Origin of the sequence: Actinocatenispora thailandica (assembly GCF_016865425.1) — a bacterium.
GTDB classification, from domain to species: Bacteria; Actinomycetota; Actinomycetes; order Mycobacteriales; family Micromonosporaceae; genus Actinocatenispora; species Actinocatenispora thailandica.
The window spans coordinates 1,208,851-1,266,521 of the sequence record NZ_AP023355.1 but is presented as its reverse complement, the minus strand read 5'-3'; the positions used below and the strand labels follow the sequence as shown (position 1 = coordinate 1,266,521).

Genomic DNA, 57,671 nt, shown 5'->3' with positions numbered 1-57,671 from the left:
CCACGCCCGGTACGTCGGCCAGGCCACCCGCCTGCCCGCTGTACACCCCGATCACGCCGAGCCGGGACTGGTGGTCCGGGTCGCCGTCGAGCCAGTCGGCGAAGTCGGCCGCGTCGGCGAACCGGCCGGTCGGCGCCGGCCGGTAGCTCAGCTCGCCCATCCCGCTGTCGGACAGGTAGCCGAGCACGGTGTCGACCGAGTGCGGGGTACCGGTGGCGCCGGCGCTGTCGCCCACCGCCTGCCCGGCGAGCTGCGCGGCCGTGCCGTCGTGCCACAGCGGCGAGGACCCGCCGGAGTATCCGGCGGCCACCTGCTGGTCGGCCTGGTCGTAGCCGTCGGCGCTGCGCCGCACCGAATCCGCGGTGTCACCCAACAGATCCAGCAGCGAACGGACCGCGACGATCTGCTGGCCCTGCAGTTCGGTATTGGCGGTGGCGACCGCCGAGCCGAGCGTCGCGAACGACTCCGGCTCGACCATCAACGCCGACAGGTCGTGCAGCGCGTTGATGGCCTGCACCAGGATCGCACTGACGTTACCGACGGTGGCGCGCATCGCCTCCGGCGACGCCTGGTACTGGCCGTCCACACCCGCTCACCCCCTCGGCTCCGGCCACATCGTAGGTGCCGCCCGAGCACCGAATGAACGGCAAAAGTACCCACCATGAAGGGCTTGACCGATGGGCAATGTGACCGGGCAGTATGTCTGCTCGGGCCGTCGGTGCGCTGCGCCGGCGGCGGAGACCGCGAGGGAGTGCGATGAGCGTCGATACCGTACGGCGCCGGGGTCGGCGGGTCGCGCTGCCGGCGCCGCCGACCGGGGAGATCGGGCTGCAGTCGCCGCCGGTGCTGCCGCGCGGGTCCGGTCAGGGTGGCATGCAGCTGCTGTTCATGCTGCCGATGATGCTCGGCATGGGCGCCATGTCGTTCGTCTACATCGGACGGTCCGGCGGCGTGATGACCTACCTGTTCGGCGCGCTGTACGCCGGGGCCATGATCGGCATGCTGGTGATGTCGTTCTCCCGCGGCGGGATGGCGAAGAAGGCACAGATCAACAACGAACGGCGGGACTACCTGCGCTACCTCGCCGGGCTTCGCGGCCAGGTGCACAAGGTCGCCACCGCGCAGACCGCGGCGGCGCTGGCCGGCGCACCCGACCCGGCCGACCTGTGGACGATCGTGGACACCGAACGGCTGTGGGAGCGCGGCCGGGACGACGCGGACTTCTGCCGGGTGCGCATCGGCACCGGGCCGCAACGGCTCGCCACCCCGCTGCGGGCGCCGCAGACCGCGCCGCTGGAGGACCTCGACCCGCTGTGCTCGACCTCGCTGCGCCACTTCATCCGGGCGTACGCGACGGTGCCGGGGCTGCCCGTCGCGATCTCGCTGCGCGCGTTCCACTCGGTGCTGCTGTCCGGCGACCGGGCCGAGTCGCTCGACCTGGCCCGGTCGCTGCTCGCCGAACTCGCCGTCTTCCACGCCCCGGACGACCTGCGCATCGCGATCGCCGCGCCCACCGACCGGTGGTCGGACTGGGCCTGGACCAAGTGGCTGCCGCACACCCACGCGGCCGGCGCCGCCGACGCCGCCGGCCCGGTCCGGCTCTGCGCCGACGATCCGGCCCGGCTGGCCGAGCTGCTCGGCGCCGACCTGGGCGAGCGGCCGGCGTTCGGACACCGGTCCGCGAACGAGCTGCCGCACGTGCTGCTGGTGGTCGACGACGCGACCGCGGCGGCGGCGCCGTTCGACGGCGCGCTCGGCGGCGTCACCGTGCTGCGGGTCGGCGCGCCGCTGGACGAGGAGGCGCCGTCGATCCCGGGGGTGCTGCGGCTGCTGCTGACCGACGGCCGGGTCGGCATGGTCACCGACGACGGCGTCGCGTTCGCCGGCGACGCCGACCACCTGGACGCCGCGTCGGCGGAGGCGCTGGCCCGGCTGCTGACCCGGCGGCACGTCGGTACCCCGGTCCGCGACGACCTGCCGCTGTCGGCCACCTTCGGGCTCGCCGACCTGATCGGCATCGGCGACCCGCGGCGGCTCGACCCCGCCGTGACCTGGAGTTCTCGTACCGCGGGGAACCGGCTGCGGATCCCGCTGGGCATCGACCCGGACGGCCGACCGGTCGAGCTGGACCTGAAGGAGTCGGCGGAGAACGGGATGGGCCCGCACGGGCTGGTCATCGGCGCCACCGGGTCGGGCAAGAGCGAGCTGCTGCGTACCCTCGTGTCCGGCCTGGCGGTGACGCACTCGTCGGAGACGCTGAACCTGGCGCTGATCGACTTCAAGGGCGGTGCCACGTTCGCCGGCATGTCCGGGCTGCCGCACACCTGCGCGGTGATCACCAACCTGGCCGACGAGCTGCCGCTGGTGGACCGGATGGCGGACGCGCTGCGCGGCGAGCTGGTGCGCCGGCAGGAACTGCTGCGGGCGGCCGGCAACTTCGCCTCGGTGCGCGACTACGAGCGGGCCCGCGCCGGTGGGGCCGACCTCAAGCCGCTGCCGTCGCTGCTGGTGATCATCGACGAGTTCAGCGAGCTGCTGCACGACCGGCCGGAGTTCATCGACCTGTTCGTGATGATCGGCCGGCTCGGCCGGTCGCTCGGCATCCACCTGCTGCTCGCCTCCCAGCGGCTGGAGGAGGGCCGGCTGCGTGGCCTGGACTCGCACCTGTCGTACCGGATCGGGCTGCGCACCTTCTCCGCGTCGGAGTCGCGCGCGGTGCTCGGCGTGCCCGACGCGTACGAGCTGCCGCCGGTGCCCGGCTCGGCCTACCTCAAGGTCGACACGGCCACCCTGATCCGGTTCAAGGCGGCGTACGTGTCCGGCGAGCTGCCGCCGCTGGATGGCGGAGACGCGCACACCGGGCCGGCGCCGGTGCACCGGGCGCTGCCGTTCACCCTGGCCCGGGTGCCCGAACCGGAGGCGCTGCCGGCACCGGACACCGGACCGCGGCACGCGGCGCCCACCGGTGCCGCGCCGGCCGGCGAGACGATCCTGGACGCGATGGTCGCCGCGCTGGTGGGCAAGGGCCCGGCGGCACACCAGATCTGGCTGCCGCCGCTGGCCGAGCCGCCGAGCATGGACGGCCTGCTGCCGCCGCTGTCGGTCGACCCGGAGCGCGGCCTGTGCCCGGCCGGCTGGGCCGGCAACGGCCGGCTGACGGTGCCGGTGGCGATCGTGGACAAGCCGTTCGAGCAGCGCCGCGACCTGCTCTGGGCCGACCTGTCCGGGCAGGCCGGCAACGCGATCGTGGTGGGCGCACCGCAGGCCGGCAAGTCGACCCTGCTGCGCAGCCTGCTGACCGCGCTGGCACTCACCCACACCCCCGCCGAGGTGCAGTTCTTCGTGCTGGACTTCGGTGGCGGCGCGCTCGCCGCGATGGCCGGGCTGCCGCACGTGTCCGGTGCCGCCGCCCGGGTCGACGTGGAACGCTGCCGTCGGATCGTGGCCGAGCTGACCGCGCTGCTCGCCGAGCGGGAGGCGCTGTTCGCCGAGCACCGGATCGACTCGATGGCCTCGTTCCGGCGCCGGCGGGGCGAGCTGCGGGGCGCCGACGGGCGCGAGTTCGGCGACGTGTTCCTGTTCGTGGACGGCTGGATGACGCTGCGCCAGGAGTACGAGCCGTTGGAGCAGCAGATCACCACGCTCGCCGCCCGCGGTCTCGGCTTCGGCATCCACGTGGTGCTGTCCGCGAACCGCTGGATGGAGGTCCGGCCGCAGCTGCGCGACGTCATCGGTACCCGGTTCGAGCTGCGGCTGGGCGACCCGTCCGACTCCGGCATCGACCGGCGGGCCGCGGAGAACGTACCGAAGGCGGCCCCCGGACGCGGGCTGACCGCCGAGAAGCTGCACTTCCTCACCGCGCTGCCACGGCTGGACGGGAAGTCCACGGTGGACGACCTGACCGACGGCGCGGCCGACCTGGTCGCCCGGGTGCGCGCGGCATGGCCCGGCGAGCCGGCACCGCCGGTACGGCTGCTGCCGCGCCGGTTCGGCATCGACGTGCTGCCGGCGCCGGCGAGCCTGCCCGGCCGGACGATCCCGATCGGGGTCGGCGAGTCCGACCTCGGCCCGGTGGGCATCGACCTGTCCGCCGAGCCGCACTTCGTGCTGTTCGGCGACACCGAGTCGGGCAAGTCGAACCTGCTGCGGCTGATCGGCCGGGGCATCACCGAGCGCTACACCCCGGCCGAGGCGGCGGTACTGGTGGTCGACTACCGGCACGGCCTGCTCGACGCGGTCGGCGGCGACCACCTGATGTCGTACGCGGCGGCCGAGCCGACGCTCGCCGGGGTGGTGGGCGAGGTGCAGCAGGCGATGCAGGCCCGGCTGCCCGGCCCGGACGTCCGCCCGGAGCAGCTGCGGGACCGCTCCTGGTGGTCCGGGCCGGACCTGTTCGTCCTGGTCGACGACTACGACCTGGTGGCGGTGTCGGGCCGCAACCCGCTCGCCCCGCTGCTGGAGTTCGTCCCGCTGGCCCGCGACATCGGCCTGCACCTGATCCTCGCCCGGCACGCCGGCGGTGCGTCGAAGGCGCTGTACGAGCCGATCATGGGGCGGATCCGGGAACTCGGCAGCCCCGGCCTGCTGCTGTCCGGGGCCAAGGACGAGGGCGTCATCCTGGGCGACGTGAAGATGTCCGCCCAGCCGCCCGGGCGCGGCACGCTGGTCCGCCGGCGGTTCGCCCCGGAGCTGATCCAGCTGGCGCTGTTGGACGGCTGACATCGGTTTCTCGCCCGGATGTGGGTAATTCGGCCGTACCGCGAACGGTAGTTGTGCCGTGCACTGGGGTGACCGTCAACTCATAGGGTTTGCGAACAGAAGAGACTGATCAACGAGGAGGTGACCCGTCGTGGGTAGCCCGGGATTCCAGTCAGATTCCACCGCCATGACCAAGGCGGTACAGGGGTTCGACGAGTGCGCGAGCGGCGCGGCCAAGACCATGGCCGAGCTGGAGAACGACCTCGTCAACGTGCTCAGCCACTACGCGGGCGACCAGGCCAACGCGTTCTGGCAGCTGCACGGCAAGCTGCAGGAGGACATGAAGGTCGCCGCGCGCGAGCTGGACAACATGTCGCAGCTGGTGAACCAGAGCTTCCACAACTACGGCAGCGGTGACTCGACGGTCTCCGACTCGTTCCGCAACCTCAACGGTGCGGTCAACTCGGGCGGCGCCGTTCTCAACCGGCTGTCCGGCAGCTGAGAGGTCCGCTGACGGCGGCTCGCACCCCGCCGACCCCCACACGACAGCGCCGCAGATCCTGATCGGAGTAACCATGTCGGCCGAAGTCATCAACGTCGAGTTCGGCGCCCTGCGGTCCAGCGCGGACGCACTGTTCGCCAAGGCCAAGGCGTTGGACAACTACATGGACCAGCTGCACCAGCACCTGGCTCCCGTCAAGCAGACCTGGTACGCGTCGGGCTCCAGCGCCGGCCAGGCCGCCGAGCAGTCCGAGACCCGGCTGCGCGCCGCGATCGCCGACATCGTCGGCGTGATCGGCCAGTTCTCCGGGAAAGTCAACGAGGCGCACGATCTCCAGCTGGCGCTGGAGAACAAGAACGCCGGCTACTTCAACTGATCGATCCGCTACGGACGATCGCCCGTGGCCGCACCCGAACCGACCCGTTCGGTTCGGGACCCGGCCGCCCACGTGCCGGCGGACGCATCCTCCCTACTGATGAGCGTCCGCCGGCACCCGGGAGCCACCCCGGGAGCCCCGGCACCCGGCCGGGGCTCTCGCCGCCGGAACGCCGCACAGGCCGCCGGCGGCGAGGGCCCGGTCGGGTTTCTGGTGTCGGTGCGGCGGTTCGGTCGGCGACGGCGACACCGTTCGGCACCCTGCGCCGGTCCGCCTGCCGGCACAGACCGCCTGCGATCCCGGGAGACGGCATGCACGACCATTCGTTCCGCGTCCACCTCCAGTCGCTCAAGGACTTCGCGCACGAGCTGGAGACGCAGCTCGACGCGCTCGGCCGGCCCACCGACGGGCTGGCCGCGCTGGCCGAGCACCCCATGCTGCTGGGTGACTTCGCCGAAGCGACCTCACTCGCGCAACGCCACCAGGCAGCCGTGGACCAGATGCACGCGCTGCTCGGCAACGTACGCGAAGCGATCGGCTTCGCCGGCGACGTGACGCACACCGTCGCCGACGGGTACGAGCAGGCCGACGAGGACATCGCCAACGCCATCGGCTACCACGGGAGGGGTTGACGATGACCGACTTCAGCAAGTTCAGTCACCCGCAGCTCATCGCCATGCTGTACGCCGGGGACCCGCAGACGGTGCGCGCGGCGAGCGGCACCTGGGACTCCACCGGTGGCACCCTGCACGACCGGGCCAACGACCTGGAGAAGCAGCTGCGGTCGTTCTCCGACAAGTGGTCCGGCGGCGCGGCGCAGCAGTACCACACGATGATCAAGGACCTGGCCAACGGCATCCGCAAGGTCGCCGGCACCGCGTACGACGTGCGCGACCTGACGGTGTCCGCGGCCGAGGCGCAGGAGAAGGCGCGCAAGGCGATGCCGCGGGCACAGTCGGTGCCGGACCTGTCCGCGAGCACCGTGCAGCTCGCCAGCACCCCGCTGTCCGCCGACCCGGGCCTGTCCCCGCAGGTACAGCAGCAGCTGGCGGAACGCCAGAGCGCCGCGATCAAGGCGGTCAAGGAGCACCAGCAGGCGGCCGCCGCCGCGGACGAGGCCCACCAGCAGGCGGTCCTGGTGATGACCACGCTCGCCGGCCACTACACGGCCGCCGAGCAGTCCATGCCGGTCACGCCGGACGCCGCGCCCGCCCCGTCGGTACCGCAGGACACCACGACGACCACGACGACCACGCTGCCGGCCCTCAACCCGGCGCTGGAACCGGTCTCCGCCGGCGGTACCGTCTCGACCGCGCTGCCGGTGATCGCCGGCGTCGGCGCGGTCGCCGCGACGAGCCCGCTGTTCGGCCGGATGTTCACCGCGGGCCTGGCCGCCGCGTCGGCAGCCACCGCCGGCCGGTTCGGCGGCGTGCTGCCGAAGCTGCCCGGGTTCATGAAGCGCAACGGCGACAAGACCAGGAAGAAGGCCGCGGGTACCACCGGCACCGGCGGTGCGGGTACCGGTGGTCTCGGCGGCGGCGGCGGCATCGGTGGCGGCGGTGCCGGCGGTGCCGGCGACTCGGCCGCCGCGGCGGCCAGCCCGTCGCTCGCCTCCGAGGGTGTTGCCGGCGCCGCCGCGGCGGGTGTCGGTGCGGGTGCCGCCGCCGCCGGTGGCGCCGCCACCAAGGGCATGGGCATGATGCCGATGATGCCGATGGGTGCCGGGATGGGTGCCGGCGACATGGGCGCCGGGCGGCGCATCCCGCCGTGGCTGGTCGAAACCGAGAACGTCTGGGGCGAGACGACCATGGTCGCCCCGTCCGTGATCGGTGAGGACTCGGTGTGAACAGCGTGGCGCTGCCGACCGGCACCCGGACCGGCACGCCAGCACCGGCGTCCACCGGGGCGGCCACCGGCAGCGCGATCCGGGCCTCGGCCGCCGGGGCGTTCTTCGCCCGCCCGGGAGCCCTGGCCCGCGCCGCCGGGACGCTCGCCGACCGGGCCGGCACGCTGGCCACGATGGACGCCGAGGTCGCCGCCACCGCGCTGCCGGCCGGCGCGTTCGGCGGGGTGCCGGAGTCCGCGGCCCTGCAGCAGCGCTACGCCACGGCCGTGGCGGCGGTTCGCGACCAGCTCCGGTCGGGCGGGCAGGGACTCACCGCGCTGGCCGACGGGCTGCGCGGCAGCGCCAGCGGGTACCGCACCGCCGACGCCGACGCGGCCTCCGGCTACCGGTCGCTGCTCGCCGGCGAGAGTTCCGGCAGCGCGTCGTTCGACCAGCTGATCGCGGCGAACCGGGGCAAGGTCGCGACCGCCCTCGCCAACGAGCAGGGCACGCTCGCCTCGCTGCGGGCCGCGCAGCAGGCCCGCTCGCGGGAGTCGTTCTTCCAGCGGCTGTTCGACGGCGGCCACGACCTCGGCGACGAGATCGACAGCGCCCAGCGACGGGTGGACCTCTACCAGTCGATCCTCGACGACAACCGCAAGATCCTCGACTTCGACCCGAGCGGCAACGGCCGGATCGTCGAGCTGGTCGGCGACCTCGACGCCGGTACCCACGACGTCGGGGTGCTGGTGCCCGGCACGTTCGCCAACCTGGACAACTACGACGGGCTGTACGAGCGGGCGAAGTCGTTCGTGGACGCCGATCCGACCGGCGGCCTGGCGATGGTCACCTGGCAGAACGGCGACTTCCCGCCGAGCCTGCCGGACGCCGCGTCGGCCAGCTACTCGCAGGCCCTGGCGCCACGGCTGGCGGACTTCTCCCACCAGCTGCGCTCGGCGATCGACTCGTCCCCGGCCGCCGGCAACGACGTGCAGGTCACCGTCGCCGGCCACTCGTACGGCGGGGCCGTGGTCGGCCTGGCCGAGCACGACGGGCTGGACGCCGACCGGGTGCTGTCGATCGAGTCGGCCGGGATGGGCCACGACGTGTGGGGCCCGGCCGACCTGCACGACACCCAGCCGACCGTGCAGCACTACTCGATGACCGCGCCCGGTGACCCGATCGGGTACGTGCAGGGGGTGCAGGTCGGCAGCCTCGGCCACGGCGCCGATCCGGACACCTTCCCCGGCACGGTCGACCTCGCCACCGGCAACTACCCCGACGGCACCGAGCTGCACGGGGTGTCCGCGCACTCGGACGTGTTCACCTACCACTCCGACGCCTGGTGGAACATGTACGGCGTGTTCACCGGCGGCGCCATCAGCACGGTGGCCCCGTGAGCGAGCCGGGCGTCCAGCTCGCCGAGGCCGCCGCGCAGCTACGTGCCGCGGTCGAGGACATCCTGCTCCGGCTCGGTGTCGGCCCGGCGGGCGGCACCGTCACCCGGGACGAGGCGCTCGCCGCCGGGCCCGGCGCGGTGCGCTGGGAGTACAACGTCCGGGCGGGCGCGGCCGGCAGCGTCGACGTGGCCGCGCTGGCCGCCGCGTACCGGGCCGCCGGCTGGACCGTCACCGACCGCAGCGGCCCCCGGGAGCAGGCGGTGCAGCTGCAACGCGACGGGATGGCGCTCGGCGTCCACCACGCCGCCGGCACCGTCGTCGTCGGCGGCGCCACCCCCGACGTGCCGACCCGCTGACCGGCACCGTCCGGCGCCACCGGGCAGCGGCCGGCGGTCAGGACCCGACCGGTACGCCGGCCGACACCGCACCGGTCCGATGCATCCGCTGCCAGCGCAGCCGGGCCCCGGCCACCGCCATCGCCGCCGACTGCAGCACCACGAGGTACAGCAACTGCCGGTACACCAGCTGCTGCAGCGGCAGCGTCCACAGCGGGCGCAGCGACTCGCGGTCCAGCCGCAGCGCGTACCCGGCCGCCAGGCCCTGCGCGAGCAGGAACCCGAGCCACACCGCACCGACCCGGACCGGGTCCAGGAACACCAGGGCGTAGCAGGCGAGCAGGTCGACCGACGGCGCGAGCAGCGGCAGCACCAGCTGGAACAGCAGGAGGTACGGCAGTGCGCGGCGCCCCAGCCGGCCGGCCTGGCCGCGCTCGAACACGGCCCGGCGATGCTTCCACATCGACTGGAACGTGCCGTAGCACCAGCGGTACCGCTGGCGCCACAGCTGGCGCAGCGACGACGGCACCTCGGTCCACGCGCGCGCCGACTCCTCGTACACCACCCGCCAGCCGGCCCGGCACAGCGCCATCGTCAGGTCGGTGTCCTCGGCGAGGGTCTCGCCGCTCAACCCGCCGACCTCCATCAACGCGTCGCGACGGAACGCACCGATCGCGCCGGGCACGGTCGGCATGCACTCGGCCATCTCGTACATCCGCCGGTCGAGGTTGAACCCCATCACGTACTCCAGGTGCTGCCACCGGCCGAGCAGCCCCGTCCGGTTCGCCACCTTCGTGTTGCCGCTGACGGCGCCCACCCGTGGATCCGCCAGCGGTTGCACCAGCCGCGCGATCGTGTGCCGCTCGAACACCGTGTCGCCGTCCACGAGCACCAGCACCTCGCCGCGGGCGACCCGGATCCCGGTGTTCAGCGCGGCCGGCTTGCCGGCGTTGCGCTGCCGCAGTACCCGCACCCCGGGCAGTCCGAGGTCCGCGACGATCCCGGCGGTACCGTCGGTCGACCCGTCGTCGACGACGACCACCTCCACCCGCGGGTACGAGGTGTCGACCAGCGACCGCACGCTGGCGGCGATGTTCGCCGCCTCGTTGTAGGCCGGGACCACCACGGTCACGGTTGGCCAGATCGGCGCCCGCCGGGTCCTGGCTCGTCGCCGGACCCGACGGCGATGCCGTCGCGCGCACACCAGCTGGACCAGCAGCCGTACGCAGGTCAGCACCCCGGCCGCGGTCAGGATCCAGGTCAGCCAGCCGGCGACCGCGTGCGCCGCGCGCTGGGTGGCGGCGAGGACGTCGCCCTGGATCCGTTCGCCGCGGGTGGCCGGGGTGTTGCCGGGCAACCCGAGTGCGGCGGACAGCGTGCTGAACCGGTAGCCGCGCTCGGACAGGCGGGTCAGCAACCGGTCCACGGCGGCCACGGTCTGTGCCCGGTTCCCGCCACCGTCGTGCAGCAACACGACCGCTCCGTCGTGCCCGGCGGGCGTCGCGGCCGAGACGATGTGGTCGACGCCCGGGCGCTGCCAGTCGTCGGTGTCCCGGTCGGCCAGGCACACCAGGTACCCCTCGGCGGCGGCTCGCCGGGCTGCCGCGTACTCGGTGGCGTCCAGCGCGGCCGGCGTGGACGAGTAGGGCGGCCGGAACAGCCGGGTCCGGACGCCGGCCGCCCCGGCCAGTGCGGTGCCGGTCAGCCGCAGTTCGCTGGTCTGCCGCCAGCGCCCGGCCCGGCCCAGGTCGACGTGGGTGAACGTGTGCGAGCCGACCTCGTTGCCGCCGGCCAGGATGCGTCGCACCAGCTCGGGATGGGCGTTGGCGCGGGAGCCGACGACGAAGAACGTGGCGGTCGCGTGGTGCCGGGCGAGCACCGCCAGGATCCTCGGCGTCCACACCGGGTCCGGACCGTCGTCGAAGGTCAACGCCACGGTACGGGCGGGCACCCGACGGCTGGTCACCCGGCCGCCGTCGAGGCGCAGTACCGGCCCGGCGTGCCGCGCCGCGGCCGGGGCCGGGCGGGACGACGGCGACGCCGGGCCGGTGCCGGCCGCGCCCTGTCGGTGACTGACGTACCCGTCGACGGACAGCAGACCGAACAACACGACGAGGAACAGGCTCAGCAACACCCAGTGCGCGCGCGGTGCCGGCAGGTTGGCATGCCGGCCCATCAGTGGTTGCCGTGCCCGTTCGGGTGGCTGGGTGTCGCACGGGCGTGCCCGGGCGCCGTGGTGGCGCTCGCCGCCGGCTCGGCGGCCCGCGTCATGCCCGGCCGGGCGGACGTCGCCGACGGTGTGCCGTGCACCGGGGCCGCCGGGCCGGTCGGCTGCGCGGGCTCCGCCGGTGCGCTCGCGGCGGCCGCCGGCCGGGACGGGTGGGTACCGGCCGAGCGCTGCGGCCACGGCGGTGCCGGTGAGGCGGGCGAACCGGACAGCGCGACCACCACCCCCGCCAGCGCCGCCAGCGTCCCGGCACCGGCGAGCACGGCCAGGCTCGTCAGGATTCGCCGTCGACGCCCGGACTCGTCGACGAACACCGGCCTGTCGGCTGCCTGATCGAGGGTGGCCAGTTCGACCGTCCGGTGGTCCGTCGAGCGCTGGGGTTGCCGAGTCACGATGGTTACTTCCCGGCCGCCGTCACCAGCGTTACAGCAGCGTACGGGTGCCCGGGCGGAGTTGTCGCCGGCATCACCGCCCGACACCGTCCTCGCCGGCGCCGCCCGGCGGGCCGACCGACGACGACGTGCCGGCCGCCGTTCAGGTCTGGCGGGCCGGGCGCCAGCGGCGGCGCCGGCCGCGACGCACCGTGCGTACCGCGAGCAGCAGGAGCAGCGCGGCGCCCGGCGCACCGAGTCCCGACACCAGCACCAGGTCGCGGTACGGCTCGGACGGCGGTACCGCGGCCACCGCCGCCGGGATGGCGGTCGGGCCGGGCGACGGCGACGACCGGTGCGCCGGCAGCGGGGCGCCGACCGCGGCGGCCGGGTCGATCATCCCGGCACCGAGCCGCGGGTCCCGCGCGGCCCCGGAATCCGTTGCGGTACGGGTGATCCGGTCCACCACCTGAGCCGCCGTCAACTTCGGCTGGTAGGCCCGGAGCAGCGCCGCCGCGCCCGCCGCGTAGCCGGCCGCCGCGGCCGGATCGGTGGCCGGCCACTTGTGCCCGAGCGCCCCGCCGGTACCGGCGGCGAGGCCGACCACGCCGGCACCCGGCGCCGCCACGTCCAGATAGTCGCCGTCCTCCGTGGACGCTGCCGCACCGTCCCGGCCCGCGACGGCGACGCCGAGCACCCCGGGCGAGGACGTCGGGTACGACCGGCCGACCGGGTGATCGGACGAACCGATCCGGGCCGGTGCCACCACCACCGCGTCGGCGTCCGCGGCGTCGCGCAGCGCGTCGGTCAGCGCGCCGCTGCCGTGCGCCGCCGGTACCGCCACGCAGATCACCGACGCGTGCGCGGCCACCGCCGCCTTGATCGCCGCCGCGAGGCCGTCCGGGTCCGGTTCGCTGTCGCCGCCGCTGGTCGTCTGGGTGTACTTGACCGACAGCAGCCGCGCGCCCGGAGCCAGTCCGACGAACGTGGTGTGCGCGTCCGGCCGGGCCGCGATCATCCCGGCGGCGAGCGTGCCGCGGCCGTCGCAGTCGTGCCGCGGATCGCTCATCCCGGCCACCGCCTTGGCGTCCGCCAGCCGGCCGGACAGCTGCCGGTTGGCCGCGTCGACCCCGGTACCCACCACCGCGACCAGCTGACCGGCGCCGGTGGACAGCCGCCAGATCCGCTTCGGCCCGAACAGGCCCTGCGGCCACGGCGCGGCGTCTGCGTACACCCCGGTGGGTGCGGCGCAGCCGGGCGCCGCGCTCGCCCGTACCGGGATGGCGAGTGTCGCACCGACCAGCAGCGTCACCGCGACCGCCAGCCCCGTCCACCGCATCGACATGCCCGCTCCGTTCGGTCGCCACGATCCGGCCTGCCTCCGGCGGTCCGGCCTCACCGCGGCACCCACAGGGTGATCCGGGTACCGCGGGACGGGCGGGACTCGATCTCGGCCCGGCCGCCGACCTCGGCCAGCCGGGCCCGGACCGATTCGGCCAGGCCGAACCCGAGGGTGTCGGCGTCCACCACGAAGCCCCGGCCATGGTCGCGCACCACCACCCGGATGCCCTCCCCGGCCTCGTCCACCCGGACCACCGCGTCGCAGCGCCCGGCGTGCTTCCTGGTGTTGCGCAACGCTTCCCGGACCGCGTCACGCATCGCCTCGCGCCGGTCGACCGGCAACCCGGCGTCGTCGATGTGCGCGACGACCAGCTCCACCGGCAGGCCACCCGCGACCGCCTCGCCGACCACCTCGGCCAGGTCGTCGGTGAGCCGCCGGTCGCTGTGGTTGGTCAGCTCGTCGAGGGTGCGGCGCAGCAACCCGGCCTGGCTGCGGGCGGTCGCCCGCAGCTCGGCCAGCGCGCTCGCCGGCTCGGCGTGGTCGAGCCCGGCACTGAGCGCCATCGCCTCCAGCGCCTGCAACACGGTGTCGTGCATGCCGCGCAGCATCCTGGCCCGTTCGGCCTGACGTCCGGCGCGCATGCCGATCAGCATCGCCAACCGGATGCCCATCCCGACCAGCGCCAGGACCAGGACGGTGAGCACCACCGTGAGCACCAGTGCGCCGAACCGGCCGATCGCGCCGCCGAGCGACAGTTCGCCGGGTCCGGCCGGGCTGAGCCACACCATCGCGAGCTGGGTCGGCACCGACAGCACCAGCGCGGCGACCGCCGCCTGCACGCCGCGCGCCGCCGACCACAGCGCGACCGTACCGATCAGGTACCCCCAGAACACGTCGTGGTACGCCGACTCCAGGTCGCCCGGCACGCTCGGCGCGGCGAGGACGTTGACGGCCACCGCCACCCCGAGGTCGACGACCAGGCCGATCCGCAGGCCCCGCTCGGTCAGTACCGGACGGGCCAGCACCAGCGCGATCACCGCGATGTTGGCGACCGCGAGCAGGATCGCGAGCGGCAGCACCGGCCCGAGCGTGGTGGCCCCGAACCGCGCGACGAGCACGCCCACCGGTACCGGCAGCGCCAGGGTGCGAAACACCGCCGGTGCGATCAGCAGGTACCGCCCGGAGCGGTGCATCAGCGCGTCCGGCCCGCCGGGCGCGGCGTCGGCACCGAGCAGCATCGTCACCCGCCGCCAGGCCGGCTGCGGGGTCGGATCGGCGGCGCCGTCGACCGGGGTGGCGCCCATCGCGACCACGGCGACGCCGCCGCGAAGCAGGGTGCGGACGAATCCGTGCGGGCGGACCGGTGGGCCGCTCGTCGGCCGGGTCGGGGGCACGACGGGGTCGGTCAGCGAACCGCCGTCCCGCGCCGACCGCACGCCTCGCCTCCCCAGGACGTGCCGTCATCGCCTCTGACCGCCGGGCCGTGGACAGGACACCCGGCGTCGCCCGATCCGGCCGACACGTACCAGTGGTGTAGCAAGACCGTTGCGTCCCGGGCAAGGGCCACTGGTCGGTGATCCCGGATTTACCGGTATTTCTGACGACGGTCGTCCCGCTCGCCGGGAGAACCGTCCCGACCTTCGGGCAGTGAGCGGTGTCGGGATGGATGGCCGGAGCCGACGGGGTGACGGCTACACCCGCCGGCTCCGGCCCGCGCCGCCGGGGCGATCCGGCCCCGGACACGCCCTCAGCATTCACCGGGAGTTGCGTTGCGCGACGGACAGGATGTGCGAAGTCCACCGTTGTGGCACAGAACATCCCCGGTTTTCCGGCCGGGCGGTCCGGACCGCGGATGGCACCGCCAGGTCAGCGGTAGTAGCCGTGGCCGCGGCGGTTGCGCCGATCGTCCCGGCGCTGCTGCCGCGCATCGCGGCGATCGTGCGGCCAGTCGCGGCGATCGTCCCGCCCGTTCAGCTCGCGCTGCCAGCCCTTGCCCCAGATCGAACCGAACACCACGGACAGCGCGATCGGGATCGCGAACATCCACCAGCCGAACCCGGTGGTCACCATCAGCACCACCGCACCGATCCAGGACACGCCGATCAGCGCACCGGCCGCCCGCTGCGCGGGGGTGCCCGGCGGGCGATGCTGGTCGAGGTCACCGCCGGCCGGGACCGGCCGGACCGCCGCGCCGGCGCCGGCGTCCGGCAGCGTCGGATGTGGCGCCGGAAGATCGGTGAAAAGGCTGGTCAGCTCGTCGGCGGTGCGCGCCTCGGCCGCCCTGCCGGACCGTTCGCTGTACTCGTCGACCTGGAGCCGGCCGGCCTTCATGTGCTCGCCGAGCGCCTGCACCGCCGACTCACGCTCGGCGTCACCGATCCGGACCGCCGTCGGACGGGGGCCCTCCCCTGACGTCCCGTCTTCGTTCGTCACGACTCCATCGTACGAGCCCGGGGCGCGCCCGGCGGACCGCGCGGCGGCAGCGGTACCGGGCGGGCAGCGGCCGGCAGAATGGCGGGTGGCGATCGTGGCGGTGCGCACCGGGTGGCGTCGGATGCTGTCGAGGCTCGACCCGGGGCTGCCGGGCGGAGGCGCAGCCGCACACCGGTGTCGTGTGCGAGTGTGTCGGCAACCCCGACAGCGTCGTGCCGAGTCCGACCGGCGCCGACGGACCACTGGGTGCGAACTCTGGGAGGCATGCGGCATGACCGACCGGCTGATCTTCATCGGCTGCTACACACCGGATTCCAGCGGCGGCGGGCGCGGCACCGGCATCGCGGTGTACCGGCAGGACCCCGGCAGCGGCGCGCTGACGGTGGCCGGCGAGACCGTCACCGCGCCCGGGCCGTCGTTCCTCGCCGCCCACCCGACCGGTCGGTACCTGTACGCGGTGGCCGAGCGGCCGGACGGCGCGGTGCGCGGCTACGCCGTCGACGGCGCCGGTCTCACCCCGCTCGGCGCCGAGCAGCCGACCGGCGGCAGCGACCCCTGCCATCTCAGCGTCGACCCGACCGGCCGCTGGCTGGTGACCGCCAACTACACCTCCGGTTCGGTGTCGGTGCACCCGATCGAACCGGACGGCAGCCTCGGTGAGCGCACCGACCTGGTGCAGCACACCGGATCCGGACCGAACACCGGCCGGCAGGAGGGGCCGCACGCGCACCAGGCCCGGTTCGATCCGGCCGGCCGCTACCTGCTGGTGAACGACCTGGGCACCGACACCGTGCACACCTACCTGCTGCGCGACGGACGGCTGGTGCAGCAGCGGGCGGCGCAGCTGCCGCCGGGAACCGGGCCGCGGCACCTGGCGTTCGCCGGCGACGACCGGGTGTACCTGGCCGCCGAGCTCGGGTCGAGCGTCACGCCGGCCGGCTACCAGCCGCGGACCGGCACGCTGAGCTTCGGCTCGCCGGTGCCGACCACCACCCGCGACCGGGAGAACTACCCCAGCGAGATCACGACCAGCCCGGACGGCCGGTTCGGCTACCTGGCGAACCGCGGTGCGAACACGGTCGCGGTGTTCGACCTGGACGGTGCGACGCCGCGGCTGCGCACCGAGGTACCGACGGACGGCGACTGGCCACGACACCTGGTGCTGTCCGGCGACCACCTCTACGTGGCGAACCAGAACTCCGACACCGTCGCGGTCTTCCAGCGGGACGCCGGCACCGGCGCGCTGCGCCAGACCGGCTCGGTGGCGGTACCGAGCCCGGCCTGCGTGCTGCCGGCCCTGGGCTGAGCCGCCGGCGGGGAACCTCACCGTCGGTCGGCGGGCCCGCTCTCCGGCTCGCTCGACCGGAGGTTCCCCCGGCAGCCGCCGCGGCCCTCAGGACAGGTACCGGCGGATCGCGACGTCCAGAGCGACCGCGATCCGCTGCCGGAACTTCGCCGAGGCAAGCTTGCCGGCGTCCCCGCTGTTGCGCATGTTCCCGCATTCCAGCAGCACCTTCGGCACCGTGGACAGGTTGAGCCCGGCCATGTCGGTGCGCCGGTTCAGCCCGTCGGTGCCGATGTAGTCGGCGACCGGCAGCCCGGTGCCGGACCGGTAGCCGTCCCGGACCGCGGCCGCCAGCCGGCGTGACGCCGCGGCCACCTTCTTCCCGCCGGCCATCGACGGCGGGTACATCACGTGAAAGCCGTGCCCATCGGCCGGACCACCGTCGGCGTGGATGGACAGCGCCGCATCCGCGTGCGCCTTGTTCCCGATCTCGGCCCGCTCGTCCACGCACGGGCCGACGCCGTGGTCGTCCTTGCGGGTCAGCACCACCTTCGCGCCGTCCGCGCGCAGCAACGCGGTGAGCCGCTTCGTCACGTCGAACGTGAACGCCGCCTCGTGGTACCCGCCGTCGGTCTCGGTACCGGTGGTGTCGCACGCCTTGCGGAACCCGCCCGCATTCACCAGCCGGTCGATCTGCTCGGGGTGGTCGAAGTTGCCGTCGTTGTGCCCGGCGTCCACGACGATCACCCGACCGGCCAGGGCCGGCCGCGCGGACCGGGACGGGGACGGAGCCCGTGTCGAGCCGGCCGTCGCGGACGGGCCGGGCGCTGCGGCGGCCGGCCCGTCACCGTGCCCGCTGGCACAGCCGGCCGGCACCAGCGCCGCGCCGAGCGCCAGCAGCCCGCCGATCCGCCACAGACCGCGTCGCAGGGCCGGGCGCCGCGGCTCGGCGACACGCTCCGGACCGGGTGCCATTCTGTGCGGAGCTCTGACGATCACGCGCGAACCGTACCGGACCGGGGCCGCACCCGGATCATCGGCCACGCAGCGCGAACCTTCCACCACCCACCGATGTCACCGGCGGCGCGCTGCCCCCTCAGGACGGCCGTGGCCGGTACACCGAACGCGGCCCGGCCACCACGGCGCCGAGCGCCCGGACCCGCTCCCGCAGCTCGCGGTCGGCGGTCACCACCAGGCAGCGGTCCGGCTGCCCGGCCCGGACGAACGCGACGATCGCATCGTCGCCGGACCGGGGCGCGGAGACCACCTCGACCCCCGGCACCGCGGCGACCCGGCGGGCCGCACCTTCCACCACCAGCACCATCCGGACCGGCCCGGTCCGGGCCCAGTCGGGCACGTCGGCGTCCGCGGCCAGGCCGGCGGCGGCCTGCGGTACCAGTGCGTCCCGCAGCCGGGCCGCCGCGCCCGCCCGGTCCCGCCACCAGCCGTCCGGTACCGAGCCCACCACGTTCGCCGCGTCGACCACCACCACCGGCTGCGTCATCCCGCCAGTGTCTCGCGCCGGACGCCGGTCGCCTCGTTGCGCCGGCCGTACGCTCGGCGCCGGCCCGGTACCGGGGTCCGGTGTCGACACCGGACCCGGTCCGCGGTGAGATCGGTGCATGAACGGCAACGCGATCCCGGTCACCCCGCTGCTCGGCGCGGTACTCGCCGCGCTGGCGCTGCTCGCCGCCGCGGTCGCCGCGCTGGGCCGGCTCGGCGTCGCCCGGCGGGTACTGACCGCCTCGGTCCGGGCGGCGATCCAACTCGGCGCGGTCTCGCTGGTGATCGCCGCGGTACTGCGCTCGCTGTGGCTGACCGCCGCGTTCGTGGCGCTGATGTACGGCATCGCCTCGGTCACCTCGGCCCGCCGCATCACGACGGTGCGCAGCGGGCTGTGGGCCGCGATACCGATCGCCGCCGGCCTGCTGCCCGCCCTCGTGATCGTGCTCGGCTCGGGCCTGGTGCCGTGGAAGGGCATCTCGGTGGTGCCGGTGGCCGGCATCCTGATCGGCGGGGCGATGACGGCGACCTCGCTGTCCGGCCGCCGCGCGCTGGACGAACTCGCCACCCGCCGGGGCGAGTACGAGGCGGCGCTCGCGCTGGGGCTCACCCGCCGGGACGCCGCGCTGGAGGTGTGCCGGCCGTCCGCGGCCCAGGCGCTGGTCCCGGCGCTGGACCAGACCCGCACGGTCGGCCTGGTGACGCTGCCGGGCGCGTTCGTCGGGGTCCTGCTCGGGGCGCCAGCCCGGTCGCCGCCGGCGCCGCCCAGCTGCTGGTCCTGGTGGCGTTGCTCGCGGTGGAGTGCATCGCGGTGCTGGTCGCGGTGGAGCTGGTGGCGGCCGGCCGGCTGCGCCGCCCGGAGACGCCGGCCAGCCGCTGACCGGCTCCGGCGGGCAGGACGGCGGCCGGCGGGCGTCGCCCACCGGCCGCCGGCTGCGAGTCTGCGTTACGTGCCCGGTGCGACGAGTGGTCGCCCGAGCTTGAGCACCTCCCGGCCGGACACGCTGTTGAACACGATGGCGAACGACGTGTACCACGCGACCACGGCGGTCAGCACGCCGATGTAGCCGCCGATCTTGGTGATCGAGTCGTTCGTGGCGAACGCGCCGATGAACAGCACCACCTCGGTGGCCTGCAGAGTGAGGAACACCGCGAACAGGGCCGTGTTCAGCCTGGTGCTGGCGATCAGCAGGTACAGGTTGACGATGGCGAACGCGAGCAGGATCCACCCCTCGTCGTTGGCGATCTGGTCCGGCTTGGCCGCCGGAGCCACGAACTTGGCGTAGAACCCGAGCCCGAGCCAGAACGCGCCGTACGTGCTGAAGGCGGTGGCGCCGAACGTGTTGCGGTTACGGAACTCCCACATCCCGGCGAGCAGTTGCACGGCGCCGCCGTAGAAGAACGCGTAGCCGAGCCAGGCATCGGTGCCGTGGGTCCAGCCGGCGTTCTTGGCCGACAGCAGGAACGTGGTCAGGGCAAAGGCAGCGAGCCCGAGTGGACCAGGATCGGCGATTCCCGACCCGACGGGCTCCTTCTCAGTGGGCATGACGGCTCCCCTCGATTCAAGGGGGTGGACAGACGCCCATCCCACGAAGATCATATCGCCGCCTGTGATCACCATCACTACCTTGAGAGAAGTTTTCTCCCATCTGTACGGCCCTTTCCGAAGCCTGGCCGGCACGATCGGAGCACGCCAATCGCCCCGGCCGGCACGCGGGATGGTGGCCGGAACACGCGAGTGGCCGCCACCCGGATCGGGCGACGGCCACCGGTGGAACGGACTGCGTCAGTGCAGCGCGGAACCCTTCACCCACTGGTCCCAGCTGACGTTCCAGTCGCCGTAACCGCGAGTCAGCGTCACCTTGTCCGGAGTACCGGACATGATCACGATGTCGCCCGGCTTGAGATGCTCGTACGCCCACTCGGCGTCGGCGGTGCTGAGGTTGATGCACCCGTGCGAGTCGTTCTGCACCCCGTGCAGGCCCTCGTTCCAGGGGGCCGCGTGCAGGTAGATGCCGTCGCCGGTGAGCCGGGTGCCGTAGTCGACCCACAGGTCGTACGCCTGCGGGTTGTTCTTGGCGATGCCCCAGCTGGACGACGTCATGTGCACCTTGCGCTCCAGGTCCATCACGACCATCGTCCCGCTCGGAGTCCACAGCGAGACGTTGTTGCCGTACTTGTCCTGGATGTAGCCGCCCTTGCCGCCGCTGAACGGCATGTCCTTGACCACGCTGCCGTTCTTGTAGATCTTCATGTGCAGCGACTTGTTGGACGCCTTCGCGATGATCTGGTCACCGATGGTGAACGAGACCTTGCGGTCCTCCTGGCCCCACAGCCCCTTGCCCATGTTCACGCCGTACACGTCGGCGGCCACGGTGACCTTGGTGCCGGCCGGCCAGTACTTCCCGGCGTCGGTCTTCGGCCGCCAGTGCACGTCCTGGTCGTTGATCCAGCTCCAGGACCCCTCGATCGACGGGCTGGTGGTGACCTTCAGCGCCTTCTCCGCGGCCGCCTTGTCCGGGATCTTCTCGTCGAAGTGCACCATCACCGGCTCACCCACGCCGTACGTCTTGCCGTTGCCGTTACGAAGGTAGGGCAGCGTGAAGTTGCCCGGCTTGACGGTGCTGAACGAACTCTTGCCGCTGGTCTTCCTGCCGTCGGCGTTGGTCGCGGTGGCCGCCACCGCGTACTTCTTGTCGTAGCCCAGCTTCTCGCTGGAGGTCCACGTCTTCTTGTCGGCCGACAGCGTGCCGGACACCTGCTTGCCGGCGGCATTGGTCAGCGAGACCGTGGCAAGCGTGCCGCCGGTCGCCTTCACCACCACCGGCTCGCCGGGCGACACCTTGCTGGTGCCGGTGGTCGGTGTGATCGCCACGGTCGCCGCCGGGACCGGCTTGCCCCCGCCGAGACCGTCGTCCTTGCTGCCCGCCGACGCCTTGCCGTCGCCGTTGTTGCACCCGGCCAGCATCGTCGCCGCCAGGCCGGTGGCCATCAGCGCCGTGACGATCCTGGCTCGGCCGCGCCACGAGTGACGTGGCATACCGCCTCCCCTGTCCCTGGCCGTGTCGACCAGTAGCTCTGCCTTGCGGTGCCCCGCTGCGGGACGTCCACTCCCCGTCGATCCCGCGCCACCCGCCGATCGGGATCGGTCCCCGGATCTCGGCTCATTGCCGGCGAAGTCCGACATCGGGTGATGCGCCGGCGACCATCGGCCGCCACACCTGAAGAACGCATCGGCGTTGCGATCGGGTTGCACCGCGATCCACATCGTAACGATCGTGTGCCACGTCCAGCAGCTCCCGGTCGGCTGTGACGGCGCCGACACGCAACGTCCCACCGCGCGCCTGACTCCCCTATTCGTGCCAACGGGTTCCGCCCGCGGCCGGGCAGTTCCCGGATTCGTGCCAGCTGCCTCGCGCGACTCCCCGTAGCGCCCGCTCTCCCGGTGGAATCAGCGTCACGGACGACGCGGGTCACCGACGCGGCGGGCCGGCATCGACAAGCACTCAGGCGCCCAGCGCCCGGCACGGGAGGCGGAAGACAGTGGCCCTTCCACTGAGCGAGGAATACCTGACGACGCGGACCGACACCGACGATCGAGCGAACTCGGCGGACCTGGTGCGTACCTACCTGAACGCGATCGGCCGGGTCCGGCTGCTGACCGCCGCCGACGAGGTCACGCTCGCCAAGAGGGTCGAGGCCGGACTCTACGCGACCGAGATCCTCCACGGCCGGGCCACCGAGGGCCCGCTGGCCACCGCGTACCAGGCGGACCCGGAGTCGTTGCGCGACGCGCTGTCCCGCATCGTCACCGAGGGTGTCGCGGCCCGTAACCGGTTGTTGGAAGCCAACCTGCGGCTGGTGGTGTCGATCGCCAAGCGCTACACCAACCGCGGCATCGGGTTCCTCGACCTGATCCAGGAGGGCAACCTGGGGCTGGTCCGCGCGGTGGAGAAGTTCGACTTCGCCAAGGGCTACAAGTTCTCCACGTACGCGACCTGGTGGATTCGGCAGGCAGTCACCCGGGCGATGGCCGAGCAGTCCCGCACCATCCGGCTGCCGGTGCACATGGTCGAGCAGGTCAACAAGATGGTACGGGCGCGCCGCGAGCTGGCGCTCGCCCTCGGCCGGGAACCCAGCCACCTGGAGATCGCCGAGGCGATGGGTGTCGCACCGACCGACGTGCTGGAGCTGATCGGCTACGACCGCGACCCGGTCAGCCTGGACCAGGGCGTCGGCGAGGACGGCGAGAGCTCGCTCGCCGACTTCGTCCAGCCGCAGCACGACAGCGACGACACCGTCTCGTACGGGTTCCTCAAGCACGCGCTGGAGGGCGTGCTGTCCACCCTGACCGAGCGGGAGCGGGCCGTCATCCGGCTGCGGTACGGGCTGGACGACGACCGGCAGCGCACCCTCGACGAGGTGGGCCGCGAGTTCGGCCTGTCCCGGGAGCGGATCCGGCAGATCGAGAAGATGACGCTGCTGAAGCTGCGCCGCCCGGACAACGTCAGCGCGCTGCGCGACTACGTCAACTGATCCGTCCGTCCCGGACCGGCCGCGGGGGAGCCGGCGCCGGGACGACCCGAGTCAGGGTGGGGCGGTCAGGAACCCGCCGGGTCCGCCCGGGACGGGCGCAGGATGCGGTCGGGAGATCCGGATCGCTCCGCCTCAGGTCAGCGAGCGGGCCACCGCGCCGAAGCGGTGGTAGGAGGCGCTGGAGCCCTGCGGCCGGAGACCAAGTTGCCGGACGAACTCGGCGACCCTCGGCGACTCCGCCTCTTCGTAGCGGGCCTTCTTGCGCCGGCCGGTCAGCCGCTGCAACTCCTGCTTGGGGTTACGGATGCGTTCCACGTCCCGAGCGCGGCGCGGGATCGTGTCCCGCCAGGCGGACGGCCGTACCGCCTCAACCGCGTCGGGGAACAGAAACCACCATGCTTCGATCTCCTCCACCGGTACCACCGGATGGGCGCGACCGAGGGGCGCCAGATCGTTGCTCAACGCGATCGCTACCGCACCGTCGGGATCGGGGTCGTCCGCGTCCCGGTGCACCAACGCCGCGGTGACCTGCCGTCCGCCGGCCTCATACCCTCGAATCGTACGGTCCAGCTCGGTCACCCAGCTGCGCACCGCCTTCGCCTTCGCCTGTCGAGTCAGCGAAGTGGGCCGTGGTAAGGGTCTGACCCGGCCGGCAAGCCGCGGATTGAGATGGACGAGCAGATGCCCGATGCTCTGCGAGTCGTTGTAGTTCTCGCCGAAGACGAGCACCAGGCCCGGTCTGTCGGAGCCCTTCCCGCCGGCACTCCGCGCAGCGCACCCGAGAACCAGAGTTCGCCCGCCTGCCAGTCGGTGGCCGCCAGCTGTGCCCTGATCTGCTTCGAGCTGGTGGCCGGAATCAGCGACGCACCGGTCTCGGGCTCACGATCGCAGACGATGATCTCGTCCGCCGTCAGCCTGTTGACCAGCGTCGGCGAGTGGGTCGCGGCGAGGATCTGGGTGCGCGAGCTCGCCGCGCGCATCCGATCCACCAGGATGTCCAGGGCGTAGGGATGAAGACCGTGGTCGATCTCTTCGATGGCGGTGAACGGCGGCGGGTCCGGCTCGTGCAGCGCGGTGAGTAGGGCCAGGACCCGGACCGTGCCGAACGACGCGTCGGCCAGCTCGATCGGCTTGGTCACCCCCTGCTCCACGAGCTGCACCGACACCGCCCGGCCGGGGCCGCCCACCGGAACGATCTGGATCTCCTCGAGCCCCGGCAGGCAACTGCGCACGTCGGCGACGAGCAACGGCCAGGCGTCGGGATCGCTGACTTTCAGCTGAGCAAGCGCGTCAGCGAGATTGCTGGCGTCGTCCGCGAGGTTCGCGTTGTACGGACGGCTGGGCTGCCGGGCCGCCACCACATCCGGCTCCAGGACCCGGATCGAGGACAGGAAGTTGGCGAAGGTACGGATACCGAGGCCCCCCTGCTCATCCGCCAGCTTGGGCAGGGTGGCCAGCCCGGTTGTCTGCGCGTCAGCCACCCGCTGCACCTGACGAGGTGCGTCGCTGTCGAGATCGGAGATCTCGATCTCCTTGCCCGACGCCTTGTACCGCCGCCCGCGCCCACTGCTGCGCTTGAACGTGAACTCCTCGGTCCGGGAGATCCCGGAAGCCGTTTGCGACAGCCTCAGCATGTACTCGTCGAGTGCGTTGTCGCTGGAGTGCTCGGTGATGCGGCCCTCGATCGTCAGCCGGACCGGTAGCGGCTTGCCCGCCTGGCGTTGGATGTGGTCGAAACCGTTCCAGTCGCGGACCGCGAAACTCAGATCGTAGCGCGCCATCGTGGCGAGAAACTGCAGCACCTTAAGCAGGTTGGTCTTGCCCGAGCCGTTCGGGCCGATCAGCACGTTCAACCGGCCCAGCCGGACGTCGACCTCCGCGAGCGAGCGGAAACGCTGCGCCCGGATGCGGGTGATCTGCTGAGGCACTGGACTCGCCTCCGTCTGAATGTGGTGCGCTGGTAGCGGCAGCGCAGCCGACGCCCCACTGCCGGCGCCGCGCGCTTGCCACGGTACCGGTTGGCCATATCGTCGGCCGCCGGGAACGACAGAAGATCCTTGTGCGAACGAAGAAGTCGGTCCGATACGAAATCGTCCTCGACGAACTCGTTCTCCGGCGCCGCACCGCTCCAGACGACGTGTTGGAGACCCAGCCTCGATGGCTCGTCATGGCAGCCCAGGTCCCGAACGTCGAGATCCGAGTCTTGCCAATCGAAGCCGACCTCGGCTACCACCACTCCCCCGTGCTCCGCTCCTTGACGAGCTACAGCTACCCGGCGGCACCGAGTATCACAGTGATCGAGACCGAGACCACCGAGGCACCGAGTACAGGCGAGGACCAGCTCGACCGATACAGTCACGCAGCGGCGGCCGGGCCAACGGCGTGGCGGCCGGCAGCGCGGGCGCGGTGGTCGGCGTCCGTGATTCCAAGGACCGCGAGGCGTCCATGCTGCGGGGTCTCGCCCGCAGCATGGACCGCCTTCGGGCCCGTCGTGACCGGCACGCCTGACGCTCGCTGAGGTCTCGGCGACCTCGTTGGCGCGCCGTGTCCGCGAGGTCGTCTCACATTCCCCGGCCACGCACACCGGGGATTGTCGCGGAGTCCGGCTGGCCGGTGGAGACCTGCCGGCACACCACGCACGTCAGGGGCGGGACGGGCGCAGGATGCGGTCCAGGAACTCCAGCTCCAGCCGGGGCAGGTTGGCGGCGACGTCCTCCTGGCCGGCCATGTGGGTGACGCCGGTGAGCGGCAGCACGGAGTGCGGCCGGCCGGCGGCGAGCAGCGCGCCGGACAGCCGCAGCGTGTGCGCCACCACCACGTTGTCGTCCACCATCCCGTGCATCAGCAGCAGTGGCCGGGTCAGCGCGGTGGCGTCCGGGATCAGCGAGTTGCGCCGGTACACCTCCGGCTCCTGGTCCGGGTGGCCCAGATACCGCTCCTGCCAGTGGGTGTCGTACAGCATCGGGTCGGTGACCGGTGCGCCGGCCACGGCCGCGTGGAACACGTCCGGCCGGCGCAGCACCGCCGCCGCGGCCAGGTAGCCGCCGTACGACCAGCCACGGATGCCGACCCGGGACAGATCCAGTTCCGGATGCAGTTCGGCCGCGGCGCGCAGCGCGTCGATCTGGTCGGTCAGCGCGTGGGTCAGCTTGTCGCCGCGGATCGAGTGCTCCCACACCGGGCCACGCCCCGGGGTGCCGCGGCCGTCGGTCACCAGCACCGCGTAGCCCGCCTCGGCGAACCACTGCGACATCAGGTACATGTCGAGCGCGTGCAGCACCCGCTGTCCGTGCGGACCGCCGTACGGGTCCAGCAGCACCGGCAGCGGGGCGGAAGAGCCCGGCTGGTACCAGGACGGCAGCAGCAGTGCGGAGCGCAGCGCGCGCTCGCCCAGCTCGTACAGCCGGACCCGCGGGGTCAGCGTCGCGGTGGCGGCGTGCGACGCGATCGGGGTGACCGCTTCGGCGCGGTGGACGGTGACCCGGGCGCCCGGGTACTCCAGCGAGCGGGACGTCAGCACCGTGGTTCCGCCGCCGGTGACCCCCTGGTGCACCCCGGCGCCGGCGGACAGCCGGACCGGGCCGGTGTCCGGCGCCCAACGCCACACGTGCACCTCGGTCGGCTCGGTACCGGCGGTGCACAGCACCGCATCGCCGTCCACCCCGGACACCGCGCGCAGTTGCAGGCCGGGCGGGGTCACCGCGGTACCGTCCACCAGCAGTCGGCGGGTGTCGCCGTCGTCGGCCGACCAGACCAGCGCGCCGGACGCGGTGCGGGCCGGCAGCCCCGGTACCAGCTCCCACCAGTCGTCGTGGTGGTCGGCGTGCAGCAGCGAGGTGGCGCCGGTCTGCTCGTCCACCGCGAGTACCTGCACCTCGCGTTGGTCCCGGCTCTGCACCAGGATCGACAGCGGGCCGGACCAGTCGACCGCGGCGAGGTACTCGAAGCCCTCCCGGTCCCAGACCACCTCGGTCCGGCTGCCGTCGTCCGGGTCGATCAGCCACAGCGTGACGATCGCGTTGGCGGTACCGGCGGACGGGTAGCGCACCGCGGCCGGCGGGCGCGCCGGGTCGGCCGGGTCGGCCAGGTACCAGGTCGCGACCGGCGCGTCGTCGACCCGCGCGACCAGCAGCCGGGACGAGTCGGGCGACCACCAGTGGCCGCGGTCGCGGTGCATCGACTCGGCGGCGACATGCTCGGCCAGCCCGTAGCTCACGTCCGGCGTCTCGGGCTCGGCGAGCACCCGGTCGTCGGTACCGTCCACGCCGATCACCCGCAGCGCGCCGCCGGAGACGTACGAGATGTGCGCGCCGGCCGGGTTGATCCGCGGATCGACCACCGAACCGGTCGCCGGCAGCCGCACCGGGATGCCGCCGGCCAGCAGCCACAGCTGGCCGTCCACGGTGAACACGGCCCGGTCCGCGGCGCGGTCGGTGGCGTAGCCGACGATGCCGGCGGCGCGTTCCCGGCTGCGTTCCCGCCGGGCCCGTTCGGTCGCGGACAGCTCGCCGCCGGTCAGCGCGGCGCCGTCGGCGAGCAGCGTCTCGGCACCGGTGGCCACGTCCAGCTGCCAGAGCGAGGTGGTGGCGTCGTGGCCGGACGCGGCGCGCAGGAACAGCACCCGCGCGCCATCCGGCGAGACGGTCACGTCGCGCGGTTGCCCGAACCGGAATCCACCGGTACGGGCGAACTCGCGCAGGATGTCGTCACTCATGCCGGCCCCCCGGGTCGCCGGCCGAGAGACACGTGCTGGATTGGATCATGACCAGCACGATGCCACGGTTTCCGGGGGGTCAGCGAAGCAGGTCGCGAACGTAACGCAACTGTTCCGCGCGCTGGAAGGCGGCGCCGCCCTCGTGCTCGTTGTACGGCCAGACCCGGATGTCCTTGTTCGTTCCGGCCCAGTGGTTGTACGCGGCGAACACCGTCGACGGCGGGCAGACCGCGTCCATCAGCCCGACCGAGAACAGCGCCGGCGCGCTCGCCCGGGCGGCGAAGTTGACCCCGTCGAAGTACGCCAGCGAGGCGAACACCCGCTCGGTGGCGTCCCGGTGGGTCCGGCAGTACTGGGTGATCTCGTGGTACGGGTTCTTGTCGGTGATCTCGGTGGCGCGCCGGTAGTGGCACAGGAACGGCACGTCCGGCAGCGCCGCGTACAGCCCGTCCACGAGGCCGGCGACCGCGATCGTGATGCCGCCGCCCTGGCTGCCGCCGGCGACGACGACCCGGTCCGGGTCGACCCGGGGGTGCTCGCGCGCCACCTCCACCGCGCGCACCGCGTCGGTGAACACCCGGCGGTAGTAGTAGCTTTCCGGGTCGGTGATGCCGCGGGTCATGAACCCCGGCGTGTTGGGCAGCCCCACCGGGTCGGGGTCGGCGGTGGCGCCGGCCGTCGAGCCGTTCGAGCCCTGGCCGCGGGTGTCCATGATCAGGTGCGCGTAGCCGGCCGCCGACCAGTCGAGCCGCTCGTGCGCGAGCCCGCGGCCACCGTTGTAGCCGATGTACTCGACCACGCAGGGCAACGGGCCCTCGACCCCGGTGGGCAGCACGAACCAGCCGCGCACCGGCTGCCCGTCGAAGCCGGCGAAGGTCAGGTCGAACACCTCGACGGTGGCCAGCGCCGCGTCGTGCGGGGTGAACGTCGCCGGGCCCGCCTTCGCCCTGGCCTGCTTCAGCGTGCCCGCCCAGAACTCGTCGAAGTCGGCGGGTTCGCTGCGCTCCGGCCGGTACTCCCGGAGCCGTTCCAGTGGCCAGTCCACCAGCATGTCGTCCTGCCTTTCGTCGTACCCACGATCCGACGGCCGGACGACGACGCTGGGCCCGGGCCGTGACCGGGGAACAGCTTAGAGGCTGTCGCGGGCCCCGTGACCGGCTGCGCCGGGCCGATCTCGGGGCCGCTCGACCGCGGGCCGGGCCCCGCGACCCCGGCCGCCGGCCCACGCGTCCGGGCACCTGCTCGGGGACCGGCGCGGCCGTGCCGGATCGCGTCCGGCGCCGGCCGCAGCTCGCCGAGTCGGGCCGGCCGGTGCCCGGCAGGTACCCGCTGGCGGGGAGCGCGTGCCAGACCGCCTCCGCTTCCGGGGCGGCGTTTATGGCGTGCGCAACGTCACGCAGGAGGGAAATACCGGGAAGATCCGGCTCGACCTCCAGTTGACGTCTAGCGTCGACGACGCGGGGTGAGGACGGCGTCGCACGGCGCACCGACGCTCCCCGCGCGGCTCCGCCGGCGTACCGGCGGGACCGGACGACCGGCCACGCGCCGGTATGACCGTTCGACCGGCCACGGGGCCCTGCCAGGCAGGCGCCGACAGTCCTTCCTGTCGGGCCCCGAGCGCCGGCGGCCCCCGGGGGAGGACCTTGTGGCAGTTCGTACCCGACTCCTGTTGTCGGTGGTGTCCGGCGTCGGCCTGGTCGCGACGCTGACCGCGGTACCAGCCGCGGCCACGCCGATCGGCGTGGCACCGGAGCAGCCGACCCACTCGGCCGCCGCGTACAAGGCGGCACACGACACCGACCCGCACGTACCGCTGAGCGCGGCGGCGCGGTCCGGCCTGCAGCGCCGGACCGAGGCCGCGCAGCGCACCATGGCCCGGGTCCGGGCCGAGGCGGCGCGGCCCGGGGCGACGGCGGCCAGTACGGCCAAGTCGCTCAAGGGCACCCAGCAGGCACAGCAGACCTACTACTGGTGCGGCCCGGCCGCGGTGGCCGGCGCGCTGAAGATGCGCGGGGTGTCGCTGAGCCAGAGCAGTACCGCGAAGCTGCTGCGCACCACCGTCGACGGCACCGACTGGTCCGGCCGCAACGCGGCGGTACCGAAGGCGTACCAGACCGGCTACCCGGTCGCCGACGTGCTCACGTACAAGCTGCACGGGCAGGGCGCCACCTACTACCCGGTGGGCCTGTCGTACGACCCGACCGCCAAGGAGAAGTCGACCTACAAGACCCGGCTGGTCGCCGACATCAACAACGGCTGGGACCTGATCGGCGACGCCTGGGAGGTACCGGGCGGGCCACACCTGGTCGGCCACCCCGGCAACCAGGAGATCTTCCACTACTACACGATGCGCGGGTACTCGGGCTCCGGCACGTACACCCGCTACCAGGACTCGGTGCACGGCGCCGGGAGCATCTCCTGGTCGTCCGGCGTACCGGCGTACTCGACCATGTCGTCGGCCACCATCACCACGATCAACGGTGGCCGTGGCTACGTCTGGTAGGCGCCGGCTGCTGGCCGGTGGGGCGGCGCTGCTGCTGCTCGCCGGCTGCGACACCGCGGCCGACCCGGCATCCGACGAGGGTGCCGGGTCGGCCGCGTCGCGCACCCCGAGCGCGAGCCCCACTCCCCCGGCCGGTACCGCGGTGCCCGACGCGGCGCCGGCGGCGGACTTCTGCCCGGTCGCGCAGCCGGCGAGCTGGCGGCGGGCGCTGCACGGCGACCGGTTGCCCCAGCGTGCCGGCGAGACGCTGGTGGTGCACGCGGTCGGCGCGGACGGCGCGACCGCGGTGGTCGACGACCGTACCGCCGACCGGCGCAGCGTGGTGTTCTGGCGGGACGGCCGGCGCACCCGGGTGCTCTCGCTCGCGCACCCGGACACCGACCAGCTCTACGGCGCCGCGTTCGACGGCCGGTACCTGGTCTTCTCGGTCAGCCACAACCCGTCCGACCTGTCCTCCTGGACCCTGTACGGCTGGGACTCGGTCACCGGCGGCGAACCACACCGGCTGGCCGGCAACGCGGTCGACTCCGCCGGTAACCCGGTGCCGAGCCCGCTGCTGTACCCGGTGGTCGCCGCCGGGGTGGCGGCCTGGACCGCCGGCCGCCCGGACGGCAGCACCGCGCTGCACCGGTACTCGTTCGCCACCGGTACCGACCGGGTGGTGCGGGCCGGGCATCCGGGCGCGCCGTTCCTGTTCGACGCCGACCTGGTGTGGCCGGAGTCGGCGCGACCGGACGCGCTGACCGAGCTGCACGCGGTACGGCTGGCCGACGGCGCACCGGTGACGCTGCCGGCGACGCTCGCGGCGGTGCGCGGCCCGGCGTTCATCGTCGGTACCGGCAGCGGGGTGGTGGCGTGGGTCGGCGCGGACGTGCGCACGCTGTGGGTGTGGCGGTCCGGCTGGCGTGCCCCGGTCAAGGTGCGGCACGTGTCGACCGGCCGGAACGTGCAGTGGGTCCGCGCCGCGGGACCGCTGGTGACGTGGGACGACGGCACCGCGCAGTTCGCCGCGGACCTGCGCACCGGTGCGTACACGAAGCTGACCCCGCGGTACGGCTACACCGAGGCGACCGGCGACGCGCTCGCCGTCGGGTACGCGCCGGCCGCCAAGGGCGGCGGCGCCGCGGCGCCCAGCCTGGTACGGGTCAGCGAACTGCCCCCGTTACCGTCCTGTCACTGATCGTTCTCGCTGCGTCATCGCGGCAGGTCCGCCGCGTTTCGCCGATGGATCCACCATCGTCGATGTCGTACGGTCGACATCATGATGTCCGATATTCGACTAGGGTGTGACGCGCGGTAGGCAGCTGTCACACCGGAGGGCCTTCCCGTCAGGACCTCTCCAGCCGGATGCGAGGCATGTGCCCAGACCTTGAACTCAGCGATCTCGACCTGGCCCCGACCGTGGCCGGTGCCGTCCCCGGCCGGGCCATCGACGGTCTGAGCTGCGCGGTCGCGCCCGGTCAGGTGGTCGCAGTGATCGGCGAGACCGGGTTCGGCGGTACCCGGCTGGCCCGCGCGGTGGCCGGCCTGGACGAGCCGGCGGACGGCCGGATCCGGTTCGGCGACCAGCACTGGTCCGGCGAGGTCGCACCGTGCGCGTTCGTGCCGTCCGGCGGCGGCCTGCTCCCCCAGCTCTCGCTGCGCCGCAACATGCTGTTCGGCGTGCGGCTGCGGGAGGAGATCCGGGCCCGCGAGGAGTCCACCGCCGGCTGGCTGGAACGCCGGCGGATCCGCTGGCGCCGGTACGGCCAGGACAGCGACCAGGTCGACCGGATGCTCGCCGCCTTCCGGCTCTCCGCGGTCGAGCGGTACGTGCCGGACCGGGTCAGCGCGGCGCAGCGGATGCTCACCGCGCTGGGCCGGGCACTGCTGCACGGCCGGCCCGTCCTGGTGGTCGACGCCACCGGCGGCCAGGAACCCGACGACGCGTACGTCCAGCTGCTCGACCAGGCCCGCGCGCAGCGGCCGGACCTCGCCGTGCTGCTCTGCACCGATCGGCCGGGGCTGCTGCGCGCCCGCACCGACCCGTACGCGATCGACTGGGTGGTCGTGGTCGGCTACCGCGGCACCGTGGTGGCGCAGGGGCCGACGGCCGCAGTGGTCCGGCCGGCCTCGGTCGACGCCGCCGCGGTGCTCTACGGCGATCCGATGCTGATCGTGCCGGTCGACGACTGGCCCACGGAATGGGGTGTGCCGGGGCCCGCCCCGGCGCCGGGTGCCGACTGGATGGCGGTCGGCGCGCCCACCACCAGCCCTGCTGGCAGCGCCGGCCGGGCCCGCGGCAGCCAGCTCGTCGTCGAGGTACTCGGGCCGCACGAGCGGCCGCGGTTCCAGCGGGTCCGTGCCGTCGCCGGTGGTCGCCGCGACTGGCTGCTCCGGCTCCGCCGCCCGGTACCGGTCGGGCACCGGGTCCGGGTGTCGGCCACGCCCGGCCGCGCGGTCCGGGTGCCGCTGGACGCCGCCGCGCCGTCGGCCCCGCTGCCGCCGCTGGCAACGGATCCTCCGGGGGCGCCGTCGTGAAGCGCCGCACCCTGCTCGCCGCCGGCGCGGCCACCGCCGCGCTGCCGCTCACCGGCTGCGCCAGCACCAGCCACGGGCTGGAGGTGGTGTGCGCCTGGGGTGGGCCGGAGCTCGCCGCGTTCCGCAAGGTCCTCGCCGGCTTCACCGCCGAGTTCGGTCACTCGGTCCGGATCGTGGTGGCCAACGGCAACGGCGTCGACGCGATGCTGTCCGCCCGGCTGGCCGCGGACAACCGGCCGGACGTGGCGGTGCTGTCCGAGCCATCGCTGATCACCGAGTACGCCAACGCCGGCCACCTGGTCGAGCTGCCGGACCGGAAGTACGGCGCGAACCTCCCGGACTACTGGCGCACCCTCGCCGGCGTCGACGGCACCCTGTACGGGTGCTGGGTGAAGATCGCGCACAAGTCGCTGTTCTGGTACCGGCAGAGCGCGCTGTTCCCGGCGGCGGACGGCGATCCGCTGATCCAGCAACCGCCGCAGACCTGGGCCGAGTTCGTCGACCTCGTCAAGCGGTGGCCGGTCCGCGGCCAATCGCCGCTCGCGATCGGCGCGGCCGACGGCTGGGTGCTCACCGACTGGTTCGAGAACGTGCTGGCCTCGCTCAACAGCAACGACCAGACCGGCAACGCGTACGACGCGCTGGTCTCACCGCAGGCGGACTGGGACGTCGACATCGTCCGGCACGCGCTGCGCAACCTCGGCGAGCTGTGGTCGCTGCCGAACACGCTGCCCTACGGCGGCGCCCGCGCGCTGCTCACCCCGTTCGACGCGTCGGTCGCGCAGGTGTTCGGCGAGCACCGCGCCGGGATGCTGTTCGAGGGTGACTTCGTCGCCCCCATCGTGTCCGACCTGCATTCCGCCGACGAGCCGTCGTGCTTCCCGTTCCCGCCGGTGGAGGGGCGCCGGCGACCGCAGATCGTCGCCGGGGACGTGGCGGTGCTGCTGCGCCGCAGCACCGCCGGGCTGGACCTGATGGAGTACCTGACCACCAAGGCGGCCGCGACGCCGTGGGCGGACGCCGGCTTCCTGGTCGCCCCGTACCAGCAGAACCTGACCGTGGAGTACCCGCAGGCCCGGATGCGGCAACTGGCCGGCGAGATCAGCGATCCCACCGCGGAGGTCCGGTTCGACCTGTCCGACCAGCTGACCGGCAAGCTGATCGGCGACGACGGGAAGGGCAGCTGGCTGATCCTGTCCGACTTCTTCCGCGCGGTCACCGGCGGCGCACCGGTCGGGCGGGCGGTGGACGAGGCGGTGCGCCAGTTCGACCTGGCGACCGGGAGGCCGCGATGACGACCGCCCCACCGTCCCGGATGCGACCGGTCGACCGGCTGCTGGTGCTCGACGACGCCGGGCCGGTGCGGCGCGACCGGGTCCGCCCGGAGACCCGCCGCGCCTACCTCTACCTCGCGCCGGCCACGCTGGTGGTCGGCGGGCTGCTGGTGTGGCCGGCGATCCGGACCGTGGTGGACAGCCTCACCATCGGCTGCCGCGGTGTCTGCCTGGCCAACTTCACCGACGCCTGGTCCGACCCGCTCGCCCGCCGCGCGCTGCTGCGGACGCTGGCCTGGGCGGTCGCGCTCCCGGTGGTGCTGACCGCGGTCGGCTACCTGCTCGCCGTGGTGTCGCGGCGGGTCCGCCGGGCCGGTGTCCTGACGGTCGTGCTGGTGGCGCCGATGGCGCTGCCGATGCTCGCGACCGCGGTGTCGTTCCGGCTGCTGTACGACCCGGATCCGAGCCGCGGCCTGGTGACCGCGCTGCTGGGCCGGCTGGTCGGGTCGCACGCACCGCAGGCCCTCGGGCCGGGCCTGGTCACGTTCGCGATGATGTCCGCGTTCGTCTGGGCCTACCTGGGGCTGTCGGTGGTGGTGTTCCGGCGGGTGCTGGACGCGATCCCGAGCCAGCAGGTGTCCATGATCATGGCCGAGACCGGCCGCCGCCGGGAGGTCTACCGCTGGCTGTACTGGCCGATCCTGCGCCGGGTCGCCGCCCTGCTGGTCGGCCTCGCCGGGCTGTTCTCGGCCCGCAGCTTCGACCTGCTGCTCGCGCTGGTGCCCGGATCCAGCCAGCCGGCCGGTGAGGTGCTCGCGCTGCACGTCTGGCGGTACGGCGCCGGACCGACCGCCGGGCCGGCGGCGGCCCTGTCGGTGCTGTGGTTCGCGGTGCTGGCGCTGACCGTGGTGCTGCCGCTGATCTCGTTCCGGGCCCAGTGGCGGATGCCGCCGGTGGACGTCACCGTGTGGGACCGGCACCTGCCCGCCCGGTACTCCGGGCTGCGGCACCGGCTCGCCCAGGCGCTGTGCGTGGCGGCGATCGTGCTGTGGCTGATCCCGGCGCTGCTGCTGGTGTTCGCGTCGCTGCACGCGGACGCGACGCTGGCCTCCGACGGGCTGTCCGGTGCCCTGTCGCTGGCCTCGTTCGCCGAGGTGCTCGGCGCCGGCGGGATGCTCGGCAACTACCTCGGTACCGGGCTGTTCGCGCTGCTGGTCGCGGTGCTGGTGGTCGCGTTCGCCGGCCCCGCCGCGTACGCGCTGGGCTGGCTGCGACCACCCGGCCGCGGCACGGTGCTGACGATCGTGGTGGTCTGCGCCACCGTCCCGGTGCAGGCGATCACCATCCCGCTGGTGCAGACGCTCGGTGCGGCCCGACTGTCCGGCACCGGCCAGGCGTTCGTCCTGGCGCACCTGGCGCTCGGGATCCCGCTGACCACCGCCCTGCTGTACGGCGCGTTCGGTTCGCTGTCACCGGAACAGATGCGGCAGGCGGTGATCCACCACGGCGCCGACCAGGCCGGCCCGGCGCGGGCCACCCTGACCCAGGTCGGGCCGAACCTCTTCGCCGCCGGCGTACTCCAGTTCGTGCAGGTGTGGAACGACGTCGCGGTCGGGCTGCTGTTCGCGCCGCCGCAGCTGTCCCCGATCGGGCTGAGCCTGCTCGGCCAGCTGCGCTACTACACCACCGGCACCGGGCACGTCGCCGGTGCGACGGTGCTGTTCTCGGTGGTGCCGCTGGTCGCGGTGATGGTGGCCCGCAAGCAGCTGGTCCGGCTGCTGATGGCGGGCGTGTCCGGAAACTGGCAAGCGAAGCCGACGAAACGATGACCGACGACCGCAAACGGTTGCGGCGACAGCGGATCCGGCGCGTCGCCCGGTTCGTGCTGCCGCTGGCGGCGGCCGAGCTGGTGTCCCAGCTCGCCTCCGCCATGGGCGCCAACCTGATCACCGAGTCGTCGCTGATCAACTCGCTGCTCGCGGTGCTGTTCGGGGTGGCGCTGTCGCTGCTGCTGGAGATGCGGTACCGGACCCGCCTCGATCCCGACCCGGATCCGGACCCCGACCCGGACACCGCGACGCTGACGGCGACGACCGTCGCCACCCGCGTCGCCGAGGCGCGGGCGGCGCTGGCCACGGCCGAACCGGACGCCGGCCCGGCCGAGCCGCCGCCGAGCCCGGAACGGCGCCGGCTGCGCGGGCTCAACCGGCGCGCGGTACCGGTGTCCGGCCAGCTGCCGGAGGTCCCCGACCTGGTCGGGCGGGAGTCGCTGTGCGACGAGGTCAAGCAGCAGATCGAGGACGGCCGGGTACTCGTGCTCTACGGCGCGCCCAACTACGGCACCTCGGCCGTCGCCCTCAGCTGCGCCCGCACCTACCCCGCGGCGCGCACCCTCTACGTGGACCTGCGGTCCGGGCCGCAACGTCCCTACACCGCGCAGCAGGTCGTGGACGCGGTACTGGCCCAGCTGGGCAAGCCGGACGGCTCGATCACCGAGGCGCTGCGCGCCGAACAGCTCCTGCTGGTACTGGACAACGTGCAGCACGACGAGCAGGTCGCGCCGTTCGTCTCGGACACCCCGCCGCTGGGGCTGACCGTGATCGCCGGCACCGGCATGAGCATCCGGTCCATCCAGCCGCACGTGTTCACCTGGGAGGTCGCCGGGCTCAGCGACGAGGACGCGATCGACCTGTTCGGCCGGGAGACCGACCGGGGCGACCTGTCCCGCAACGACAACGCGAAGATCATCGTGCGGGAACTCGGCAAGCAGCCGACGGCGATCCGGCTGCTGGCGAAGAACATCGAACCGGACGACCGGCTCAGCGACTGGCTGCCCGACACCCAGGTCAACGACGCGGTGTGGCGGGCCTGCTGGCGCACCTTCGAGCTGGTGCACCCGGTGCAGCTGCGGCTGCTGCGACGGATGGCCGCGGTGGCCGAGGTCGAGCTGGACCTCGCCGGCATCGCCGCACTGCTGCGCCGCCCGAAGGGCCAGTCCGAGGTCTACGAGCTGCTCCGCACGCTGCGGCACCGCCAGCAGATCCGGCAGGGGTACGCGATCGGCTCCGCCGCGGCCGGCGACGACCGCAGTCCCGAACCCCGGTACCTGATCAGCGACGACTGGGTGCCGCCGCTGACCGGGTACGTGGAGTGGTCCCGGCGCTCGGTGCGCGGCGAGGCGCAGCGCGCGCTCACCCGGCTGCTGCGGCACTACGGCGAGCTGGCCGGGCGGCACGCCGACCGGCTGCCGGAATCGTCGGCCCGGGAGTGGTTCGGCGAGTACGAGGCGACGCTGGTGCCGCTGGTGACCCGCTGGGTGCCGTTGACGGAGCCGGCGACCGCGGCGGCGCCCCGCAAGGCCGGCCCACCCGGGCTGACCCGCGGCGGGGTGCGCGCGGTGACGGCGATCGCCGTCGCGCTGTGCCGCTGGTACGAGGCGACCGGCGACTACCGCGGTCTCGGCGACAGCAACCGCACCGCCCGGGCGTACCGGGTGGCGCACTCGGTGCGGCTGCTCGCCGACCGGTACGGCGAGGCGACCGGGCGGGTCTGGGCGCTCAACCAGGTCGCCGCGATCCGCCGTGCCACCGGCGACCAGTTCGGTGCGCAGCAACGGCTGCACGAGGCGCAGCGCGGGCCCGGCCGGCCGCGCGGCGGCGCCCAGGTCAGTACCAACCTGAGCATCGCCGAGCTGGGCCGGGACCCGACCGTGGCGCTGTACCGGGCGACCAAGGGCCGGCAACTGCGGCACCGTTCCGATCACGCCGGCCGGGGCCGCGCGGATCTCGCGCTGGCGGTGGCGTACCTGCACAGCGGCGGGGACGGCAGGTTCAGCCACCGCCGCCAGGCGGAGGCGCGGTTGGAGGCGGCGCTGCGCGAGTTCGGCCGCGCCGGTGACACCCGCGGCGAGGCCTGCGTGCTGCACAACCTGGGGCTGCTGTCCTTCGACACCGCGCCGCACCGGGCGCACCAGCTGTTCCAGGAGGCGCACGTCCGGCTGCTGCACGGCGCCGACCCGGCGCTCGCGATCCAGCGGGCGCTGGCCGAGGCGGACCTGCTCTGCTCGTACCCGGCCGCGGATCGGGCCCCGACGATCACCCGGCTGTCCGAGACCCGTGACCTTGCGGAGCGCTCCCCGGACATCGACCTGGTCACCCAGCTCGACGCCTACCTCGCCGCGCTCGGCGGCTGACCCGCTGTCGCACCCACCGGATACCGTCCCACCGATGATGCAGAAGGTCGCGTGGGTGCTGGCCGTCGACGGGCGGATCCTGGTGGCCCGCAACACCGGCCGGCGGCTGTTCTACCTGCCGGGCGGGCGGCGGGAGGCGGGCGAGAGCCGGGCCGAGACGCTGGTTCGGGAGGCGCACGAGGAGCTCGGGGTGCGCATCGACCCGACGACCATGCGGCACTTCGGTACCTGGGTAGCGATGGGCGACGCCCGTCCGGAGCTGTTCCGGATGGTGTGCTTCACCGCCTCGTACGCGGGCGAGCCGCGACCGCTCGGGGAGATCGCCGAGCTGGGCTGGTTCGGCTACCGCGACTACGCACGGGTTACGGTGGCCGAACAGTACGTGTTCGATGCGCTGCGCGCGGACGGCCGGCTCGGAGACTGAGCATCCCGCACCGGGTAAGCCCCGGCCGCCGGGTTCGGACCGGTTCGCGACCGGGCCGTGGTGTGGGCTGGCGGGGTGGTGCGCTACGATTGCCGAGCACGCGGACGTAGCGCAGCTGGTAGCGCATCACCTTGCCAAGGTGAGGGTCGCGGGTTCGAATCCCGTCGTCCGCTCCGATCCGAAGGGCCCGACCGATCACGGTCGGGCCCTTCGACGTCCTGCCGGCCCGGTCGGCCGCGCGTCCTGCCGGCCGGTCAGTCGCGCTGCTCGACGATCCGTTTCAGGCGGGCGAGATCGGCCGAGACGAGACCGGCGTCCCGGTCGAACTCCGCGTCGGTCAGCCCGGGCGACCGGCGCAGCGTGAACACCACGTCACACCGGTCGGCGCCGTCGGCGATCACCCGCATCGGGTTGTCGAAGACCTGCCCGGACGGCGTCGTCACCCGGTGGTCGAGCACGCCGAACTCGTTGCGCGGCGCGAACTCGAACTCCACCCGGTCGTCGCCCATCCACACGAACCAGCGCCCGTCCAACTGCTCGACGCGGCTGGTCAACCCGGGCGCCCACTCGGTCAGGTGACGCGGATCGGCGGCCCACTCGTAGACGTCGGGCGCGGGCCGGTCGATCGACACGCCGAGGTGTCTGGTCTGCTCGGTCATACCGGCCACCCTGCCATCCGGTACCGACGTTTCCGCCTCCCGCACCGACCGCCTCCCGGTACCCGCGACGCCGGGGAACGGGGATTCCGCGCCCGGCTCGTCAGCGGTCGTCGAGGCCGTGGAGCAGGCCGGGCAGCGCGCGCAGGGTGGTGATGCGGTGCGACCCGGTGTCGGTACCGGATGCGGGGGCCAGCCCGGCACGGTTCAGCCAGACCGCGGCGCCCAGGTCGGCGGCCCGGCCCCCCCCGCGACGTCGGTGGCCAGGCTGTCGCCGACGTGGCAGGCGTCGGCGGCCGACCGACCGGCCCGGGCCAGCGCGAGGTCGAAGATCTCCCGGCCCGGTTTCGCCGTCTCGACCTCCCCGGAGATCACCACCAGATCCAGGTACCGGGTCAGCCCGGTCGCGGCGATCTTGGCGCGCTGCGCGTCGCCCGGGCCGTTGGTGATCACGCCGAGCGTGCGGCCGTTGCCGCGAAGCGCGGCCAGCGTGTCGAGCACGTCGTCGTACAGCGCGTAGTCGGTCCGGCGCTGGTCGATGTACGCCTCGACCGCGGCCCCGGCCAACCCGGGGTGCCCGCACTCGGTCAGTGCCTGCCGCCACAGCCCGAGCCAGACGGTTCGTGCCGCGGGTATCGACCCAGGCGGATGCTGCGCGCCCGGCCCGGCGGCGCGGGCCCGCGCGACGTAGCGCGCCACGTACCGGTCGGCGAGCCGCCCGGGATCCAGGCCGGGCGTGCCCGCCGCGAGCCGCCGACACACCGCCCGTACCGTGGCGCGCCAGGCCGCCGGGCCGAAGTCGACCAGGGTGGCGTCCAGGTCGAAGAACACCGTGGTGAGCACGGTGGACCACGCTACCGGCGTCCCGGCCCGGCGGGCTCCGCCAGCTCGGCGGTACGGGCTTGCGGTCCGCGCCGCCGGGGATGCGGTCCGCGCCGGCGACGCATGAGGTCCCCGACAACCGCCGAGGGGTGGCTCGGCGCCGGCGTCGCCGGTACGGCACGATGGGCGGACCGAGAACCGACGAATCGGACGCGTGGAGGGTGTGTGCGGCAGCGGCAGGGACCGGTCCGGCGATGGGTACGACGAGTCGCGCTGCTCGCGTCGACCGGGCTGGCGCTGGCGATACCGGCGACGACCGCGCTGTTCACCCCGGGGCCGGCGACCGCGTCGATGCCGGTGACCACCGCGGACCGGGCCTGGCTCGCCGACCGGGCGGACGGGCGCCCGCTGCCCGACCCGCGGACCGCGACGCCGGCCGCGGTGGCCGCGTTCTTCCACCAGCTGCGGTGGCACGACGCGGTGACGCTGACCGACCGGTACCCGACGGTGGTGGGCAACCTGGACGGTGCCCCGTGCGGCTGCGGTACCGGGCGAACCGGGCGGTGATGGCGACCAGCCACGGCGAGTTCCGCGCCTGGGCGGAGCAGCGCAGGCAGATCCTCGAATTCGACCGGCGGTCCGGCGGCCGGGTGGCCGAGGTGTTCGGCGACCTCGCCCGCGCGGACCGGATCGCGGTGGTGGTACCCGGGGTCGGCAACCGCCCGGCCACCTTCGACCGGGCCACCGCCGAGCACCCGTACCGGTCGCCGCACGCCCAGGCCGCCCAGCTGTACCGGCAGGCCACCGCGACCGCCCCGGGTGCGCGGGTCGCCGTCGTCGCCTGGCTGGGGTACCGGCCGCCGGTCGACCTCGGCCGCGGCGCGGCCAGGGAGGAACTCGCCCGGGCCGGCGCGACGGCGCTGGACCGGTTCGCCGCCGGGCTGGCCGCGGTGCGACCGCACGCCGCCATCACCGTCATCGGGCACAGCTACGGCAGCGTGGTGGCCGGCCTCGCGGCGCACCGGCTGCCCCGGCAGGTCGGCGACATCGCCGTGGTGGGCAGCCCCGGGATGGGTGTCGACCGGGCTGCCGACCTGCACACCCGGGCGCGGATCTGGGCAGGCTGCGCCGGCGACGACTGGATCCGTGACGTACCCGACGTGCAGTTGCTCGGCGTCGGCCACGGCACCGCGCCGACCGACCCGGGCTTCGGCGCGCACGTCTTCGGCACCGCGGGGGTGCACGCGCACGACCAGTACTTCGCCCCGGGCACCGAGTCGCTGGCCAACCTGACCGCGATCGTGCTGGGCCGGGACGCGGCGGTCCGCTGACGGTCGGTGCCGGCCTCAGCCGGCCGCGGTGAGCAGGCGGCGGATGTCGGCGGCGAGGGCGACGGAGGCGTCGATCTCGGCCTTGCGGATCGACACGCTCTCCACGTTGAAACCGAACGGCAGGCCCAGCTCGGTGCAGAACTCGACGAGGTCGGCGGCGGTGGCGAGGCAGCGCCGGTACGACTCGGCGAGCGGGTCGGTGGAGTGCCGCAGCGAGTTCTCCAGCCACTTGGGCACGTTGACGCCGAGCCACTGCAGGAACGCCAGCGTCTTCGTCGAGCCGCACACCGACAGGGTGAAGATCACCGGCCGCGGCGCGATGCCGCGTTCGGCGCAGGCGTAGTAGTAGTCCGAGGCGAGGCTCTTGGTCGTGTCGACGTCGTAGACGACCTGGGAGACGAAGAACAGGCAGCCGCGGGACTGCTTGGTGAGCATCCGCAGGTGCTCGTCGCCGCGCTGGGCGTACCGCTCGGTGATGGCGACGCCGCCGAGTTCCAGCTCCGGGCGCACCTCGTCGTGCAGCGCGTGCGCCTCGGCGAGCCCGGTGTGTACCGGCTTGTCGGTGGACGAGGATCCGACGAACACGCTGAGCACCCGGGCCGGATCCACCGAGCGCAGCCAGGCGGTCAGCTCCGGCGCGCGGTACTTGCCGACACACCGGTAGATGATCACCGGGTGTGGCCAGCCGCCGAGGTGCTCGGCGTGGAAGACCGCCGGATCCATCGTCGGCAGGTACGGGAACGGGCGTTGCTCCGGGTTGCGGTCGCTCTCGTCGTCGATGTCGTACAGGATCAGGCCGTCCAGGTCGAGCCCGGCGAGCCGGCGCAGGGTGACGTCCGCGATGTCGGCCGCCTGCTCGGCGGTGGCGCTGCGCCGCGGCGGGGTGAGTCCGAGCAGCAGGATCCCGCCGGTTCCGGCGGCCAGTCGCTCGGCCAGCGAGGACGCCGCCGGCCCCGGCCCCGCCACCGGCCCCGACCCTGGCCCCAGCCCCGCCACCGGCCCTGGCACCGGCTCCGGCTCCGGCCTCGGCCCCGCCACCGGCTCCGGCCCTGGCACCGGCTCCGGGGACGCCGGTGCGGGCGGTGCCGCCGGGCTGGCCGGCCGGGTGGCGGCCGGCCGGGCCGGGTGCGGTGGCGTCGTCATGGCGGACACCCTACCGATCCGCTTCGGCAAGATCATCTGCCCCGATCGCAGCGCTCTTCCGGTGCGCGCTTGACAGCATTTACCTGCATGAGTAACTTCTTACTCATGCAGGTAACAGAGCGTCGCTCGCCCGCGGCACGGGCCCGGCGAGCGCAGATCATCGACGCGGCGATCGAGGTCATCGCGGACGCCGGCTACGGGCAGTGCTCGTTCGGCCGGATCGCCCGGCGCGCCGGGCTGAGCAGCACCCGGCTCATCTCGTACCACTTCGAGGACAAGACCGAGCTGATCCAGGCGGTCGTCGACACCGTGCTCGGCGAGGCGACCCGGTACGTGCAGCCCCGGATCGCCGCGACCACCGACCGCCGCGCCGCGCTGGCCGCGTACCTCACCGCGAACCTGGAGTTCCTGCGCGACCATCCGGCCCGGATCCGGGCGCTGGTCGAGATCTTCGCCGGCACCCGCAACGACGACCGGCTGTCCACATCGGACACCCCGCGGGCGGTGGCGGTCGAGTTCTTCCGCGCCGGACAGGAGGAGGGCGTGTTCCGCCGGTTCGACCCGGAGGTGATGGCGACGACCCTGCGGGCGGCGATCGACGCGGTCGCGGTGCTGCCGGACGTCGACCACGTGCGCTACGCCCGGGAACTGTTCGACCTGTTCGACCGCGCCACCCGCGCCGAGCCCACGGCGGCCGGCACACCTCCCCCGGCCGGCGCGCCCGGCCACCCCGAAACCGGGGCCTCGCGGCCGGCAGCCGACCGCGGTACCGAGCGGACCGGCCGATGAGGTCGGCGAAGGAGCACCCGATGAGCCAACCGACAACGCGAACCGCGGCGCCGGCCGCGACCGCGCACCAGCCACCGGCCCGCCACACGCCCGGCCGCTGGGCGCCGATCGGGTCGATCGCGCTCGACATCGTGGCACCGCTCGCGGTGCTGTACGGGCTGCGCGCCCTCGGCGCGAACCTGTGGACCGCGCTGGTGGTCTCCTCGGCGGTACCGGTCCTGGTGCTGCTGGTGCGGTTCGCCCGCCGCCGGGTGGTCGACCTGCCGTCCCTGTTCGTCCTGGTACTGATCGCGGCCGGGGTGGGCATCTCGGTACTCACCGGTGATCCGCGGGTGCTGCTGATCCGCGACTCCTGGCTGTGGCTGCTGGTCGGCGTTGCTGGCGTGTGGCTGCTCGCCTCGGTGCGCTACGGCCGGCCCGGGCTGCTGGTGGTGTACCGCTCGTTCGTGCTCACCAAGGTCGGGCCGGACGGCCTGCGGGCCTGGGCGGGCCGGTGGGACACCGACCCGGGCTTCCGGCACGGCCTGCGGGTGCTGACCGCGGTCTGGGGCCTCGCCACCATCCTCAACGCGGTGCTGCACGTGGCCGCCGCGATGGTGCTGCCGCTGGCGATCGCGCCGCTGGTCCTGCAGCTGATCTGGCCGGCGATCATCGCACCGCTGATGGTCTTCCACGTGCTGTACACCAAGCGCCGGGATCTGCGCGCATGACCGGCGCCACCGGGGCCGGCGCGGGCGGGCCGGAGATGCGGTACGAGGTGGTCGTGGTGGGCGGCGGGCCGACCGGACTGCTGCTGGCGAACGAGCTCGCCCTGGCCGGGGTGTCGGCCGTGGTGCTGGAGAAGCTGGTCGAACGCCCCGGCCAGTCCAGGGCGCTGAACCTGCAGCCGCGCTCGGCGCGGATCCTCGACCTGCGCGGGATGCTGCAGCCGGTCCGCAAGCGGGCGATCGACGAGCTGCCGGCCGGCCACTTCGCCGGCATCGAGCTGGACTACACGCCGTGGGGCGAGTGCCAGCTGGGCATCCCGCAGGCCCGGGTCGAGGAGTACCTGGAGGACCGGCTCGCCGAGCGGGGCGTGCCGGTGCGCCGCGGTCGCACGGTCACCGCGGTCGAGCCGGGCCCGGACGGGGTGCTGGTCCGCACCGGGGCACCGGCCGGGCCCAGCACGGGCGCCGCCACCAGCGGCGGTGCCGATGCCGGGCCGGCCGGGAGCGGCGGCCCGGCCGGGAGCGGCGTTCGCCGGCCCTCTGCGGGCGACGACGAGCAGTTCCGGTGCCGGTACCTGGTCGCCTGCGACGGCGGTCGCAGCACCGTGCGCGGGCTGCTCGGGCTGCCGTTCCCCGGCCGCGACGCGCGGGTGTCGGCGGTGGTGGCCGACGTGACGCTGAACGGGCCGCAGGACGCGGCCGGATCCCCATGGCGGCTGCCCCGGTTCGACCGGCCGGACGGCACGGTCGCCGAGCTGCTGCCGCTGCCGGACGGCGTGCACCGGGCGGTGGTGGCCGGCCCGGAGCAGCAGGCCCTGCCTCGGGAGGCGCCGGTGACGCTCGACGAGTTGCGCCGCGCGCTGCCGTCGGTGGCGACGATCCGGTGGGCGTCCCGGTTCACCGACGCCTCCCGCCAGCTGGAGCGGTACCGGCACGGCCGGGTGCTGTTCGCCGGCGACGCGGCGCACATCCACTCCCCCACCGGCGGCCAGGGCCTCAACCTGGGCTTGCAGGATGCGTTCAACCTGGGTTGGAAGCTCGCCGCGGCGCTGCGGGGGAACGCGACGGTGCTCGACACGTACCAGGCGGAGCGGCATCCGGTGGCCGCGCGGGTGCTGGCCAGTACCCGGGCGCAGGGGGTGCTGCTGGTGCCGGACCCGGACGTGGTGGCGCTGCGCGAGCTGGTGACGGAGTTGATCGCGCTGCCGGCGGCGAACCGGCAGCTGGCCGGTTTCGTCTCCGGGCTGGAGCTGCGCTACGAGCTGCCCGGCCGGCATCCGCTGCTGGGGCGGGCGCTGCCCGGTCTCGATCCGGCGCTGCTGCACGCCGGGCGGGCGGTCGTGCTGGAGACCGGCCGAACGCCCCGGTACGGCGGCATCGCCGTACCGGGCGCCGGCTGGGACGCCGATGCGGTACTGGTGCGGCCGGACGGCCGGGTGGGCTGGGTCGACGACGGGTACGAACCGCTCGCCGCGGGACTCGCCCGCTGGACCTGACCGCGGAGAAGGGGTGATTTCCCGGGATACCGGTGGTACTGGCGGGTCGTAAATAACACCATGTAGCTGTACAGATACCCTTCGGAATTGCTCCGTTGTCGGGGGGCGCCCGGAAAAGCGGGCGGCGACACGGACCACCCGACGCGCCCACGCTCGTGTCGGCGCTATCGAACAGGGGGTCGGAGGATGAGCACGCATGGTGCAACCGCCCCGGCGGCGGCGACAACCGCCCGTCCGGGTACACCGGTGACCGCGCCACGCCAGACCATGCCCACCGGCGGGTCCACCGGCAGCGCCGGTACCCAACCGTCCGGCGGCGCCGCCCGCGACGGCGCCGGTACCGGGGCGGGCCAGTGGCCGGTGGTCGACGACCCGCGACGGTGGCGCCGTTTCGTCCTGCAGGTGATCGAGGCGCACCATCGTGTCACGGTGCCCGGTATCGGCGCCGACCAGTGCTCCTGCGGTCGTCCGTTCATGCTCTGCCCGATCGGTCCGCTCGCGCACCAGCTGCTCGGCTGACCCGGTCGTCACGGCGCCCGGCGGGTACTCCCCGCCGGGCGCCGTCGTGCACGGCGGGACGAACATCCCCCGACGGCCGGCGCACCCCGGCCACGCCAGTACCATTCGGTCGGTAGCCGATCACACGCTGTGGACACCTCGAGTGCCTTGCGGAGGACGCGATGCAGGTTTGGCCCGGTACCGCCTATCCGCTGGGCGCGAGCTACGACGGCGTCGGCACCAACTTCGCGCTGTTCTCCGAGGTCGCCGAGTCGGTCGAGGTGTGCCTGTTCGACTCCGACGGCACCGAGCAGCGGGTCCGGCTGCCGGAGAGCGACGGGTTCGTCTGGCACGGCTACCTGCCCGGCATCTCCCCCGGCCAGCGGTACGGGTTCCGGGTGCACGGGCCGTACGAGCCGCGCCGCGGGCTGCGCTGCAACCCGAACAAGCTGCTGCTCGACCCGTACGCGAAGGCGGTCGAGGGCGAGATCGACTGGGACGCGTCGCTGTTCGCCTACCGGCTGGACGACCCCGGCAGGCGCTCCGACGCCGACTCCGCCGCGCACATGCCCAAGTCGGTGGTGGTCAACCCGTACTTCGACTGGGCGGACGACCGGGCGCCGCGCCGGCCGTACCACGAGACGGTCATCTACGAGGCGCACGTGCGCGGCATGACGATGCGCCACCCCGAGGTGCCGGAGGAGCTGCGCGGCACGTACGCGGGGTTGGGGCACCCGGCGGTGGTGGCGCACCTGAGCAAGCTGGGCGTGACCGCGATCGAGCTGATGCCGGTGCACCAGTTCGTGCACGACGACGCGCTGGTGCGCCGCGGGCTGCGCAACTACTGGGGCTACAACACGATCAGCTTCCTCGCCCCGCACAACGGGTACGCCTCCCGCGGCTCGCGCGGCCAGCAGGTCAGCGAGTTCAAGGCGATGGTGCGCGAGCTGCACATCGCCGGCATCGAGGTGATCCTCGACGTGGTGTACAACCACACCGCGGAGGGCAACCACCTCGGTCCGACGCTGTGCTTCCGTGGCATCGACAACCCGGCGTACTACCGGCTGCTGGACGACCGGCCGGAGTACTACATGGACTACACCGGCACCGGCAACAGCCTCAACGTGCGCAGCCCGCAGTCGCTGCAACTGATCATGGACTCGCTGCGGTACTGGGTGACCGAGATGCACGTGGACGGGTTCCGGTTCGACCTGGCCGCGACGCTGGCCCGGGAGTTCTACGACGTGGACCGGCTGTCCACGTTCTTCGAGGTGGTGCAGCAGGACCCGGTGGTCAGCCAGGTCAAGCTGATCGCCGAGCCGTGGGACGTCGGCCCCGGCGGCTACCAGGTGGGCAACTTCCCTCCACTGTGGACGGAATGGAACGGGCGGTACCGGGACACGCTGCGCGACTTCTGGCGCGGCGAGCCGGGCACCCTCGGCGAGTTCGCTTCCCGCATCTCCGGCTCCTCCGACCTGTACCAGGACGACGGGCGCCGGCCGGTCGCCTCGATCAACTTCGTCACCTGCCACGACGGGTTCACCCTGCACGACCTGGTGTCGTACAACAACAAGCACAACGAGGCGAACGGCGAGGACAACCGGGACGGCGAGAGCCACAACCGGTCCTGGAACTGCGGCGTGGAGGGCGACACCGACGACGAAACGGTGCTGGCGCTGCGGGCCCGGCAGCGACGCAACTTCCTCGCCACCCTGATGCTGTCGCAGGGCACCCCGATGCTGTGCCACGGCGACGAGCTGGGCCGCACCCAGCGCGGCAACAACAACGCGTACTGCCAGGACTCGCCGCTGTCCTGGATGGACTGGGAGTCCGCCGACCGGCCACTGATCGAGTTCACCTCCCGGCTCGCGGCGCTGCGTGCCGAGCACCCGATCTTCCGCCGCCGCCGGTTCTTCGACGGCCGGCCGCTGCGCCGGACCGCCGAGTCACCGGTACCCGACGTCGAGTGGTTCACCACCGAGGCACGGGAGATGACCGAGGACGACTGGGAGACCGGCCTGGGCCGGGCGGTCGCGCTGTTCCTCAACGGCGAGGGCATCCGGGAGCGCGGCCCGCGGGGCGAGCAGATCACCGACGACTCGTTCATCCTGTGCTTCAACTCGTACTGGGAGCCGGTCACGTTCACCACCCCGGCCGGCGAGTACGGCGAGAAGTGGCGGGTGTTGCTGGACACCGCCGAACCGACCGGGGACGGCTGGGACGAGGACCAGGTGGCCGAATCCGGCGGCAAGGTGCGCGTCGAGGCCCGCTCGCTGATCGTGCTGATCCGGGCCGTGTGATGGCGACCCCGCGCGCCACCTACCGGGTGCAGGTCCGGCCGGACTTCGACTTCGACGCCACCGCAGACATCGCCGACTACCTCGCCGCGCTCGGCGTCACCCACCTCTACTCGGCGCCGCTGCTGACCGCCACGCCCGGCTCGGCGCACGGGTACGACGTGGTGGACCACTCCCGGGCCAACCCCGAGCTGGGCGGCGAGGAGGGCCGCCTGCGGCTGCTGGACGCGTTGCGGCGCAACGGGTTGGGCCTGGTGCTCGACATCGTGCCGAACCACATGGGGGTCGCCCGGCCGGAGGTCAACGCCGCCTGGTGGGACGTGCTGCGGCTCGGCCGCGACGCCGAGCACGCCTCCTGGTTCGACATCGACTGGTCGGCCGGCAAGATCGTACTGCCGGTCCTGGGCGACGAGACCGACCCGGAACTGTCCGTCGTGGACGGCGAGCTGCGCTACCACGAGCACCGCTTCCCGATCGCCCCCGGCACCGGGGACGCCGACCCGGCCACCGTGCACGACCGGCAGCACTACCGGCTGGTGTCCTGGCGACGCGACGAACTGCTCAGCTACCGGCGGTTCTTCGCCGTCACCGAACTCGCCGCGCTGCGGGTCGAGGACCCCGCGGTCCGGGACGCCACCCACGCCGAGATCCTCCGCTGGTACCGCGCGGGCGACCTCGACGGGATCCGGGTCGACCACCCGGACGGCCTGCGCGACCCGGGCGGCTACCTGGCCTGGCTCGCCCGCGCCGCACCGGACGCGTGGCTGATCGTGGAGAAGATCCTCACCGCCGGCGAGCGACGCCCGGACTGGCCGGTCGCCGGCACCACCGGGTACGACGCGCTCGGCGAGGTGACCGGGCTGTTCGTCGACCCGCGCGGCGCGACCGCGCTGACCGCGGCGGACGAGCCGTTCGACGATCTGGCGTACGCCGGGCGGCGGCAGGCGGTCACCGAACTGCTGCGCGCCGAGCTGGCCCGGCTGGTCCGGCTGGTGCCGGAGCTGGACGGCCCGACCGCCCGCGACACGCTCGCCGAGATCGCCGCGAACTTCGGCGTCTACCGCTCGTACCTGCCGGACGGGGTGGAGCAGCTGACCGCCGCGGCCACCGCCGCCGGGCTGCGCCGGCCGGAGCTGTCCGCCGCCCTGGCCACGCTGCTGCCCCGGCTGTCCGACCCGACCGACGAGCTCGCCGCCCGGTTCCAGCAGCTGACCGGCGCGGTCGTCGCCAAGGGTGTCGAGGACACCGCCGACTACCGGTACACCGGGTTCCTGGTCGGCGACGAGGTCGGCGGCGAACCCGACGCGGTCGCCCGCACCGTCGCCCAGTTCCACACCGGCTGCCGGTCCCGGCACGCCGACCAGCCGGCCTCGATGACCACCCTGTCCACCCACGACACCAAGCGCAGCGAGGACGTCCGGGCCCGGCTCGCGGTGCTGGCCGAGATCCCGGACGAGTGGCTGGCGCTGTCCCGCCGGCTGATGGAGGCGGTACCGCTGGCCGACGACGCGGTCGCCCGGCTGCTGTGGCAGACCGCCGTCGGAGCCTGGCCGATCGAGCGGGACCGGTTGCAGGCGGTGCTGCTCAAGTCGGCGCGCGAGGCCAACACCGCGACCAGCTGGCGCGACCCGGACGCCGACTTCGAGGCGGCGCTGGCCGCCGTGGTGGACCGGATCTACGACGACAGCTGGCTGCACGACACGCTGGCCCGGTTCGCCGACCGGATCACCCCGTACGGCTGGAGCAACTCGCTCGGGCAGAAGCTGGTGCAGCTGACCATGCCCGGCGTACCGGACGTGTACCAGGGCTGCGAGCTGTGGGACAACTCGCTGGTCGACCCGGACAACCGCCGCCCCGTCGACTTCGCGGTACGGCGTGCGCTGCTGGCCCGGCTCGACGCCGGCTGGCGCCCGCCGGTCGACGCCAGTGGCGCCGCCAAGCTCCTGGTGACCTCGCGCGCGCTGCGGCTGCGCCGGGACCGTCCGGACGCGTTTACCGGGTACCAGCCGCTCCCGGTGCGCGGGTCGGCGGCCGAGCACGCGGTGGCGTACGACCGGGGTGGCGTCGCCGCGGTCGGCGCCCGGCTGCCGGTCGGGCTCGCGGACCGCGGCGGCTGGGGCGACACCGTCCTCGACCTGCCGGCGGCCGAGCACACCGACCTGCTGACCGGCCGCACGTTCGCCGGCCCGGCGAAACTCGCCGAACTCCTCGACACCTACCCGGTGGCCCTGCTGACCCACCCGTGACCGTTGCCGCCAGCGCACAGCCGGCACGTTCCCGGCGATGGGTCCCGGCGGTGTCCGGGGCTGGCCGATGCGCGGGGGACACGCTGCGCTGCTCGGCGAAGCCACGCTCTCCGCACTGACGCGCGCGCCGTCTCGTGGACCAGCGCCGTCGAGGTTCTACCGATGGGCCCCGGCGCCGGGCCTGCTGTTGGCCAGCGGGCTTCGCGCCCGGACATCTTCCCCCGTGAGGTTCGAACGTCTGCCGACGATCCGCACCGGCGCACCGCCTCTCTCATCAGGAATCGCCGAGACAAGCGCGTTGGCCTACGACACGCGAGGTCGACGACGCTCGCCGCCACCGCTGTCGCGGCAGATCCCTGGACGATACCGGCGCGACCGATCTGGACATCGGGCGTTGTACACGACAGCACGTCGCTTGCACCGCACGCAGAGTGATACACCTCAGCAACGCCGCCCCTCACCGGAGTCGCCGTGTTCGTCAGTCGATCTCGCCGTGCCGTCCTGGCCCTCGCCGCCACCCTCGTCACCGTCCTCGCCACCCTGAGCACCGCGCTGGCCGCGCCGCCGGCGCGGGCCCAGGCCGGCACGCCCGGGCTGGTCCGGGACTGGCCGCGTGCCGGTACCCCGAACGTCGCGGACGGCGCGGTGCAGGCCATCGCGCGGATCGGCGACACCGTACTGGCCGGCGGTACGTTCACGCAGGTCGCCGACGCCGGCAGCGACACCGAGCTGTCCCGGCCGTACCTGTTCGCCTTCGACGCGGCGACCGGCGCGGTGTCCACCACGTTCCGGCCGGCGCTGTCCGGCGAGGTGGACGCGATCGCGCCGGGCCCGCCCGGCACCGTGTACGTGGGTGGCCAGTTCCGCACCGTGGACGGGGTGTCGCAGAAGGGCGTCGCGCTGCTCGATCTCGCCGACGGTTCGCTGGTCCGGTCGTTCGATCCGCCGTACCTCAACGGGATCGTCACCGAGCTGTCGGTGCAGGGCGGCCGGCTGCTGCTCGGCGGCACGTTCCACACCGTCGGCGGGCTGGCCCGGTCCGGCCTGGCCAGCCTGGACGCCGGCACCGGCGCGCTGGACGACTACCTGAGCGTGCAGTTGGCGGGGCACCACAACTTCGGCACCGGCGCGGTCGGTACGAAGGCGTGGGCGATCACCCCGGACGGCGGCACGATGATCGTGATCGGCAACTTCCGCACCGCGGACGGCGTTGCGCACGACCAGATCGTCCGGATAACACTCGGCGCCGGCTCGGCGAGCGTCGACCCGACGTTCGCGACGAGCGCGTTCGGCGCGACCTGCAACTCCAGCGCGTTCGACTCCTGGGTCCGGGATGTGGCGATGGCGCCGGACGGCTCGTACTTCGTGGTCGTCGGCACCGGCGGACCCGGTGGTACCGCGCTGTGCGACTCGGCGAGCCGGTGGGAGACCGACGCGGTCGGCGCGGACGTGGCGCCGACCTGGGTCGACCACTCCGGCGGCGACACGTTCCTGTCGACGACGGTGACCGGCACCGCGGTGTACGTCGGTGGCCACTTCCGGTGGCTGAACAACACCCCCGGGCACGACTCGGCCGGCGCCGGTGCGGTCGGCCGGGCCAGCATCGCGGCACTCGATCCGGTCAGCGGCCTGCCGTACGCCTGGAACCCCGGGCGCAACCCGCGCGGTTTCGGCATCTCCGCGATGACCGTCACCGCCGACTGCCTGTGGCTCGGTTACGACACCGACTACCTCGGCAACTTCCAGTACCGCCGGAAGCGCATCGGTTGCCTGCCGATGCGGGGCGGCACCGACCCGGTCGGCACCGCCGTACCGACCCTGCCCGGCACCGTGTACCTGGCCGGCGTCGGCGGGGCGGACACGCTGGCGGCGCGCGGCTACGACGGCGACACCGGGGTCGGCGCGACGAGCACGACGGCCACCGGCGGCGGCTGGCAGCACCTGCGCGGCGGGTTCGTCGTCGGCGGCTACCTGTACACGCTGGCCGACGACGGCACGCTGGCCCGCCGTGCCTTCACCGGCGGCACGCCGGGCAGCCCGCAGGCGCTGGACCCCTACCACGATCCGTACTGGGACAGCGTGTCCACCGGCAGCGGCCAGACCTACCGCGGGTCGCCGTCCTCGTTCTTCACCGAGCTCGGCGCGGTCACCTCGATCACCTACCGCGCCGGCCGGCTGTTCTACACGATGGCCGGCTCGACCGCGCTGTACTGGCGGTGGTTCGCGCCGGACAGCGGCACCGTCGGCGCCGACCGGCACCAGCTGACCGGCACGTTCGCCGGGGTGCGCGGCATGTTCACGGCCGGTTCGGAGTGGTACACGGTGGACGCCACCGGGACGCTGACCCGGTACCCGATCGTCGGTGGCGTGCCGGCGCCGGCCGGGGTGCAGGTCTCCGGCCCGCTGCTGGACGGCCACGACTGGCGCGCCGCCGCCCTGTTCGTCGGCCCCTGACCGCACGCACCGGTTGGCCGGCGCCGCGTCCCGTGCCGCCGTCACTCGTGCTTGCGGGCGACCGACTCGGTGCCGGTCATCGCGATCTCGGGGGCGTCGTCGGCGCCGGTGGTCCACTCGCCACACGGGCCGCCGCCCTCGGCGACCGCCAACTCCAGCGCGGTGCCGTCCATCCGCAGCGCCGGATGGTAGTACCGGGCCACCCGTTCCGCCTCGCCGGAGATGTAGTGGCCGATCAGGGCGCGGCGGAACCGGTCCGGGCTGGTGTTCGGGAAGCTGCCGTGCACCAGCGAGCCGTTGAAGAACAGCACGTCGCCCGGTCGCATCGGCACCGGCACCGGCCGCTGTCCGGCCAGCGGTACCGTCACGTCGGTGAAGCTGCGACTGGTGTCGGCCCTTTCGGTGCACAGCAACGGCCACCGGTGGCTGCCCGGCACCACCACCATGCAGCCGTTGGCCTCGTCGGTGACATCCAGCGCCATCCAGGCGGCCATGCAGGTACCGGGCTCGGCGCGCAGGTAGAAGTTGTCCTGGTGCAGCGCCTGGCCGCGGGAACCGGCGGGCTTGAAGTAGACCATCGTCTGCACCGCGTACGGTTCGGCGCCGAGCAGCGCGACCAGGGCGTCGCGCAGCCGCCGGTCGAGCAGCCAGCGCAGGGTGGTGTCGTCCCACCGGTGCAGCTGCGCCATCCGCGGGTACCGCCGGAGCGGGTCCCGGGCACCGGCGTCCACGCCGACCAGGTCGTGCCGGTCGCGGTGCCGGTGCCGTACGGACATCACGTGCTCGCGCAGCCGTGCCGCCTCGTCCGCGGAGAACAGCCCGCGCGCCACCAGGTATCCGTCCTTGCTGAAGGATTCGCTCATCGCAGCCTCCCCGCGGTCGTCGGTCCTGCCTAGGATCACGGCTGGAACCGGACAGGTGCCATGGACGATCAACGCGAGGAGTTGCACTTTTGACGCACACCGACGACGAGGGGCGGCAGGACTCGGCGCTGCTCGACTGGCCGCCGCCGGTGCTGCGCGCCGTCTCTCCGCCGACGTACTGGCGCTGCGAGGCCGACTGGGCGTGGGACGCCCGGCCGCTGCCGGAGTACCTGCTGTGGTGCGTGCTGGACGGCGTCGGCACGCTGCGGCTGCACGGCCGCACCGGCGCGCTGACGGCCGGCAGCTGTGCGGTGTTCGCGCCCGGTGACGCGCCGCGGGCCCGGCACGATCCGCGCCGCCGGCTGCTGGTGTTCGGCATCCACTTCGACGCGTACGACGCGGCCGGCCGGCGGTTGGCCCCGGCGCGGATCGTCCCGCCGCACAACGGATCCGTGACCCACGACCGCGGCCTGCTGGTCGCACTGGCCGGCCGGGCCGAGGCGGCGCACCGGCAGCCCGGCCGGTACGCCGCCCGCAGCGTCCTGCTCTGCCTGGAACAGCTGCTGTGCCTGCTGTGGACGGATGCCGGCCGGCCGGCACCCGATCCGGTCGACGCCACCCTCGACGAGATCGCCCGCGACCTGCGGCAGGATCCCGGCCGGCGCTGGACGGTGCCGGAACTCGCGGCCCGTACCCGGCTGTCCCGGGCCCAGTTCACCCGCCGGTTCACCGCCCGCACCGGGCTGTCGCCGGCCCGGTACCTGATCCGGGCCCGGATCGACCGGGCGCACGAGCTGCTGACCCGGACCACGATGTCGGCCGCCCGCATCGCGCACGCCCTCGGCTACTCCGACCCGGCGTACTTCGCCCGGCAGTACCGGCAGCTCACCGGGGAGCCGCCGAGCAGTTCCCGGACCGGTCCGTGACGTCCGCGGCGCTCAGTACGGCAGGGTGTCGCCCTGGACGGCTTCCACGTCGAGGGTGACCCGCACGGTACTGCCGACCATCGCGATGCCGGTGGCGAGCGTCTGGGCGAACCGGATCCGGAAGTCCTGCCGGCGCAGCTGCGCGGTGGCGCTGAAGCCGGCGCGGACCACGCCGAACGGGTCCGTGTCCACCCCCAGGTACCGCAGGTCCAGCGGGATCGGACGGGTCTGGCCGCACAGGGTCAGCTCGCCCCGCACGGTCCACCGGTCCGGCCCGGCCGGCGCCATCCCGACCCCGCGGTAGGTGATGGTCGGATGCTCGGCGACGTTCAGGAAGTCCGGCGAGCGCAGGTGGTCGTCGCGCATCTTGTTCGCGGTGTCGACCGACTCGGCCTGGATGGTCGCGGTGACCGTGGACGACTCGGCCGGCGAGCCGACCATGATCGAGCCGCCGAACTCGGTGAACCGGCCGCGCACCGACGAGATACCGGCATGCTGCACGGTGACGCCGACCGTGGTGTGCGCCGGGTCGATGGTCCAGATGCCCGGCTCGGGCAGCGTGGTCTCGGTGGCGATCCGGTCCAGCCGCACGACACCCAGCTCGGCCGGCCGCCCGTCCGGTACCACCACCGCGGTCGCCGACGGGCTGAATCCGGCCGCGGTGAAGATCGCGGTGTACGGGCCGGGCGGCGGCGAGTCGAGCAGCGCGGCACCGTCCTCGTCGGCGACCGCGATGCCGGCCTGCTGCCCGGACAGGTCGGTGAGCGTGAAGATCGCGCCGGCCACCGGCCAGCCGTCACCGGACTCGATCCGTACCGTCAGGGCCTGGCCGGTCATCGCGCGTACTCCTCGTCGACGGTGTCGGTGGTCGCCGGTGTCCCGGCGTACCCCAGTCTGATCTCGTGGTCCTCGACCCGGTCGACGGCGTCCAGCGGGGTGCTGACCAGCGGATAGCCGGATGCGGCGACGGTGTAGTGGCCCGGCCGCAGCCCGGTGAAGCGGTACCGGCCGGACGCGTCGGAGAAGGTGGTCGCCACCTCGGCACCGGCGCTGTCCAGAACCGACACCCGGATGTCCGCGAGCGGTCGGCCGTCGGCGTGCCGGGTCGTTCCGGCCAGCGTCAGGGTGCGCGGCGCGAACGTGACGTCCTGCCGGGCCACCCCGGTCGGCGGCACGTCGACCAGCAACGCCACCGGTTCCCGCGCCGGGGCCGTCGCGGTCACCGTGTACAGCCCGGGTGTCAGGTCGGTGGCGGCGTAGCCGCCGTGCGCGTTGCTGCGCAGCGCCGCCACCACCGCGCCGGCGGTGTTGGTCAGGATCACGGTCGCGCCCGGCACCGGGCTGCCGTCCGCGTCGGCGACGCTGCCGCTGAGTCCGGCCGAGCTGGCCAGCCGGATGTCGCAGGTGGTCAGCACGCCGTGCACCTCGACGGTGGCGGCGTGCGGCTCGTGGTTGACGCCGCGCGCGATCACCACGTACCCGCCCTCGGCCGGCATGGTCAGCTGGTAGCCGCCGTCGGCACCGGTACGGACGTTGCCCGCCTGCCCGCCGCGCACGTTGATGACGGTCAGTACCGCGTCGGCGAGCGGTTCCCCGGCGGCACCGGTCACCACGCCCCGCAGTACCGGCCGGGCCAGCTGCCGGGACGCGGCGGCCAGCTCGCGCATGTCGATCTCGGACCAGCGCCGCTCGGCAGCGGGTACCGGCTCGTCCCCGGCCGCCGCCGGGCTGCCGGCCGCCCGCGCGCCGGCCGGTGCCGGGTGCGCGGCCGGCGCCGGCTCGGCGCCCGCCGGCGGCACCGCGCCGGTCGCCTGCTGCAGGCTGGGCCGGTCGGCCGTGGCCGGCGACCGCGAGTCGGCCCGGTCCGGCGGCCCGGACGGGCCGGGCGAGGTCGTGCCGGCGACACCTCGCCGGGCACGCCGGAGCGCCGACAGAAGCAGTACGGCCAGGATGACGATCACCGCCAGCCCGGCGGCGGCGGCCAACAGCGGCCAGCCGATCGTCAAGTGCACGGCCATCGTGTGCACGGCTCACCATCCACGTCGTTGCGGACCGGTGCTCGCCGCGAGGCCGGCAGCCGGACCTCATCCCCCCCGATGCCCGACACTTCGCACAATGCCAGGACTATGGCGAACGTAGAGACATCCTGCCTCATGATCCGGCGCGATGCGCACCCGCCCGCACTTCCGAGACCAACGATGCACCGAACGGAAGGTCGCGTTCACGGTCCGCACAACGGAGCCGTCAGGCGATCCGGACCAGCCGCTTGTCGCTGTACATCCGCTGGTCGGCGCAGCGCACCAGCGCGTCGGCGCGCACCGCCGGGTCGACCGCCACCGCGACGCCGATGCTCGCCGGCGCGTGCAGCGCGCCACCGGCCACCGGGTACGGCTCGCGCAGCACCGCGCGGATCCGGTCCACGATGTGCGCGGCATGGATGGTGTTGTTCACCTTGCAGACCACCAGGAACTCGTCCCCGTGCAGCCGGGCGGCGAGATCACCGGCGCGGGTCACCGACGCGAGCCGGCGGGCCGCGGCGGCGAGGATCTCGTCCCCGACCTGGTGCCCGTACGAGTCGTTGATCCGCTTGAAGCCGTTCAGGTCGAGGTAGATCACCGCGACGCTGTGGTCGTGGTCGGCACGCAGGTGCCGCAACGCGCTGGACAGGTATGCCACCGCGTGCGCCTCGTTGTACAGCCCGGTCAGCGTGTCGTGGGTCGCCTGGTAGGCGAGCTTGCGCTGCACGCCGGCCTGCTCGGTGACGTCCCAGGCGATCAGGTGGCCGCAGCTGCCGCCGGGCGCGGCGATCAGCTCGGTGCGGGCCTCGATGATGCGGGTCCGGCCGGTCGGCAGGGCGAGGCCGTACTGCCCGTTGAGCCGCCCGTCGGAGTAGCCGGTGCTCGGCTGGAGCTCGGTGAGCAGGTCGCGCAGCCGGGCCCCGACCAGGCTGGCCCGAGACAGACCGGTCAGCCCGACCATGCCG

At 73.6% G+C, this 57,671-nt stretch carries 48 protein-coding genes, 1 tRNA gene and 1 pseudogene (2 of these 50 only partly in view); 29 read left to right on the top strand and 21 right to left on the bottom strand.

Annotation, left to right across the window (positions count from 1 at the left end):
• On the bottom strand, positions 1 to 586 hold the 5' portion of the coding sequence (locus Athai_RS05595) for a WXG100 family type VII secretion target (protein ID WP_239156740.1). The gene continues 158 nt to the left of window position 1, outside the view; the window shows 586 of its 744 coding nt (coding positions 1-586); its start codon is at positions 584 to 586; its stop codon lies beyond the left edge, outside the window.
• 170 nt (positions 587 to 756) lie between these two features.
• Here Athai_RS05595 and eccCa point away from each other — a divergent pair, with 170 nt between their 5' ends.
• The 7 genes from eccCa to Athai_RS05560 all read left to right on the top strand — a co-directional run bounded on the left by eccCa (position 757) and on the right by Athai_RS05560 (position 9,157).
• On the top strand, positions 757 to 4,719 hold the full coding sequence (gene eccCa / locus Athai_RS05590) for a type VII secretion protein EccCa (protein ID WP_203960485.1): 3,963 nt from the start codon (positions 757 to 759) through the stop codon (positions 4,717 to 4,719).
• Between the two features lie 166 nt (positions 4,720 to 4,885).
• Positions 4,886 to 5,200, top strand: coding sequence for a WXG100 family type VII secretion target (locus Athai_RS05585; protein ID WP_203960484.1), 315 nt, complete (start codon positions 4,886 to 4,888; stop codon positions 5,198 to 5,200).
• Between the two features lie 73 nt (positions 5,201 to 5,273).
• Positions 5,274 to 5,576: a WXG100 family type VII secretion target gene (locus Athai_RS05580; RefSeq protein WP_203960483.1), complete on the top strand. Its 303-nt coding sequence runs from the start codon at positions 5,274 to 5,276 to the stop codon at positions 5,574 to 5,576.
• 311 nt (positions 5,577 to 5,887) lie between these two features.
• On the top strand, positions 5,888 to 6,208 hold the full coding sequence (locus Athai_RS05575) for a hypothetical protein (protein ID WP_203960482.1): 321 nt from the start codon (positions 5,888 to 5,890) through the stop codon (positions 6,206 to 6,208).
• A gap of 2 nt (positions 6,209 to 6,210) precedes the next feature.
• Positions 6,211 to 7,422: a WXG100 family type VII secretion target gene (locus Athai_RS05570; protein WP_203960481.1), complete on the top strand. Its 1,212-nt coding sequence runs from the start codon at positions 6,211 to 6,213 to the stop codon at positions 7,420 to 7,422.
• Entirely contained in the window at positions 7,419 to 8,801 is a 1,383-nt protein-coding gene (locus Athai_RS05565; RefSeq protein ID WP_203960480.1) for an alpha/beta hydrolase, read from the top strand. The genes Athai_RS05570 and Athai_RS05565 overlap by 4 nt, the downstream gene beginning before the upstream one ends.
• Positions 8,798 to 9,157, top strand: coding sequence for a hypothetical protein (locus Athai_RS05560; protein ID WP_203960479.1), 360 nt, complete (start codon positions 8,798 to 8,800; stop codon positions 9,155 to 9,157). Before Athai_RS05565 ends, Athai_RS05560 begins: the two co-directional genes overlap by 4 nt.
• 37 nt (positions 9,158 to 9,194) lie before the next feature.
• Here Athai_RS05560 and Athai_RS05555 read toward each other — a convergent pair whose 3' ends face one another.
• From Athai_RS05555 to Athai_RS05535, 5 genes are all read right to left on the bottom strand, one after another.
• Positions 9,195 to 11,312, bottom strand: coding sequence for a bifunctional polysaccharide deacetylase/glycosyltransferase family 2 protein (locus tag Athai_RS05555; RefSeq protein ID WP_203960478.1), 2,118 nt, complete (start codon positions 11,310 to 11,312; stop codon positions 9,195 to 9,197).
• On the bottom strand, positions 11,312 to 11,755 hold the full coding sequence (locus Athai_RS05550; protein ID WP_203960477.1) for a hypothetical protein: 444 nt from the start codon (positions 11,753 to 11,755) through the stop codon (positions 11,312 to 11,314). Before Athai_RS05550 ends, Athai_RS05555 begins: the two co-directional genes overlap by 1 nt.
• A gap of 142 nt (positions 11,756 to 11,897) precedes the next feature.
• Positions 11,898 to 13,079: a S8 family serine peptidase gene (locus Athai_RS05545; RefSeq protein ID WP_203960476.1), complete on the bottom strand. Its 1,182-nt coding sequence runs from the start codon at positions 13,077 to 13,079 to the stop codon at positions 11,898 to 11,900.
• 50 nt (positions 13,080 to 13,129) lie between these two features.
• On the bottom strand, positions 13,130 to 14,512 hold the full coding sequence (locus Athai_RS05540; RefSeq protein ID WP_203960475.1) for a sensor histidine kinase: 1,383 nt from the start codon (positions 14,510 to 14,512) through the stop codon (positions 13,130 to 13,132).
• 430 nt (positions 14,513 to 14,942) lie between these two features.
• Positions 14,943 to 15,509: a DUF1707 SHOCT-like domain-containing protein gene (locus Athai_RS05535; protein ID WP_203960474.1), complete on the bottom strand. Its 567-nt coding sequence runs from the start codon at positions 15,507 to 15,509 to the stop codon at positions 14,943 to 14,945.
• 271 nt (positions 15,510 to 15,780) lie between these two features.
• Between Athai_RS05535 and Athai_RS05530 the strand changes: the two genes are divergently transcribed.
• The gene (locus tag Athai_RS05530; RefSeq protein ID WP_203960473.1) at positions 15,781 to 16,815 is read left to right on the top strand and encodes a lactonase family protein; all 1,035 of its coding nucleotides are present in this window, start codon (positions 15,781 to 15,783) and stop codon (positions 16,813 to 16,815) included.
• 87 nt (positions 16,816 to 16,902) lie between these two features.
• Here the strand turns inward: Athai_RS05530 and Athai_RS05525 are convergent, their stop codons facing one another.
• A complete protein-coding gene (locus tag Athai_RS05525; protein WP_203960472.1) occupies positions 16,903 to 17,793 on the bottom strand; it encodes an N-acetylmuramoyl-L-alanine amidase in 891 nt (296 codons plus the stop codon).
• A gap of 97 nt (positions 17,794 to 17,890) precedes the next feature.
• Positions 17,891 to 18,298, bottom strand: coding sequence for a PIN domain-containing protein (locus Athai_RS05520; RefSeq protein ID WP_203960471.1), 408 nt, complete (start codon positions 18,296 to 18,298; stop codon positions 17,891 to 17,893).
• Between the two features lie 118 nt (positions 18,299 to 18,416).
• Between Athai_RS05520 and Athai_RS05515 the strand changes: the two are divergent.
• Positions 18,417 to 18,974: pseudogene (locus Athai_RS05515) on the top strand (ABC transporter permease); the annotation flags it as partial.
• A 269-nt stretch (positions 18,975 to 19,243) separates the two neighbouring features.
• On the opposite strand, the gene Athai_RS05510 reads toward Athai_RS05515, so the two are convergent.
• Together Athai_RS05510 and Athai_RS05505 are read right to left on the bottom strand one after the other, a co-directional pair.
• A complete protein-coding gene (locus tag Athai_RS05510) occupies positions 19,244 to 19,843 on the bottom strand; it encodes an acetate uptake transporter (RefSeq protein WP_203960470.1) in 600 nt (199 codons plus the stop codon).
• 240 nt (positions 19,844 to 20,083) lie between these two features.
• Complete coding sequence (locus tag Athai_RS05505) at positions 20,084 to 21,337, bottom strand: L,D-transpeptidase (protein ID WP_203960469.1); 1,254 nt, start codon at positions 21,335 to 21,337, stop codon at positions 20,084 to 20,086.
• A 503-nt stretch (positions 21,338 to 21,840) separates the two neighbouring features.
• Here Athai_RS05505 and Athai_RS05500 point away from each other — a divergent pair.
• Entirely contained in the window at positions 21,841 to 22,833 is a 993-nt protein-coding gene (locus Athai_RS05500; protein WP_239156739.1) for a sigma-70 family RNA polymerase sigma factor, read from the top strand.
• Between the two features lie 132 nt (positions 22,834 to 22,965).
• Here Athai_RS05500 and Athai_RS05495 read toward each other — a convergent pair whose 3' ends face one another.
• Positions 22,966 to 23,424, bottom strand: coding sequence for a hypothetical protein (locus Athai_RS05495; RefSeq protein WP_203960468.1), 459 nt, complete (start codon positions 23,422 to 23,424; stop codon positions 22,966 to 22,968).
• A 23-nt stretch (positions 23,425 to 23,447) separates the two neighbouring features.
• Positions 23,448 to 24,761, bottom strand: a complete 1,314-nt coding sequence (locus Athai_RS05490; protein ID WP_203960467.1) for an AAA family ATPase — start codon at positions 24,759 to 24,761, stop codon at positions 23,448 to 23,450.
• On the opposite strand from Athai_RS05490, the gene Athai_RS35205 reads away from it, so the two are divergent.
• On the top strand, positions 24,761 to 25,351 hold the full coding sequence (locus Athai_RS35205) for a Scr1 family TA system antitoxin-like transcriptional regulator (protein WP_420829821.1): 591 nt from the start codon (positions 24,761 to 24,763) through the stop codon (positions 25,349 to 25,351). The genes Athai_RS05490 and Athai_RS35205 overlap by 1 nt on opposite strands.
• A 123-nt stretch (positions 25,352 to 25,474) precedes the next feature.
• Here Athai_RS35205 and Athai_RS05485 read toward each other — a convergent pair whose 3' ends face one another.
• Positions 25,475 to 27,547 carry a S9 family peptidase gene (locus Athai_RS05485; RefSeq protein WP_203960466.1) on the bottom strand — a complete coding sequence of 691 codons (2,073 nt, stop codon included), beginning with the start codon at positions 27,545 to 27,547 and terminating at the stop codon, positions 25,475 to 25,477.
• A gap of 79 nt (positions 27,548 to 27,626) precedes the next feature.
• Entirely contained in the window at positions 27,627 to 28,598 is a 972-nt protein-coding gene (locus Athai_RS05480; protein WP_203960465.1) for an acetylxylan esterase, read from the bottom strand.
• Positions 28,599 to 29,192: 594 nt separating this feature from the next.
• Between Athai_RS05480 and Athai_RS05475 the strand changes: the two genes are divergently transcribed.
• The 8 genes from Athai_RS05475 to Athai_RS05440 all read left to right on the top strand — a co-directional run bounded on the left by Athai_RS05475 (position 29,193) and on the right by Athai_RS05440 (position 38,633).
• Positions 29,193 to 30,050 carry a C39 family peptidase gene (locus tag Athai_RS05475; RefSeq protein ID WP_203960464.1) on the top strand — a complete coding sequence of 286 codons (858 nt, stop codon included), beginning with the start codon at positions 29,193 to 29,195 and terminating at the stop codon, positions 30,048 to 30,050.
• On the top strand, positions 30,034 to 31,230 hold the full coding sequence (locus Athai_RS05470) for a hypothetical protein (protein ID WP_203960463.1): 1,197 nt from the start codon (positions 30,034 to 30,036) through the stop codon (positions 31,228 to 31,230). Before Athai_RS05475 ends, Athai_RS05470 begins: the two co-directional genes overlap by 17 nt.
• A 176-nt stretch (positions 31,231 to 31,406) precedes the next feature.
• The gene (locus tag Athai_RS05465) at positions 31,407 to 32,570 is read left to right on the top strand and encodes an ATP-binding cassette domain-containing protein (RefSeq protein ID WP_203960462.1); all 1,164 of its coding nucleotides are present in this window, start codon (positions 31,407 to 31,409) and stop codon (positions 32,568 to 32,570) included.
• Positions 32,567 to 33,865 carry an ABC transporter substrate-binding protein gene (locus Athai_RS05460; RefSeq protein ID WP_203960461.1) on the top strand — a complete coding sequence of 433 codons (1,299 nt, stop codon included), beginning with the start codon at positions 32,567 to 32,569 and terminating at the stop codon, positions 33,863 to 33,865. Before Athai_RS05465 ends, Athai_RS05460 begins: the two co-directional genes overlap by 4 nt.
• Positions 33,862 to 35,673, top strand: coding sequence for a hypothetical protein (locus Athai_RS34700; RefSeq protein WP_203960460.1), 1,812 nt, complete (start codon positions 33,862 to 33,864; stop codon positions 35,671 to 35,673). Before Athai_RS05460 ends, Athai_RS34700 begins: the two co-directional genes overlap by 4 nt.
• On the top strand, positions 35,670 to 38,036 hold the full coding sequence (locus tag Athai_RS05450) for a hypothetical protein (protein WP_203960459.1): 2,367 nt from the start codon (positions 35,670 to 35,672) through the stop codon (positions 38,034 to 38,036). Before Athai_RS34700 ends, Athai_RS05450 begins: the two co-directional genes overlap by 4 nt.
• Before the next feature lie 34 nt (positions 38,037 to 38,070).
• Positions 38,071 to 38,460 (top strand): NUDIX hydrolase, encoded by a 390-nt coding sequence (locus Athai_RS05445; RefSeq protein ID WP_203960458.1) that lies wholly within the window; start codon positions 38,071 to 38,073, stop codon positions 38,458 to 38,460.
• Positions 38,461 to 38,560: 100 nt separating this feature from the next.
• A tRNA-Gly gene (locus Athai_RS05440) sits at positions 38,561 to 38,633 on the top strand.
• 81 nt (positions 38,634 to 38,714) lie between these two features.
• On the opposite strand, the gene Athai_RS05435 is transcribed toward Athai_RS05440, so the two are convergent.
• Entirely contained in the window at positions 38,715 to 39,119 is a 405-nt protein-coding gene (locus tag Athai_RS05435) for an SRPBCC family protein (RefSeq protein WP_203960457.1), read from the bottom strand.
• Between the two features lie 204 nt (positions 39,120 to 39,323).
• Entirely contained in the window at positions 39,324 to 39,959 is a 636-nt protein-coding gene (locus tag Athai_RS05430) for an HAD family hydrolase (protein WP_203960456.1), read from the bottom strand.
• Between the two features lie 204 nt (positions 39,960 to 40,163).
• Between Athai_RS05430 and Athai_RS05425 the strand changes: the two genes are divergently transcribed.
• Both Athai_RS05425 and Athai_RS05420 read left to right on the top strand, forming a co-directional pair.
• Positions 40,164 to 40,505 (top strand): hypothetical protein, encoded by a 342-nt coding sequence (locus tag Athai_RS05425; protein WP_203960455.1) that lies wholly within the window; start codon positions 40,164 to 40,166, stop codon positions 40,503 to 40,505.
• Complete coding sequence (locus Athai_RS05420; protein WP_203960454.1) at positions 40,472 to 41,269, top strand: alpha/beta hydrolase; 798 nt, start codon at positions 40,472 to 40,474, stop codon at positions 41,267 to 41,269. The genes Athai_RS05425 and Athai_RS05420 overlap by 34 nt, the downstream gene beginning before the upstream one ends.
• Before the next feature lie 15 nt (positions 41,270 to 41,284).
• On the opposite strand, the gene Athai_RS05415 is transcribed toward Athai_RS05420, so the two are convergent.
• Positions 41,285 to 42,235 (bottom strand): 5,10-methylenetetrahydrofolate reductase, encoded by a 951-nt coding sequence (locus Athai_RS05415; protein WP_239156738.1) that lies wholly within the window; start codon positions 42,233 to 42,235, stop codon positions 41,285 to 41,287.
• A 282-nt stretch (positions 42,236 to 42,517) separates the two neighbouring features.
• Between Athai_RS05415 and Athai_RS05410 the strand changes: the two genes are divergently transcribed.
• The 7 genes from Athai_RS05410 to Athai_RS05380 all read left to right on the top strand — a co-directional run bounded on the left by Athai_RS05410 (position 42,518) and on the right by Athai_RS05380 (position 52,899).
• Entirely contained in the window at positions 42,518 to 43,201 is a 684-nt protein-coding gene (locus Athai_RS05410; RefSeq protein ID WP_203960453.1) for a TetR/AcrR family transcriptional regulator, read from the top strand.
• Between the two features lie 20 nt (positions 43,202 to 43,221).
• Positions 43,222 to 43,911, top strand: a complete 690-nt coding sequence (locus tag Athai_RS05405) for a VC0807 family protein (protein ID WP_203960452.1) — start codon at positions 43,222 to 43,224, stop codon at positions 43,909 to 43,911.
• Positions 43,908 to 45,404, top strand: coding sequence for an FAD-dependent monooxygenase (locus tag Athai_RS05400; RefSeq protein ID WP_203960451.1), 1,497 nt, complete (start codon positions 43,908 to 43,910; stop codon positions 45,402 to 45,404). The genes Athai_RS05405 and Athai_RS05400 overlap by 4 nt, the downstream gene beginning before the upstream one ends.
• A 246-nt stretch (positions 45,405 to 45,650) precedes the next feature.
• A complete protein-coding gene (locus tag Athai_RS05395) occupies positions 45,651 to 45,923 on the top strand; it encodes a hypothetical protein (protein WP_203960450.1) in 273 nt (90 codons plus the stop codon).
• 161 nt (positions 45,924 to 46,084) lie between these two features.
• On the top strand, positions 46,085 to 48,202 hold the full coding sequence (gene glgX, locus Athai_RS05390) for a glycogen debranching protein GlgX (RefSeq protein WP_203960449.1): 2,118 nt from the start codon (positions 46,085 to 46,087) through the stop codon (positions 48,200 to 48,202).
• Positions 48,202 to 50,445: a malto-oligosyltrehalose synthase gene (gene treY / locus Athai_RS05385; RefSeq protein ID WP_203960448.1), complete on the top strand. Its 2,244-nt coding sequence runs from the start codon at positions 48,202 to 48,204 to the stop codon at positions 50,443 to 50,445. Before glgX ends, treY begins: the two co-directional genes overlap by 1 nt.
• A 471-nt stretch (positions 50,446 to 50,916) precedes the next feature.
• A complete protein-coding gene (locus Athai_RS05380; RefSeq protein ID WP_203960447.1) occupies positions 50,917 to 52,899 on the top strand; it encodes a hypothetical protein in 1,983 nt (660 codons plus the stop codon).
• A gap of 41 nt (positions 52,900 to 52,940) precedes the next feature.
• Here the strand turns inward: Athai_RS05380 and Athai_RS05375 are convergent, their stop codons facing one another.
• A complete protein-coding gene (locus Athai_RS05375) occupies positions 52,941 to 53,762 on the bottom strand; it encodes a phytanoyl-CoA dioxygenase family protein (RefSeq protein ID WP_203960446.1) in 822 nt (273 codons plus the stop codon).
• Positions 53,763 to 53,851: 89 nt separating this feature from the next.
• Between Athai_RS05375 and Athai_RS05370 the strand changes: the two genes are divergently transcribed.
• Entirely contained in the window at positions 53,852 to 54,688 is an 837-nt protein-coding gene (locus Athai_RS05370; protein WP_203960445.1) for an AraC family transcriptional regulator, read from the top strand.
• A 12-nt stretch (positions 54,689 to 54,700) separates the two neighbouring features.
• On the opposite strand, the gene Athai_RS05365 is transcribed toward Athai_RS05370, so the two are convergent.
• The 3 genes from Athai_RS05365 to Athai_RS05355 form a co-directional block, all read right to left on the bottom strand.
• Positions 54,701 to 55,525 (bottom strand): YceI family protein, encoded by an 825-nt coding sequence (locus tag Athai_RS05365; protein ID WP_203960444.1) that lies wholly within the window; start codon positions 55,523 to 55,525, stop codon positions 54,701 to 54,703.
• Positions 55,522 to 56,706: an MSCRAMM family protein gene (locus tag Athai_RS05360; protein WP_203960443.1), complete on the bottom strand. Its 1,185-nt coding sequence runs from the start codon at positions 56,704 to 56,706 to the stop codon at positions 55,522 to 55,524. Before Athai_RS05360 ends, Athai_RS05365 begins: the two co-directional genes overlap by 4 nt.
• 226 nt (positions 56,707 to 56,932) lie before the next feature.
• On the bottom strand, positions 56,933 to 57,671 hold the 3' portion of the coding sequence (locus Athai_RS05355; RefSeq protein WP_203960442.1) for a GGDEF domain-containing protein. Its footprint extends 146 nt past the window's final position; the window shows 739 of its 885 coding nt (coding positions 147-885); the start codon falls outside the window, past its right edge; the stop codon is at positions 56,933 to 56,935.

Excerpts from the sequence above, each read along its gene's own strand:
- Athai_RS05510 (WP_203960470.1), bottom strand. The coding sequence starts at position 19,843 with ATGCCCACTGAGAAGGAGCCCGTCGGGTCGGGAATCGCCGATCCTGGT.
- Athai_RS05530 (WP_203960473.1), top strand. The coding sequence starts at position 15,781 with ATGACCGACCGGCTGATCTTCATCGGCTGCTACACACCGGATTCCAGC.
- Athai_RS05445 (WP_203960458.1), top strand. The coding sequence starts at position 38,071 with ATGATGCAGAAGGTCGCGTGGGTGCTGGCCGTCGACGGGCGGATCCTG.
- Athai_RS05375 (WP_203960446.1), bottom strand. The coding sequence starts at position 53,762 with ATGAGCGAATCCTTCAGCAAGGACGGATACCTGGTGGCGCGCGGGCTG.
- Athai_RS05365 (WP_203960444.1), bottom strand. The coding sequence starts at position 55,525 with ATGACCGGCCAGGCCCTGACGGTACGGATCGAGTCCGGTGACGGCTGG.
- Athai_RS05555 (WP_203960478.1), bottom strand. The coding sequence starts at position 11,312 with ATGGGCCGGCATGCCAACCTGCCGGCACCGCGCGCGCACTGGGTGTTG.
- Athai_RS05570 (WP_203960481.1), top strand. The coding sequence starts at position 6,211 with ATGACCGACTTCAGCAAGTTCAGTCACCCGCAGCTCATCGCCATGCTG.
- Athai_RS05405 (WP_203960452.1), top strand. The coding sequence starts at position 43,222 with ATGAGCCAACCGACAACGCGAACCGCGGCGCCGGCCGCGACCGCGCAC.
- Athai_RS05410 (WP_203960453.1), top strand. The coding sequence starts at position 42,518 with ATGCAGGTAACAGAGCGTCGCTCGCCCGCGGCACGGGCCCGGCGAGCG.
- Athai_RS05400 (WP_203960451.1), top strand. The coding sequence starts at position 43,908 with ATGACCGGCGCCACCGGGGCCGGCGCGGGCGGGCCGGAGATGCGGTAC.
- eccCa (WP_203960485.1), top strand. The coding sequence starts at position 757 with ATGAGCGTCGATACCGTACGGCGCCGGGGTCGGCGGGTCGCGCTGCCG.
- Athai_RS05580 (WP_203960483.1), top strand. The coding sequence starts at position 5,274 with ATGTCGGCCGAAGTCATCAACGTCGAGTTCGGCGCCCTGCGGTCCAGC.
- Athai_RS05575 (WP_203960482.1), top strand. The coding sequence starts at position 5,888 with ATGCACGACCATTCGTTCCGCGTCCACCTCCAGTCGCTCAAGGACTTC.
- Athai_RS05545 (WP_203960476.1), bottom strand. The coding sequence starts at position 13,079 with ATGTCGATGCGGTGGACGGGGCTGGCGGTCGCGGTGACGCTGCTGGTC.
- Athai_RS05465 (WP_203960462.1), top strand. The coding sequence starts at position 31,407 with ATGTGCCCAGACCTTGAACTCAGCGATCTCGACCTGGCCCCGACCGTG.
- glgX (WP_203960449.1), top strand. The coding sequence starts at position 46,085 with ATGCAGGTTTGGCCCGGTACCGCCTATCCGCTGGGCGCGAGCTACGAC.
- Athai_RS05450 (WP_203960459.1), top strand. The coding sequence starts at position 35,670 with ATGACCGACGACCGCAAACGGTTGCGGCGACAGCGGATCCGGCGCGTC.
- Athai_RS05505 (WP_203960469.1), bottom strand. The coding sequence starts at position 21,337 with ATGCCACGTCACTCGTGGCGCGGCCGAGCCAGGATCGTCACGGCGCTG.
- Athai_RS05585 (WP_203960484.1), top strand. The coding sequence starts at position 4,886 with ATGACCAAGGCGGTACAGGGGTTCGACGAGTGCGCGAGCGGCGCGGCC.
- treY (WP_203960448.1), top strand. The coding sequence starts at position 48,202 with ATGGCGACCCCGCGCGCCACCTACCGGGTGCAGGTCCGGCCGGACTTC.
- Athai_RS05485 (WP_203960466.1), bottom strand. The coding sequence starts at position 27,547 with ATGAGTGACGACATCCTGCGCGAGTTCGCCCGTACCGGTGGATTCCGG.
- Athai_RS05435 (WP_203960457.1), bottom strand. The coding sequence starts at position 39,119 with ATGACCGAGCAGACCAGACACCTCGGCGTGTCGATCGACCGGCCCGCG.
- Athai_RS05520 (WP_203960471.1), bottom strand. The coding sequence starts at position 18,298 with ATGACGCAGCCGGTGGTGGTGGTCGACGCGGCGAACGTGGTGGGCTCG.
- Athai_RS05480 (WP_203960465.1), bottom strand. The coding sequence starts at position 28,598 with ATGCTGGTGGACTGGCCACTGGAACGGCTCCGGGAGTACCGGCCGGAG.
- Athai_RS34700 (WP_203960460.1), top strand. The coding sequence starts at position 33,862 with ATGACGACCGCCCCACCGTCCCGGATGCGACCGGTCGACCGGCTGCTG.
- Athai_RS05360 (WP_203960443.1), bottom strand. The coding sequence starts at position 56,706 with ATGGCCGTGCACTTGACGATCGGCTGGCCGCTGTTGGCCGCCGCCGCC.